The 56,994-nt window shown below is 61.2% G+C and carries 56 protein-coding genes and 1 pseudogene (1 of these 57 only partly in view); 18 read left to right on the top strand and 39 right to left on the bottom strand.

The annotated features are described in order from the left end of the window. The 12 genes from ybgF to R5R73_RS09780 form a co-directional block, all read right to left on the bottom strand. Nucleotides 1-318, bottom strand: the 5' portion of a protein-coding gene (gene ybgF / locus R5R73_RS09835; protein WP_322527412.1) for a tol-pal system protein YbgF. It extends 540 nt beyond the left edge of the window; the window shows 318 of its 858 coding nt (coding positions 1-318); the start codon lies at nt 316-318; the stop codon falls past the left edge of the window. Between the two features lie 18 nt (nt 319-336). Next, nucleotides 337-849, bottom strand: a complete 513-nt coding sequence (gene pal, locus R5R73_RS09830) for a peptidoglycan-associated lipoprotein Pal (protein ID WP_322527411.1) — start codon at nt 847-849, stop codon at nt 337-339. Nucleotides 850-896: 47 nt separating this feature from the next. After that, nucleotides 897-2,222: a Tol-Pal system beta propeller repeat protein TolB gene (gene tolB / locus R5R73_RS09825; protein ID WP_416221184.1), complete on the bottom strand. Its 1,326-nt coding sequence runs from the start codon at nt 2,220-2,222 to the stop codon at nt 897-899. Beyond that, nucleotides 2,222-3,391: a cell envelope integrity protein TolA gene (tolA, locus tag R5R73_RS09820; RefSeq protein WP_322527410.1), complete on the bottom strand. Its 1,170-nt coding sequence runs from the start codon at nt 3,389-3,391 to the stop codon at nt 2,222-2,224. The genes tolB and tolA overlap by 1 nt, the downstream gene beginning before the upstream one ends. A gap of 9 nt (nt 3,392-3,400) precedes the next feature. After that, nucleotides 3,401-3,856, bottom strand: coding sequence for a protein TolR (gene tolR / locus R5R73_RS09815; protein WP_087719721.1), 456 nt, complete (start codon nt 3,854-3,856; stop codon nt 3,401-3,403). A gap of 14 nt (nt 3,857-3,870) precedes the next feature. Next, nucleotides 3,871-4,548 (bottom strand): protein TolQ, encoded by a 678-nt coding sequence (gene tolQ, locus R5R73_RS09810; RefSeq protein WP_322527409.1) that lies wholly within the window; start codon nt 4,546-4,548, stop codon nt 3,871-3,873. Between the two features lie 25 nt (nt 4,549-4,573). After that, the gene (ybgC, locus tag R5R73_RS09805) at nt 4,574-4,984 is read right to left on the bottom strand and encodes a tol-pal system-associated acyl-CoA thioesterase (protein ID WP_110632787.1); all 411 of its coding nucleotides are present in this window, start codon (nt 4,982-4,984) and stop codon (nt 4,574-4,576) included. Beyond that, entirely contained in the window at nt 4,977-6,044 is a 1,068-nt protein-coding gene (gene ruvB / locus R5R73_RS09800; RefSeq protein WP_110632790.1) for a Holliday junction branch migration DNA helicase RuvB, read from the bottom strand. Before ruvB ends, ybgC begins: the two co-directional genes overlap by 8 nt. Before the next feature lie 7 nt (nt 6,045-6,051). Further along, nucleotides 6,052-6,654, bottom strand: a complete 603-nt coding sequence (gene ruvA / locus R5R73_RS09795; RefSeq protein ID WP_071230051.1) for a Holliday junction branch migration protein RuvA — start codon at nt 6,652-6,654, stop codon at nt 6,052-6,054. 97 nt (nt 6,655-6,751) lie between these two features. After that, nucleotides 6,752-7,291 carry a crossover junction endodeoxyribonuclease RuvC gene (gene ruvC / locus R5R73_RS09790; RefSeq protein ID WP_322527408.1) on the bottom strand — a complete coding sequence of 180 codons (540 nt, stop codon included), beginning with the start codon at nt 7,289-7,291 and terminating at the stop codon, nt 6,752-6,754. A 268-nt stretch (nt 7,292-7,559) separates the two neighbouring features. After that, nucleotides 7,560-9,341 (bottom strand): aspartate--tRNA ligase, encoded by a 1,782-nt coding sequence (gene aspS, locus R5R73_RS09785; RefSeq protein WP_110632796.1) that lies wholly within the window; start codon nt 9,339-9,341, stop codon nt 7,560-7,562. 30 nt (nt 9,342-9,371) lie between these two features. After that, the gene (locus R5R73_RS09780; protein ID WP_087719714.1) at nt 9,372-9,647 is read right to left on the bottom strand and encodes an FmdB family zinc ribbon protein; all 276 of its coding nucleotides are present in this window, start codon (nt 9,645-9,647) and stop codon (nt 9,372-9,374) included. Between the two features lie 370 nt (nt 9,648-10,017). Here R5R73_RS09780 and R5R73_RS09775 point away from each other — a divergent pair, with 370 nt between their 5' ends. The 3 genes from R5R73_RS09775 (at nt 10,018) to R5R73_RS09765 (ending at nt 12,946) form a co-directional block, all read left to right on the top strand. Further along, nucleotides 10,018-10,950 carry a D-2-hydroxyacid dehydrogenase gene (locus tag R5R73_RS09775; RefSeq protein ID WP_322527407.1) on the top strand — a complete coding sequence of 311 codons (933 nt, stop codon included), beginning with the start codon at nt 10,018-10,020 and terminating at the stop codon, nt 10,948-10,950. Between the two features lie 11 nt (nt 10,951-10,961). After that, a complete protein-coding gene (locus R5R73_RS09770; protein ID WP_322527406.1) occupies nt 10,962-11,906 on the top strand; it encodes a ribokinase in 945 nt (314 codons plus the stop codon). Nucleotides 11,907-11,989: 83 nt separating this feature from the next. Next, entirely contained in the window at nt 11,990-12,946 is a 957-nt protein-coding gene (locus R5R73_RS09765) for a nucleoside hydrolase (protein WP_322527405.1), read from the top strand. Nucleotides 12,947-13,003: 57 nt separating this feature from the next. Here the strand turns inward: R5R73_RS09765 and R5R73_RS09760 are convergent, their stop codons facing one another. The 8 genes from R5R73_RS09760 to R5R73_RS09725 form a co-directional block, all read right to left on the bottom strand. Next, nucleotides 13,004-13,228 carry an acylphosphatase gene (locus tag R5R73_RS09760; protein WP_322527404.1) on the bottom strand — a complete coding sequence of 75 codons (225 nt, stop codon included), beginning with the start codon at nt 13,226-13,228 and terminating at the stop codon, nt 13,004-13,006. Beyond that, entirely contained in the window at nt 13,215-14,210 is a 996-nt protein-coding gene (locus R5R73_RS09755; protein ID WP_322527403.1) for a YihY/virulence factor BrkB family protein, read from the bottom strand. Before R5R73_RS09755 ends, R5R73_RS09760 begins: the two co-directional genes overlap by 14 nt. Nucleotides 14,211-14,372: 162 nt before the next feature. After that, nucleotides 14,373-15,290: a LysR substrate-binding domain-containing protein gene (locus R5R73_RS09750; protein WP_071230059.1), complete on the bottom strand. Its 918-nt coding sequence runs from the start codon at nt 15,288-15,290 to the stop codon at nt 14,373-14,375. A gap of 60 nt (nt 15,291-15,350) precedes the next feature. Further along, nucleotides 15,351-16,781, bottom strand: coding sequence for a cardiolipin synthase (gene cls / locus R5R73_RS09745; protein ID WP_416221228.1), 1,431 nt, complete (start codon nt 16,779-16,781; stop codon nt 15,351-15,353). Nucleotides 16,782-16,945: 164 nt separating this feature from the next. Continuing rightward, nucleotides 16,946-18,451: a fumarate hydratase gene (locus R5R73_RS09740; protein ID WP_322529543.1), complete on the bottom strand. Its 1,506-nt coding sequence runs from the start codon at nt 18,449-18,451 to the stop codon at nt 16,946-16,948. A gap of 184 nt (nt 18,452-18,635) precedes the next feature. Then, nucleotides 18,636-19,457 carry an endonuclease VIII gene (gene nei, locus R5R73_RS09735; RefSeq protein ID WP_322529542.1) on the bottom strand — a complete coding sequence of 274 codons (822 nt, stop codon included), beginning with the start codon at nt 19,455-19,457 and terminating at the stop codon, nt 18,636-18,638. 45 nt (nt 19,458-19,502) lie between these two features. Beyond that, nucleotides 19,503-21,533, bottom strand: a complete 2,031-nt coding sequence (gene uvrB / locus R5R73_RS09730) for an excinuclease ABC subunit UvrB (protein WP_071230063.1) — start codon at nt 21,531-21,533, stop codon at nt 19,503-19,505. 89 nt (nt 21,534-21,622) lie between these two features. Continuing rightward, on the bottom strand, nt 21,623-21,820 hold the full coding sequence (locus R5R73_RS09725; RefSeq protein WP_071230064.1) for a heavy-metal-associated domain-containing protein: 198 nt from the start codon (nt 21,818-21,820) through the stop codon (nt 21,623-21,625). Nucleotides 21,821-22,047: 227 nt separating this feature from the next. Here R5R73_RS09725 and R5R73_RS09720 point away from each other — a divergent pair, with 227 nt between their 5' ends. After that, nucleotides 22,048-23,088, top strand: a complete 1,041-nt coding sequence (locus tag R5R73_RS09720; protein WP_322529541.1) for a folate-binding protein — start codon at nt 22,048-22,050, stop codon at nt 23,086-23,088. A gap of 15 nt (nt 23,089-23,103) precedes the next feature. On the opposite strand, the gene R5R73_RS09715 is transcribed toward R5R73_RS09720, so the two are convergent. The 3 genes from R5R73_RS09715 to R5R73_RS09705 form a co-directional block, all read right to left on the bottom strand. Further along, the gene (locus R5R73_RS09715; RefSeq protein ID WP_322529540.1) at nt 23,104-23,874 is read right to left on the bottom strand and encodes a TatD family hydrolase; all 771 of its coding nucleotides are present in this window, start codon (nt 23,872-23,874) and stop codon (nt 23,104-23,106) included. Nucleotides 23,875-23,876: 2 nt separating this feature from the next. Beyond that, nucleotides 23,877-24,362 carry a large-conductance mechanosensitive channel protein MscL gene (mscL, locus tag R5R73_RS09710; protein WP_276231641.1) on the bottom strand — a complete coding sequence of 162 codons (486 nt, stop codon included), beginning with the start codon at nt 24,360-24,362 and terminating at the stop codon, nt 23,877-23,879. A 147-nt stretch (nt 24,363-24,509) separates the two neighbouring features. Continuing rightward, nucleotides 24,510-26,099 (bottom strand): peptide chain release factor 3, encoded by a 1,590-nt coding sequence (locus R5R73_RS09705; protein WP_071230067.1) that lies wholly within the window; start codon nt 26,097-26,099, stop codon nt 24,510-24,512. A gap of 307 nt (nt 26,100-26,406) precedes the next feature. Here R5R73_RS09705 and R5R73_RS09700 point away from each other — a divergent pair, with 307 nt between their 5' ends. The 5 genes from R5R73_RS09700 to R5R73_RS09680 all read left to right on the top strand — a co-directional run bounded on the left by R5R73_RS09700 (nt 26,407) and on the right by R5R73_RS09680 (nt 30,043). Then, nucleotides 26,407-26,634, top strand: coding sequence for a hypothetical protein (locus R5R73_RS09700; RefSeq protein WP_322529538.1), 228 nt, complete (start codon nt 26,407-26,409; stop codon nt 26,632-26,634). A 227-nt stretch (nt 26,635-26,861) separates the two neighbouring features. Next, on the top strand, nt 26,862-28,133 hold the full coding sequence (locus R5R73_RS09695; protein WP_071230069.1) for an ATP-binding protein: 1,272 nt from the start codon (nt 26,862-26,864) through the stop codon (nt 28,131-28,133). 39 nt (nt 28,134-28,172) lie between these two features. Further along, nucleotides 28,173-28,727 (top strand): response regulator transcription factor, encoded by a 555-nt coding sequence (locus R5R73_RS09690; protein ID WP_071230070.1) that lies wholly within the window; start codon nt 28,173-28,175, stop codon nt 28,725-28,727. 32 nt (nt 28,728-28,759) lie between these two features. Further along, nucleotides 28,760-29,581 (top strand): inositol monophosphatase family protein, encoded by an 822-nt coding sequence (locus R5R73_RS09685; RefSeq protein ID WP_322529537.1) that lies wholly within the window; start codon nt 28,760-28,762, stop codon nt 29,579-29,581. Between the two features lie 192 nt (nt 29,582-29,773). Further along, on the top strand, nt 29,774-30,043 hold the full coding sequence (locus R5R73_RS09680; protein WP_071230072.1) for a GrxA family glutaredoxin: 270 nt from the start codon (nt 29,774-29,776) through the stop codon (nt 30,041-30,043). Between the two features lie 102 nt (nt 30,044-30,145). Here R5R73_RS09680 and R5R73_RS09675 read toward each other — a convergent pair whose 3' ends face one another. From R5R73_RS09675 to R5R73_RS09665, 3 genes and pseudogenes are all read right to left on the bottom strand, one after another. Continuing rightward, entirely contained in the window at nt 30,146-31,336 is a 1,191-nt protein-coding gene (locus R5R73_RS09675; protein WP_322529550.1) for an IS1182 family transposase, read from the bottom strand. After that, nucleotides 31,282-31,566, bottom strand: a pseudogene (locus R5R73_RS09670) (transposase); the annotation flags it as partial. The gene R5R73_RS09675 and the pseudogene R5R73_RS09670, both read right to left, overlap by 55 nt. A gap of 208 nt (nt 31,567-31,774) precedes the next feature. Next, the gene (locus R5R73_RS09665; protein ID WP_276231419.1) at nt 31,775-33,097 is read right to left on the bottom strand and encodes an MFS transporter; all 1,323 of its coding nucleotides are present in this window, start codon (nt 33,095-33,097) and stop codon (nt 31,775-31,777) included. Nucleotides 33,098-33,504: 407 nt separating this feature from the next. Between R5R73_RS09665 and R5R73_RS09660 the strand changes: the two genes are divergently transcribed. The 5 genes from R5R73_RS09660 (at nt 33,505) to R5R73_RS09640 (ending at nt 37,656) form a co-directional block, all read left to right on the top strand. Continuing rightward, complete coding sequence (locus R5R73_RS09660) at nt 33,505-34,380, top strand: acyltransferase (RefSeq protein WP_322529536.1); 876 nt, start codon at nt 33,505-33,507, stop codon at nt 34,378-34,380. Further along, nucleotides 34,320-35,210 carry a murein hydrolase activator EnvC family protein gene (locus R5R73_RS09655; protein WP_110633365.1) on the top strand — a complete coding sequence of 297 codons (891 nt, stop codon included), beginning with the start codon at nt 34,320-34,322 and terminating at the stop codon, nt 35,208-35,210. The genes R5R73_RS09660 and R5R73_RS09655 overlap by 61 nt, the downstream gene beginning before the upstream one ends. Before the next feature lie 137 nt (nt 35,211-35,347). Next, on the top strand, nt 35,348-36,505 hold the full coding sequence (locus R5R73_RS09650) for a glycosyltransferase family 4 protein (RefSeq protein WP_071230074.1): 1,158 nt from the start codon (nt 35,348-35,350) through the stop codon (nt 36,503-36,505). Next, complete coding sequence (locus R5R73_RS09645) at nt 36,474-37,031, top strand: phosphatase PAP2 family protein (RefSeq protein ID WP_322529535.1); 558 nt, start codon at nt 36,474-36,476, stop codon at nt 37,029-37,031. Before R5R73_RS09650 ends, R5R73_RS09645 begins: the two co-directional genes overlap by 32 nt. A gap of 7 nt (nt 37,032-37,038) precedes the next feature. Next, a complete protein-coding gene (locus R5R73_RS09640; protein WP_322529534.1) occupies nt 37,039-37,656 on the top strand; it encodes an alpha-ketoglutarate-dependent dioxygenase AlkB in 618 nt (205 codons plus the stop codon). A gap of 120 nt (nt 37,657-37,776) precedes the next feature. On the opposite strand, the gene gcvT is transcribed toward R5R73_RS09640, so the two are convergent. Together gcvT and R5R73_RS09630 are read right to left on the bottom strand one after the other, a co-directional pair. After that, nucleotides 37,777-38,889, bottom strand: a complete 1,113-nt coding sequence (gcvT, locus tag R5R73_RS09635) for a glycine cleavage system aminomethyltransferase GcvT (protein ID WP_071230077.1) — start codon at nt 38,887-38,889, stop codon at nt 37,777-37,779. A 37-nt stretch (nt 38,890-38,926) separates the two neighbouring features. Continuing rightward, nucleotides 38,927-40,258, bottom strand: a complete 1,332-nt coding sequence (locus R5R73_RS09630; RefSeq protein ID WP_416221236.1) for an alanine/glycine:cation symporter family protein — start codon at nt 40,256-40,258, stop codon at nt 38,927-38,929. 569 nt (nt 40,259-40,827) lie between these two features. Here R5R73_RS09630 and gcvH point away from each other — a divergent pair. Beyond that, complete coding sequence (gene gcvH, locus R5R73_RS09625) at nt 40,828-41,232, top strand: glycine cleavage system protein GcvH (RefSeq protein ID WP_071230078.1); 405 nt, start codon at nt 40,828-40,830, stop codon at nt 41,230-41,232. A 92-nt stretch (nt 41,233-41,324) separates the two neighbouring features. Next, nucleotides 41,325-44,225, top strand: coding sequence for an aminomethyl-transferring glycine dehydrogenase (gene gcvP, locus R5R73_RS09620; protein WP_322529533.1), 2,901 nt, complete (start codon nt 41,325-41,327; stop codon nt 44,223-44,225). Between the two features lie 106 nt (nt 44,226-44,331). Here gcvP and R5R73_RS09615 read toward each other — a convergent pair whose 3' ends face one another. Beyond that, complete coding sequence (locus R5R73_RS09615; protein ID WP_071230080.1) at nt 44,332-45,267, bottom strand: LysR family transcriptional regulator; 936 nt, start codon at nt 45,265-45,267, stop codon at nt 44,332-44,334. A gap of 246 nt (nt 45,268-45,513) precedes the next feature. Between R5R73_RS09615 and R5R73_RS09610 the strand changes: the two genes are divergently transcribed. Next, the gene (locus tag R5R73_RS09610) at nt 45,514-45,843 is read left to right on the top strand and encodes a YfcL family protein (RefSeq protein ID WP_083387148.1); all 330 of its coding nucleotides are present in this window, start codon (nt 45,514-45,516) and stop codon (nt 45,841-45,843) included. Between the two features lie 34 nt (nt 45,844-45,877). Continuing rightward, the gene (ppnN, locus tag R5R73_RS09605; protein WP_110632827.1) at nt 45,878-47,242 is read left to right on the top strand and encodes a nucleotide 5'-monophosphate nucleosidase PpnN; all 1,365 of its coding nucleotides are present in this window, start codon (nt 45,878-45,880) and stop codon (nt 47,240-47,242) included. A 204-nt stretch (nt 47,243-47,446) separates the two neighbouring features. On the opposite strand, the gene R5R73_RS09600 is transcribed toward ppnN, so the two are convergent. The 10 genes from R5R73_RS09600 to R5R73_RS09555 form a co-directional block, all read right to left on the bottom strand. Continuing rightward, nucleotides 47,447-47,836, bottom strand: a complete 390-nt coding sequence (locus R5R73_RS09600; RefSeq protein WP_167400653.1) for a hypothetical protein — start codon at nt 47,834-47,836, stop codon at nt 47,447-47,449. Then, complete coding sequence (locus R5R73_RS09595) at nt 47,833-48,294, bottom strand: flavodoxin domain-containing protein (protein WP_071230083.1); 462 nt, start codon at nt 48,292-48,294, stop codon at nt 47,833-47,835. The genes R5R73_RS09600 and R5R73_RS09595 overlap by 4 nt, the downstream gene beginning before the upstream one ends. A 130-nt stretch (nt 48,295-48,424) precedes the next feature. Next, the gene (gene ihfA / locus R5R73_RS09590; protein ID WP_071230084.1) at nt 48,425-48,733 is read right to left on the bottom strand and encodes an integration host factor subunit alpha; all 309 of its coding nucleotides are present in this window, start codon (nt 48,731-48,733) and stop codon (nt 48,425-48,427) included. Nucleotides 48,734-48,761: 28 nt separating this feature from the next. Beyond that, entirely contained in the window at nt 48,762-51,143 is a 2,382-nt protein-coding gene (gene pheT / locus R5R73_RS09585; protein ID WP_322529532.1) for a phenylalanine--tRNA ligase subunit beta, read from the bottom strand. Between the two features lie 28 nt (nt 51,144-51,171). Then, entirely contained in the window at nt 51,172-52,191 is a 1,020-nt protein-coding gene (gene pheS, locus R5R73_RS09580) for a phenylalanine--tRNA ligase subunit alpha (RefSeq protein ID WP_322529531.1), read from the bottom strand. Nucleotides 52,192-52,337: 146 nt separating this feature from the next. Beyond that, complete coding sequence (gene rplT, locus R5R73_RS09575; RefSeq protein ID WP_071230087.1) at nt 52,338-52,688, bottom strand: 50S ribosomal protein L20; 351 nt, start codon at nt 52,686-52,688, stop codon at nt 52,338-52,340. A 36-nt stretch (nt 52,689-52,724) separates the two neighbouring features. Further along, the gene (rpmI, locus tag R5R73_RS09570; RefSeq protein ID WP_071230088.1) at nt 52,725-52,919 is read right to left on the bottom strand and encodes a 50S ribosomal protein L35; all 195 of its coding nucleotides are present in this window, start codon (nt 52,917-52,919) and stop codon (nt 52,725-52,727) included. 92 nt (nt 52,920-53,011) lie between these two features. Then, nucleotides 53,012-53,551, bottom strand: a complete 540-nt coding sequence (gene infC, locus R5R73_RS09565) for a translation initiation factor IF-3 (protein ID WP_083387150.1) — start codon at nt 53,549-53,551, stop codon at nt 53,012-53,014. A gap of 34 nt (nt 53,552-53,585) precedes the next feature. Continuing rightward, nucleotides 53,586-55,496: a threonine--tRNA ligase gene (gene thrS, locus R5R73_RS09560; RefSeq protein ID WP_322529530.1), complete on the bottom strand. Its 1,911-nt coding sequence runs from the start codon at nt 55,494-55,496 to the stop codon at nt 53,586-53,588. A 308-nt stretch (nt 55,497-55,804) separates the two neighbouring features. Further along, nucleotides 55,805-56,686 carry an OmpA family protein gene (locus tag R5R73_RS09555; RefSeq protein WP_087719678.1) on the bottom strand — a complete coding sequence of 294 codons (882 nt, stop codon included), beginning with the start codon at nt 56,684-56,686 and terminating at the stop codon, nt 55,805-55,807. Nucleotides 56,687-56,994 lie beyond the last annotated feature (308 nt).

The following is a 56,994-nucleotide window of genomic DNA, read 5'->3' as shown; positions in this document are numbered from 1 at the left end:
GTTGCCATCTGCCCCCATGCCACCGCCCGAAATACGGTCATCGAGGTCCAGGTATTGTTGCTGGGTCTGCCGCTTGAGCTGGTCCAGCTGATAACGCAGCTCTTCGACTTGGCCGCGAAGCTGCTGAATCTGCTGCTGATTGTCCTGCAACTGGTTGAGAATCGTCAGCGTTCCCCCGCCGCTCTGGCGAGCCTCCGTCTGACTATAGAAGCCATTCGATTGACCGGTAAGGTCATCGACGACTGGTTGCTGAGCCCATACGGACAGCGGGAGCACCAGGGCTCCCGCGCCGCACAGTCTTTTCAGACCGTGTTTCATGCTTCTCTCCGTCGGTACTTAGTACGAGAACACGACGCGACGGTTCTTGGCGTAAGCTTCTTCGGTGTGGCCCTGAACTGCCGGACGCTCTTCACCGTAGCTGACGATCTGGATCTGGGACGGAGATACGCCCTGAACGGTCAGGTAACGCTCGACAGCTTGTGCACGGCGCTCGCCGAGACCCAAGTTGTATTCGCGAGTACCACGCTCGTCGGCATAGCCCTGCAGAGTCACGTTGGTGTCCGGGTTAGCCATCATGTACTGGGCATGACCGCGCAGTACAGATTCGAATTCGGGACGAATTTCTTCGCTATCGAATGCGAAATAGATGGTGTCGACGCTAGGCATCTGCTCGCCGGCGCCCATCTGGGAGCCTGAGGTGCCTTGGCCGGTGGTCATGCCCTGGCCAGACGTGCTGCCAGAGGTGCCATCCATGTCCCCTTCCTGGGTACCGCCACTGCTAGAACAGCCAGCCACTACGGCGAGTGAAAGCGCGACTGCTAACGTCTTGGCGTAGGTCTTGATTTGCATTGTCATCTCCTTGCTCGGATGTCGAATGACACAATGACTGTAGTCGTTTAGTTCAAAAACGGCGACCACGCGGGTTCGCGTACGTCACCCTGCGTCGAAGGCAGCCGGAAAGACGCGCGTCCATCCGAAGAAACTGCCCCCAACACACCTTGCGCCCCTTGCTGGGTAGCGAAGATTATCATGGTGCCATTCGGTGCGACACTGGGCGATTCGTCCCACTGTGAATCAGTCAAGACCGTGACACGATTGGTGTCCATGTCCTGCTTCGCCACGTGATAACCGCTGTCGTCACGAGTGACCATGAAGAGAGTTTTGCCGTCGGGTGAAAAGCGCCCGTCGGAGTTATAGCTGCCGGTGAACGTCACCCGCTCCGCCTGCCCGCCATTGGCCGACATGCGATATAGCTGTGGTGCACCGCTACGGTCGGAAGTAAAGATCAGGGTTCGGCCGTCCGGCGTCCAGTCAGGCTCCGTCTCGATGGCGGAGTTGTTGGTCAGCCGGGTCAATTGGCGCGTTGCCAGGTTCATTACGTAGATCTCGGGTTGGCCGTCTTTGGAGAGCGACATCGCCAACTTGCGACCGTCCGGTGACCAGGCCGGTGCGCCATTGATGCCGGGGAACGACGTCAGCCGCACGCGCTCGCCGGTGGAGGCGTTCTGGACGTAGATAGCCGAATTGCCGGATTCGAAAGAGACGTAGGCGATCTTCTGGCCGTCGGGCGACCAGGCCGGCGAGAGTATCGGATCATCGGAAGAGAGGATCTGCTGCGCATTGTAACCATCGGCATCGGCCACATAAAGCGCATAGCGAGCGTTCTCGCCCGCCCCGCTGGCCGAGACATAGACGATCCGGGTCGAGAAGGCACCACGAATGCCGGTAATCGCTTCGAAGATCTGGTCGCTGATGTAATGCGCACTGGCACGCAGGTCGCCACTGGACGAGGTCAGCGTCTCGCCCAGCATCCGCTTGCCGCCGAGAACGTCCATGAGCTCGTACTGAATGCGATATTGACCGCCCTGCGGCTCGATCTTGCCAACCACGAGGTAGCGGGCGTCGACACGTTTCCAATCGTCGTAGAAAACGTCTTCACTGCTGCTGGGCAGGGAAACGAGAGAGCTGCGGCTCAATGGCGAAAACTGGCCGCTGTGCTCCAGATCGTCGCTGACGATTTGCGCCACATCCTGTGGCAACCCGCCTTGACCACCGAACTCGAACGGCACGACAGCGATTGGCGTTGCCTGATCGCTACCGCGAGTGATTTCGATGGTCAGATTCTGTGCCTGGGCCGTAGTCGTCAGGCAAAGCATTGCCGTCAGCGCTAGCAGCCAACCGCTGGCCAGGGTTTTCCATCCTTGAGACATCCATCGTTTCATCACTGTATATCCCCGGGGGTGAATTTGAGATTGAAGTCACGGAACCGCCGCTGCAACCCCGCGTCAAGCTGCTGAAGCTCACGGAATGGCGCCGCGGCTTCCACGGCCTGCGTCGCCGAGCGATCGAAGCCGGGATTGCCGCTGCTGCGAGTGATGCTGGCTGCCAGCAACTCACCCGAAGGCCCCAGTCTTACACGTACCTGGGCTACCAAACCATTGTCCGCATTGGCCGGCAAGTGCCATCGGTCCTCGACGGCACGCTTGACCAGGTTGATGAAGCTGTTCGACGCCTGGTCGGATTGCTGGGCATTGGCGATCCGCTCCTGTTCGTTGGCAATCGAGTTGTTCAGCGCTTCGGCGGCGGCCTTCTTCGCGGCCGCTTCCGCGGCCTTTTTCTTTTCTGCCTCGGCTTTTGCCTTGGCTTCGGCCTTCGCCTTTTCCTCGGCCTGGCGTTTCTTCTCCGCCTCGGCTTTTGCCTTGGCTTCGGCTTTCGCCTTTTCCTCGGCCTGGCGTTTCTTCTCCGCCTCGGCTTTGGCTTCGGCTTCAGCTTTCGCCTTTTCCTCGGCCTGACGTTTCTTTTCCGCCTCGGCTTTCGCCTCGGCTTTCGCTTCGGCTTCAGCCTTCGCCTTTTCCTCAGCCTGGCGTTTCTTCTCCGCCTCGGCTTTTGCCGCCGCTTCAACCTGACGCTTCTTCTCTGCGTCCGCTCTCGCCCTGGCTTCCGCCTGGCGTTTCGCCTCGGCCGCCTGTTGCTGCTTTTCCGCCGCGGCGCGTTCGGCCGCCGCCTGCTCGGCTGCCTGCTGACGACGCTGGGCCGCCGCTTCGGCCTGTGCCGCTGCCGCTTGCCGTTCAGCCTCCTCGGCTTGAGCTTCTTCCTGCGCTTGCTGCTCGGCTGCCTGCCGGGCCGCTTCCTGCGCCTCCTGTTCGGCCGCCGCCTGGGCGGCTTCTTCGGCCTGGCGCTGTGCAGTACGCGCGCGCGCTTCCTGAGCGTACTGGGCCTGATCCGTTGCCGTCACGTCACTGACCAGTGTCGCCTGCACCACGGACGAAGAGCTCGGCGTGGGCTCGCTGTCCGGCAGGCGCAGCATCGTCATCAGTAGCGCCACCACGTGAACGGCGATCGCCAGGACGACGGGCAAGCCGTAACCCACACGGCGGTTTCGCTTCGCCATGCTGACTCCTTACCCTTTGCCACTCGAAGACGACTCGCCTTGCGGCGGCTCGGAAATCAATCCGACATTCGCCACACCTGCCATCTGCAGCGTACTCATCAGCGTCACGACCTGGCCATACGAGGCATTCTTGTCGCCTCGGACCATGACCGGCGTGTTGGGCTTGCGTTCGAGAATCGCCACCACCTGGTCGCCGACGGTCTGCAACGTAACCGGCTTGTCCTGCTCGCCCAGAGAAATGTAGTACTCACCCTGGCTGTCCACGGAGACGATGATCGGCTCCTGCTCCTCGGTGTCGATCGGCTCCGACGTGACCTGAGGCAGATCGACCTGCACCCCTTGGGTCAGCATTGGCGCGGTGATCATGAAGATCACCAGCAGTACCAGCATGACGTCGATGAACGGGACGACGTTGATTTCGCCCATCGGCTTGCGCCGATGATGGCGGCTATAGGGTCCACCCATGTCGAACCTCCGGCTCAGGCCGCCTGGTTGCCGCCGCGACCTTGCAGGTTACGGTGCAGGATCGAATGGAATTCCTCGGCGAAGTCTTCGTACTCGCCGAGCAGGCGGCTGGCAATGGATGACAGACGGTTGTAGAAGATGACCGCCGGTATCGCGGCGAAGAGCCCCATGGCCGTCGCGACCAGAGCTTCGGCAATCCAGGGTGCCACGGTGGAGAGCGTCGCCTGCTGCGCCATGGAGAGGCTCTGGAAGGAGCCCATGATGCCCCAGACAGTACCGAACAGGCCGATATAGGGGCTCGCCGATGCCACCGTTGCCAGCAGGGTGAGCTTGTCGTTGAGAGCATCTTCCTCGCGCGATAGCGCCACGCGCTGCGAGCGCTGGACACCGTCGAGCACCGCTTCGCTGCTGCGCGTCTTGGGCATCAGGCGATTGAACTCGCGAAAACCGGCACGGAACACATGCTCCGAGCCCTGCGCTTCGTAGTTCTCCGGGACATCACGGTAGAGTTCGTTGAGATCGACACCTGACCAGAATCGCTCGTCGAACGCCTTCTGCGCCTTTCTGGCTCGTCGCAGCGCGAAACTGCGCTGGAAGATCACGACCCAGGAAGCGATGGAAGCCGCCAACAGCAGGAGCATGACCAGCTGGACCACCAGACTGGCATTCATGATCAGATGGGGGATGGACATGGAGTCGTTCACGAAAATCCTCGAATCACTGGCTTGGAATGTCGGACGTCAGGACCGAGCGTAGTTCGCTGGGCCAACGTATCGGTTTCAGGCGTTGCGCGTCGACACAGGCAATATCGACCGTCGCTTCGCATAATGTATCCCCGTCGTACCGAACGGCCTGTTCGAATTGCAGCGAACAGGCCGCAACACGACTGACGCTGGCTGTTACCTCCAGTCGATCGTCGAGTCTGGCCGGACGTGCATAGCGACAGTTCAGTGAATGGACGACCAGTTGCACGCCCTGCTCGATCAGTCCGCGCTGACCGAAGCCTAGCGCATTGAGCCATTCACTACGTGCACGTTCCATGAATTTCAAGTAGTTGACGTAGTACACGATACCGCCGGCGTCGGTATCCTCGATGTAGACTTTCACCGGCAGGGTGAATTCACGCATTGCCAGCGTCCTCATCGCTCGATATCCCGACTCGTGATACCGGCTCGCCCAGCGCATGCTCGTGCGGGACGATGCCGAAGTGGGTATAGGCGGAACGAGTCACGATCCTGCCGCGGGCGGTACGCATCATGAACCCTTGCTGGATCAGATAGGGTTCGATGACATCTTCGATCGTGTCGCGCTCTTCACTGATGGCCGCCGCAAGACTGTCGACACCGACCGGCCCGCCATCGAATTTCTCGATCATCGCCAGCAGCAGCCGGCGATCCATGTGATCGAGCCCGTGACTATCGACGTTGAGCATGTTCAGCGCCTGGTCTGCGACGGAAGCACTGACCTTGCCGTCACCCTTGACCTCCGCGAAATCGCGCACTCGCCGCAGCAGACGGTTGGCGATCCGCGGCGTGCCGCGCGCGCGGCGTGCAATCTCCCGGGCCCCGGCGACATCCGCTGGCACGCCCAGCAGTCGTGACGAACGCGTGACGATCTCGGTCAACTCGTCGATAGCGTAGAATTCGAGCCGCTGGACGATGCCGAATCGATCGCGCAGCGGCGAGGTCAGCAGCCCGGCGCGAGTTGTCGCCCCGACCAGCGTGAAGCGCGGCAGATCGAGCTTGATCGATCTCGCGGCCGGGCCGTCGCCGATCATGATGTCGAGCTGGAAATCCTCCATCGCCGGATAGAGCACTTCCTCCACCGCCGCGGAGAGGCGGTGGATCTCGTCGATGAAAAGTACATCGCCCGGCTGCAGGTTGGTCAGCATGGCGGCCAGATCGCCGGCACGCTCCAGTACCGGGCCGGAGGTCGACTTGATGTCGACATCCATTTCGGCGGCGATGATATTGGCGAGCGTGGTCTTGCCCAGCCCGGGCGGTCCGAAAACCAGGGTGTGATCGAGACTGTCGCCCCGCTGGCGCGCGGCGGAGATGAAGATATCGAGCTGCTCACGCACTCGCGGTTGACCGATGTAGTCGTCGAGTCGGCGCGGTCGAATCGCATGGTCAACCTGCTGCTCGCCCTGCTGCGGTGGTGCCGCGATCAGACGGTCGGGTTCAATCATGGGTGCGTTATCCAGCCAGCTGGCGTGACAGCGCCGTTTTGATCAGCGCTTCGGTCGGGAGGGTCTTGTCCAGGCCGGAAAGCATGCGGGACGCTTCCGTGGGTTTGTAGCCCAGCGTGACCAGTGCAGCTTCGGCATCCGCTAACGGATCGGACGAAGGCTTTGCCGCTGTACTGCCATCGAGCAGCGACGCCTGACCTTCCTGCCAGTGCGGGAAACGATCGCGCATTTCGACGATCAGCCGGTCAGCCGTCTTCTTGCCGACGCCGGGCAACTTGGTCAATGCCTTGCTGTCGCCTTCCATCACGCAGTGAATGAAGGCGTCGGTATCCATCCCCGACAGGATGGCCAGTGCCAGCTTGGGACCGACTCCATTGACCTTGATCAGCGCCCGGAACAGCTGTCGCTCTTCGTCGCGGGCGAAACCATAGAGCAGGTGGGCGTCTTCCCGCACGCTGAGATGCGTGTAGAGTCGCACCTCTTCCCCCACGCCGGGCATCGAGACCAGTGTGGTCATCGAGGTTTCAAGCTCATAACCGACACCGTGTACATCGATGACGATCCAGGGGGGATGTTTCTCCAGCAGCGTGCCGTGCAAACGTCCAATCATGCCATCCGTATCCTTACTATGACGGCGTCCACTATACGCATCACCGATTCAACTGACTAGCTACCCCGATTCAACTCTCCAGCTACCTCCATGCCCCCTAATCACCGGGCCTGAAGTCCCGCCACCGCCCGCCTCGCGACGTCTTTCCTCGACGCTGGGGAGACACTGCCAGCAATCCATGGCGGGCATAGCCGTGGGTCAACGCGATGGCCAGCGCGTCGGCTGCATCGGCCGGCGGGAGCGCGTCGAGAGACAACAGCGCCATCACCATATGCTGGACCTGGGCTTTCTCGGCGCCGCCATTGCCCGTGACGGCCTGCTTGACCTGACGCGCGGCGTATTCATGCACCGGGAGGCCATGATTGGCGGCGCAGACGATGGCACTGCCGCGGGCCTGGCCCAGCTTGAGTGCGGAGTCCGCGTTCTTGGCCATGAACACACGCTCGATGGCGAACTCCGCCGGCCGGTAGAGGCCGATCAACTCGCTGACGCCGGCATAGACCCGCGCCAGCTTCTGGGCGAGATCCTCGCCCTCGATGCGAATGCAGCCGCTGGCGACATAGCGTGGCCTGGCGGCAACATCGATGACGCCGTAGCCGGTTACCCGTGAACCGGGGTCGATACCCAGCAGAATCAAGTACTGAACTCCTCGACCCTTCGGCCGGAAATCGTCATCGCCATGCTTCTCTCCAATCGATATCGGTGAACGTCTTCTGCCGATACCGATGAACCGCTCCGATCGGCACTGATGAATACATTGTCGGGCATGTCAGGATAGAACGCGCACCCGGCAATGCCCCTCGAAACGACGCCGGCGCCCCTGGGGGCGCCGACATCTGTATCCACCAGACTGGTTATTCGCCGGTGCTGTCCGGCTTCGCCTTCTGGTGTATCCACCAGACTGGTTATTCGCCGGTGCTGTCCGGCTTCGCCTTCTGGCGCAGGCGAATATGCAGTTCGCGGAGCTGCTGGCTGCTGACTTCACCGGGGGCGTCGGTCATCAGGTCGGCGGCGCTCTGCGTCTTGGGGAAGGCGATGACATCGCGGATGGTGCGCGAGCCGGTCATCAGCATCACCAGACGGTCGAGACCGAAGGCCAGGCCACCGTGAGGCGGCGCACCAAACTGCAGCGCGTCGAGCAGGAAGCCGAACTTCTCCTCGGCTTCTTCCTTGCCGATGCCGAGCACTTCGAAGACCGCACGCTGCATGGCCTGGTCGTGGATACGAATCGACCCGCCCCCCAGTTCGGTGCCGTTCAGCACCATATCGTAGGCGCGCGATAGCGCCGTGGCCGGCGAGGCCTGCAGTTCTTCCGGCGAGCACGATGGCGCAGTGAACGGATGATGTAGCGCCGAAAGACGGCCGTTATCGTCCGCTTCGAACATCGGAAAATCGACGACCCACAGCGGCGCCCACTTGGAGGTGTAGAGATCGAGATCTTCGCCCAGCTTGACGCGCAGCGCGCCGATTGCCTCGTTGACGATGCGCGCCTTGTCCGCGCCGAAGAAGATGATGTCGCCATCTTCCGCCCCGACACGATCCAGCAGCTGTTCGACGATGCCTTCCATGAACTTGACGATCGGCGACTGCAGACCCTCGAGCCCCTTGGCGCGCTCGTTGACCTTGATCCAGGCCAGCCCCTTGGCCCCGTAGATACCGACGAACTTGGTGTAGTCGTCGATCTCCTTGCGCGACAGCTTGGCGCCGCCGCTGACCTTGAGCGCGGCCACGCGGCCATCTTCCGCTTTCGCCGGGCCGGAGAAGACCTTGAAGTCCACCGATTGCATCAGGTCGTCGACATCCACCAGTTCCAGCGGAATGCGCAGATCCGGCTTGTCCGAGCCATAGCGCTGCATCGCTTCGCTGTAGGGCATGCGCGGGAACGTCGGCAACGCGACGTCCAGCACTTCCTGGAACAGCTGGCGCACCATCTGCTCGGTGGTGCCCATGATCTCCTGCTCGTCGATGAACGATGCTTCGATATCGATCTGGGTGAACTCGGGCTGACGATCCGCACGCAGGTCTTCGTCGCGGAAGCACTTGGCGATCTGATAGTAGCGGTCGAAACCGGACACCATCAGCAGCTGCTTGAACAGCTGCGGAGACTGCGGCAGCGCGAAGAAGTGACCGTCGTGAGTCCGGCTAGGCACCAGGTAGTCGCGCGCGCCTTCCGGCGTGGCGCGGGTGAGGATCGGCGTCTCGATATCGAGAAAGCCCTGCTCCTCGAGATAGGCACGCACGCTGTGGGTGATCCGCGAACGCAGGCGCAGCTTCTCGATCATCTCCGGGCGGCGCAGATCGATGTAGCGATACTTGAGCCGGACTTCCTCGCCCACCTTGCCATGCTCGTCGAGCTGGAAAGGCGGCGTGGCGGCGGTATTCAGGACATCGACCTGCTTGGCCAGCACTTCGATCATGCCGGTGGGCATGTTGGGGTTCTGGGTGCCTTCCGGGCGCAGCCGGATACGGCCGACGATACGCAGCACGTATTCGCTACGCGCGCGGTCGGCATTGGCGAACGCTTCTGCGGTATCGGGATCCACCACCACCTGAGCGACACCGTCTCGATCGCGCATATCGAGGAAAATGACACCGCCATGGTCGCGGCGGCGATGCACCCACCCGCATAGCGTGACTTCGTGATCGATCAATGACTCGTTCAATTGGCCGCAATAATGACTGCGCATGCTGGATCCTAGATTGGTAAAGACTGTAACTCAGGCTGAGGCTTTGCTGTCGCCGCTCGACTTGCTGCCGCTATCGCCTGCCGGTGCGGGGCTGGCGCTATCGCCAACGAGATTTTTCTTGCTGCCCGATTTGAAATCGGTTTCGTACCAGCCGCCCCCGGCCAGCCGGAATCCGGCTGCCGACACCAGGCGGGACAGCTCCGACTGCTCGCAGGCCGGACAGTCGGTCAGCGGCGCCGCGCTGAGCTTCTGGAGTTTTTCCAGGCGATGGCCGCAGGCCTTGCACTCATATTCGTAGATGGGCATGGTTTCATCACTCTAAACGGGATGGCGCCGTTTCATGCTTCGGCACCGTCCTGCTATCGACGCGCCCCGTCACCGGGGCCTCTGCGCGTCGCCCTGCCACCAAAACCGATGGGGGCGCCGCGTTTCAAATCGCTCTTGAAAATCGGGGCTGCTTCCGCCTTTTCAAGCGCGTCTTTCGGTCGATCTCGAAGGCGACCGAGGCGGCACCTGGCGTCGCGCTTTCCAAGCCGCGTTCGAAAGCCGCATAGTATAGCGCGCAGCAGCCGGTCGCGGGCAATATTACCGGCTGATAACGCCAATGTCGTCGTTCGCACGCCAGCGATTGTCATGCCATGCGATTCGAGACAGGAAAGAGACAAGGAAAAAGAACATGAAAGCCGTTCTTCTGGATGCCGCCTCACTGGGTGACGATGTCGATCTCGCCCCGATTCGCACCCTCGTCGAGAATCTCGACGTCCATCAACTCACCTTGGCCGAGCAGACGCGGGAGCGCCTGACCGGTGCCACGATCGCCCTGACCAACAAGGTCGTCATCGATGCCAAACTGATCGACGTGCTGCCGGATCTGAAGCTGATCTGCGTACTTGCGACCGGCACCAACAATATCGACATGGCAGCCGCCGAGCGGCGGGGAATCGCCGTACGCAATGTCTCCGCCTACGGCACGGCGAGCGTTGCGCAGCATACTTTGATGTTGATGCTGGCGCTGGCCGCCCGGCTCCCGCTTTACCAGAACGAGGTCAAGGCCGGCGCCTGGCAGCGCAGCGATATCTTCTGCCTGCTGGGTCATCGTACGCTGCAGCTCGCCGGCAAGCATCTCGTCATCGTCGGCAGCGGCGTACTCGGCACTGCCGTGGCCAGGCTGGGCGAAGCGTTCGGCATGCGTGTCACGTTCAGCGCACGTCCCGGTAACGAGGCCAGCGATTCCCGCCCAGCCCTCGCCACGCTGCTCGACACCGCCGATATCCTCAGCCTGCACTGCCCGTTGACCGACGAGACGCGCGGCCTCATCGACAGCGAAGCACTGGCCGCCATGAAGCCCGATGCACTGCTGATCAACTGCGCTCGCGGCGGTATCATCGATGAAGCCGCCGCCCTGGCCGCCTTGCGGGATCAACGTCTTGGTGGCCTGGCCGTCGACAGCCTGCCCAGCGAGCCGCCGCGCGTGGGCCATGCGCTACTCGACGCGCTCGCCGAGCCGCTCAATCTCATCGTGACCCCTCACAATGCCTGGATCACGCCGGAAGCGCGTCAGCGCGTCGTCGAGTTGACGGCAGACAATCTTCGCGACTGGCTGGCTTGAGGAGCAACGAAATGGCACACGAAACACCGGCGGTCTACAACTTCGGCTCCATCAATATCGATCACGTCTACCGGGTTCCCCATCTGGTTCGGCCCGGCGAGACGCTTTCCAGCACCAGTCTGCATCAGGTGCTGGGGGGCAAGGGCGCCAATCAGTCGTTGGCACTGGCACGTGCCGGCGGGCGCGTCGTCCATTGGGGCCGCCTTGGCGAGGCCGACCGCTGGGCGCTGGCCCCGCTCATCGAGGCAGGCGTCGAGGTGAACGATGTCGAACTGGTTGCCGGAGCCAGCGGTCATGCGCTGATCCAGGTCGACGACGACGCCGAAAATGCGATCATCCTCTACCCCGGCGCCAATCACGGCTTCGAGGAGAGTCGTCTGGGCGCGCTGGTCGACGCCGCCGAATCCGACGGCTGGGTCCTGATGCAGAACGAGTGCAACGCTGCCGAGCGGATGCTGCGTCTCGCCGCGGAGCGGGGGCTTTCCATCGCCTTCAATCCCGCACCGCTCTCCTCCGATGTCACCGACCTGCCACTGGAACTCTGCCAGATCCTGTTTCTCAACCGTGGCGAGGCGGCGGCGCTGGTGGCGCAGGACGAAGACACCGATGCCGACACTCTGCTGGCAGCATTGGCGACGCGGCTGCCGGACGTCGAGATCGTGCTGACCCTGGGTAGCGAGGGCGTTTGCCATCAGTACCGCAACGAGCGGGTGACGCTGACCGCCCATCGCGTGGAGGCCGTCGACACGACCGCTGCCGGCGACACCTTCATCGGCTATTTCATGGCGGCCAGACAACGGGGCGACGGCATTGAGCAGGCCCTTCGTCTGGCGACGACCGCATCGGCACTATGCGTCCAGCAGGCCGGCGCCGAGCCGAGCATCCCGGTGGTCGCCGCCGTCGAAGAGGCCATGACGACGCTGCCTGCCCTCACGCTCGAGCGACAAAGCGGCTGATCCACGGCCGTCGTCGATGATCATCAACCTTTCATGGCCAGCGCCTTGGCTGGCTTGCAACGAGATCGAACCCAGGAACTAGCATGCCCATACCCATCATTTTCGATACCGATCCCGGTGTCGATGACGCACAAGCCATCGCCATCGCGCTGGCTCACCCCGAGATCGAGCTGCTGGGGCTGACGACGACTTTCGGCAACGTCACGATCGAGGTCGCGACCCACAATGCGCTGCTGCTCGCCGAGCTGGCCGGCCAATCGATCCCGGTCGCCCAGGGCGCGGCGGGGCCGATGGTCAAGCGCAAGAACCCGCCGCCGGGCCACATCCATGGAGACAATGGCCTGGGCAATATCGCGCTACCCGAAATCACGACCCAGGCGCTGAAACAGAGCGCCGCCCAGTTCATCGTCGACCAGGTCAATGCCCGCCCTGGCGAAGTCGTTCTGGTAGCCGTCGGGCCGTTGGGGAATCTCGCCGCCGCGCTGCAGCTCGACCCCAGTCTGGTCGACAAGGTCAAGCGAGTGGTGGTGATGGGAGGTTCGATTCGAGAAGGCGGCAACGTGACGCCGGTCGCGGAAGCCAACATTTTCAATGATCCTCACGCCGCCGCCAGGGTTTTGCAGGCGGACTGGCCGCTCACGCTGGTCGGGCTGGACGCGACGCATCGCTGCGTGCTGGACCCGCAGAGCATGGCGCGGATCGTCGGAGCCCAAGGGGCGCTGGGGAAGGTGCTGGATGAAAGTTACGCCTTCTACCGTCGGTTCTACCAGCAGGCGCTGGGCATCGATGGCTGCTGCCCCCATGACAGTTGCGCGCTGGTCTGGCTGCTCCGCCCCGACCTCTTCAGCGTCGAGCGAGGCTATTTGAGCGTGGTTACCGATGGGCTGGCCGAAGGCCAGACGGTGATGGCGCCGGAGCAGCGGGAGTTCGTGGATACGCGCTGGTCGCAGGGTACGGCGGCTGAGGTCTGCCTGAGCGCCAACGGCCCGGGCGTGATCGACTGGATCGTCGAAACGCTCACGACCTATCCCTCTCCCTGAGGCGCGCTCGCCCGATCGCTATTCGCAGCGATCGGGCGAGTTCGTTGTCATTCGGCGTCAGCCCGTGGTGAAGCTCGCCGGCGCCGCGAGTGTGGCTTCTTCCACGGCGACGTCGGTCACGTCGGCCGCTGGTGAACCTTCCCACAATTGATCGATCAGTTCGGCGATGGCGACAGCCTCACCGCAGGCAACCACTTCGACCCGGCCATCCTCGAGGTTGATCGCATATCCGGTGATGCCCCAGCGTTCCGCATGGCGACGCACATGCTCACGATAGCTCACGCCTTGCACTCGTCCGCTCACCCGAGCCTTGATCGTCCGACGGGTCATGAGATGAATTCTCCTTTGTAATCACTTCATGGCGTATCACCACCGCCGTGTTGCGAGGCACGACATGACCGCCCTTGGCAAGGACGTGAGTCCGCGTGAACGCGGCGCCAAACAGCAGAATCAGCGATGAGTAATACACCCACAGCAGAACCAGCACGACCGAGCCGGCCGCCCCGTAGGTCGATGCCGTTGCGGTATGTGCCAGATAGGCGGCGATCGCGTTGCGTCCGATGATGAACAACACCGCCGTCACCAGAGCGCCCAGCAGCACATCGCGATAGGAAAGCACGACGTCCGGCAACACCTTGAATATCGTGGCAAAGAACAGCGTCACGACCACGATGGATAGCGCAAACTGGGCCATGTCCAGCAGAAAAACGCTGCCTGGCACCCAGTCACCCGCGTAATCGAAAGTCACTCGCAGGATCACGCCAAGCACCAGCGACACCATCAGCACGAAGCCGATGGCCAGTACCACTGCCATGGATAGCAGACGCTTCTTGGCAAACAGCAGAACGCTGTTCCGGTCCGGGTTGGGCGCGACGCTCCAGATGGTATTGAGCGAGAACTGCATCTGACCGAAAACCGTGGTCGCGCCAATCAATAGCGTCACGAAACCGATGATGGTGGGCAGAATGCCCGAAGCCTCGATACTGGATTGCGCCACGGCATCTTCGATCGCGTTGGCCGCCGAAGGCCCCAGGGTATTCTGCAACCGAGCCACGATTTCCCCGCGGGCGGCATCTTCGCCCAACCACAATCCGACCACACTGACTGCAATGATCACCGTCGGCGCCAAGGAAAAGAGCGTATAGAACGCCAGCGAACCGGCATAGCTGAAAGCGTTGCGGTCGAGCCACAGCTTGACGGAATCGCGAACCACTGCGCTCCAGTACTTGAAGAAGGAGATGGTGTTGGAATGGAGGGCTGTCACGTTGGTTCCTTGTTGTTGGCTGTCACCCCGCGAGGTGCAGACGAACTCTGGGAATCTCTGCCAAAGGGCTGTTTCGCCGATATCAATAGTCTAGACGAGATTGCGACCTACCCTGCCCGTGATGCCGCTCCGACGCCCGTCGCTTTCTCGGCCTGGCTCGACTCAGGCCCGCAAGAAGTCGCTCGGCAGCTTCATCATGCGTCGCCACAGCTTTTCCACGCCGGGCTTGTGTACCAGCGAGCAACGATAGAGGCGAATTTCCAGTGGGATATCCCAGTTGTCCCCCGCCGCACGGACCAGCTTGCCGTTGGCCAGTTCGTCACGAATGCAGAAATCGGGTATCCAGGCGAGACCGACACCCTGAAGCGCCATTCCCTTGAGTCCTTCTGCCATCGCGGTTTCATAGACCGTTTTCAATCGCATGCGCCCAGGCTCGTTCTTGAGCAGCATGCGTACGCTGCGGCCAAGAAAAGCGCCCTGAGTGTAGGAGAGAAACGGTATCGCGCCTTCTCCATCGAAGGAAAATTTCGGCCCGCCGGTGGCGTCCGGCACGCTCACGGGAAGCATCTTGACCTGGCCGATGGAGAACGAGGGAAATATCTCCGCGTCCAGTTGCATGGTGGCATAGGGATCGTGATACGCCAGCATCAGATCGCAATTGCCCTCTCGCAGCACGTGGATGGCATCGCCCACATTCATCGCCACCAGGCGCGTCGGCAGTTCACCGACCCCCTTCTGCAAGCGCGAAATCCAGGGCGGATAGAATGCCAGGGCCAGCGAATGCGCGGCGACGATATCCAGCGCCTCGTTGTCCATTGCCAGGCCGCGAACATGGGCCAGGCTATCGTTGAGCTGCTCGACGATATTGCGCGCAGTGACCAGAAAGAGCTGGCCTTCCGGTGTCAGGCTGACCGGTGTCGTCGAGCGATCCACCAGAGTGGCCCCGATCGCCTGCTCCAGCGAGCGAATCCGACGGCTGAAAGCCGGTTGCGTGACATGTCGTTGACGTGCGGATCCCGAGAAACTGCGCGTATTGGCTAGGGCAACGAAGTCTTCGAGCCATTTGGTTTCAAGATTCAATGAAGCCTCCGGCATCCATTCTGCTAACCGGCCGTCAGGCCGGCAGTAAAGGCTGCGTCATTATTGTACGGGTGACAGTAAGTAAGTGGCCCGCGAGAGCAGCTTGCGCCAGAGCGGGCGCTCGGCAAGCTCACGCTGGCTGACTTGGCGGCTATTGGCGAAATCCTTCTCGAGCATGTCGAATACGGTAGCGGCGAAGGACTTGTCGGGTATATAGGCGGTGATTTCGAAGTTTAGCCTGAAGGACCGATTGTCGAGATTGACCGTTCCTACCATTGAGGTGTGGTCATCCACGAGCAGGACTTTCTGGTGTAGGAAGCCAGGTTGATAACGGTATATTTTAACACCGTTACGAATCATTTCCGGCAGGAAGGCAAAGGCCGAGAGAAACACCAGCAGATGGTCCGGCCGTTCGGGGATCAGCACACGCACGTCGACTCCTCGCAGCGCGGCCAACGTCAGCGCATCCTGAACGCCATGGTCGGGAACGAAATAGGGGCTGGTTACCCAAAGGCGGTGTCGGGCCCCGTGAATGGCATGCTGCACCAGCAGGCTTGCCGTTTCTCTTCCATCGGCCGGCCCGGAAGGCACGACGGCAACGTGCTGGGACGTTCCCGATACGGGCTGGGGTTTCCAGCCCAGTGCCAAAATATCGCCCGTTGCCCAGTACCAGTCTTCCCAGAAGGCTTCCTGCAGTGCCAGCACGCTCGGCCCCTGGAGCTTGAGGTGCGTGTCGCGCCATTTGCCGTATCGCTCGACGCGCCCCAGATACTCGTCGGCCACGTTGAGTCCGCCGGTCCACCCTTCGCGCCCGTCGACCACCACGATCTTGCGATGATTGCGGAAATTGATCTGGAAACGATGCCGCCAACCGCGAGATGAATTGAAGGCCGAGACACGGACCCCCGCCTCCTCGAGATCCCGCAGATAGCCGCCGGAGAGCCCTCGGCTGCCGATCTCGTCGTAGAGAAAGTAGACGTTGATGCCACGCTCGGCCTGATGGATCAGCTTCCGCTTGAAGGCCATGCCGATCTCGTCGGCTCGGACGATGAAGAACTGGACCAGAATGTACGTTTCGGCATGATCGATGCCATCGAACAGGCTTTCGAAAGTCTCGTCGCCGTCGACCAGCAGCTCGGCCCGATTGCCCTGGGTCATCGGCATCCGCGCCAGCCCCTCGACCGCACGAATGCGGCCGCTTGCGGTCTCCGGGCGTGAGATATAAGGCTCGGTCTGCGGGCGATAGCGCTGCAGGACCTGACGAAGCACGGTATCGCGCTCGCCTCGTGCGGAGACATAGCCGTAGAACCGAGGTCGACCGAAAGTCCAGAAAATGGGCACGGCAATGTAGGGGAAGCTGAGCAACGTGACGATCCAGGCGACAGCGCCTTGAGAGGTACGGCTCGACATCAGTGCCACGATTGCCGTGACAATGCCCGCAACATGGGTAACGAACAGCAGCATACCGATCAGCCAGGTCATGTCCGCCATCGTTCACCACATCGCATCATATCGTCGCTCTCGCCAAAATCGCCAAGCATTATCATACCGAAAAAAGAAGAGAGCCCCACAGGGCTCTCTTCTTTCAGCGCTTTTCTCTCCGACAGACGCTTCGGACAGGTTCCGCGCAACCACGATGATGCCGTGCTTGACCGTCAAACTCGCTCGGCGATGATCTCTTTCCACTTGGCAGGCCCGGTCTGGTGGACCGACGTACCCAGATGATCCACGGCTACCGTGACCGGCATGTCCTCGACCTCGAACTCGTAGATCGCTTCCATACCCAGGTCATCGAAAGCGATGACTTCCGCTTTCTTGATGGCCTGCGCCACCAGATATGCCGCGCCACCGACAGCCATCAGGTATACCGCCTGATTGTCGCGAATGGCCTCGATCGCCAGCGGTCCGCGCTCCGCCTTGCCGACCATGCCGAGCAAGCCGGTCTCTTCTAGCATCGTCCGCGTGAACTTGTCCATGCGGGTGGCGGTGGTCGGCCCGGCCGGCCCAACCACTTCATCGCCCACCGGGTCGACCGGCCCGACGTAATAGATGAACCGGTTCTTCAGGTCGACCGGCAGACTCTCGCCCTTGGCCAGCATATCGACCATCCGCTTGTGGGCAGCGTCGCGCCCGGTCAGCAGCTTGCCCGACAGCAGTACAGTATCGCCAGGCTGCCATTCGCGCACGGCTTCAGGGGTGACTTCGTCGAGATTGACGCGGCGTACGCCCTCGCCGACCTCCCAGGTGATTTCCGGCCAGTCGTCGAGCTTCGGCGCCGGCAGCTCGGCCGCACCGCTGCCATCGAGAGTGAAATGGACGTGACGCGTCGCCGCGCAGTTGGGAATGATGGCGACCGGCTTGTTGGCAGCGTGGGTCGGATAGTCCTTGACCTTGATGTCGAGGACTGTCGTCAGACCGCCCAGCCCCTGAGCACCGATGCCGCTCTGGTTGACCTTCTCGAACAGCTCGAGACGCAGCTCCTCGGCCCGGTTGCTGGCGCCACGGGCCTGCAACGCTTGAATGTCGATGGGATCGAGCAGCGCTTCCTTCGCCAGCTCCATCGCCTTTTCCGCCGTTCCGCCAATGCCGATACCCAGCATGCCTGGCGGACACCAGCCCGCCCCCATCTTGGGCAGCTGTTCCATGACCCAGTCGACGACGCTATCCGACGGATTGAGCATGGCGAACTTGGATTTCGCTTCACTACCGCCGCCCTTGGCAGCGACATGAATTTCCACCGTATCGCCCGGCACCAGCTTGTGATGGATGATCGCCGGCGTGTTGTCGCCGGTGTTCTGGCGCTTGCCATCGGGGTCGGCCAGGACTGATGCACGAAGGACGTTATCCGGCAGTGTATAGGCGCGGCGAACGCCTTCGTTGACCATGTCGTCGAGGCTCATGTCCGCTTCCCAGCGAACATTCATGCCGACGTGAACGAATACCGTGACGATGCCCGTGTCCTGGCAGATCGGACGATGGCCGGTGGCACACATCCTCGAGTTGATCAGGATTTGTGCGATGGCATCGCGCGCGGCGGGATTCTCTTCCCGCTGGTACGCCGCGTGCATGGCATCGATGAAATCCTTGGGATGGTAATAGGAGATGTACTGCAGCGCATCGGCCACGCTTTGGATGAGATCCTCCTGACGGATCGCGGTCATCAAGGTACTCCTGGCTGGTCACGGTAACTGCCCGACGGGTTCATCGCCCGTGAGTCGGTGATTTCAAGCGCGGGAATTATACCTGAGTAACGGGAAATTGGCAGTTTGCTACAAGGTGTCAGCATAAAAGATAACGGTATAAACCTTCACTTCCGATTCCCTAATACGATCCGATGCGATTTCTTCAGCCCTGCTGGCAGACAGGACAATAATAGAATCGGCGAGACGCGACAGACGCACGCTGGATAGTGGCACCGCAGGCGTGGCAAGGCTCTTCATCACGATCGAAAACGGCGAATCGCCACTGGGCACGACGTTTACCGGCTCGCTGCATTCGCTTTCGCCAGCCAGACCGATTGGTCACGCCCGCTTCGCGATACGCCTGGTGAATCGTCGTCAGGATGCTGTTCGCGAGCTTTTCCCGCTGGGTATCAGACAGGTCCCTGGGTCGCTTCATGGGCCCGAGCCCGGCATAGAACAGGATCTCCGAACGCAGGTAATTGCCGATGCCTGCATAGAACCCTTGATCGAGCAACAAGCTGCCCAGACCACGGCCCGCGAAACGGCGCTCGCCCAGTCTCGCGACGATATCCCCTGTCGAGACGTCATGCGTCAGCAGATCCGGGCCTAGTCGCGCCAGGAACGGCTGCCGCTCCAGGGTTTGCGTGGTCCACAACGAGATATCGGAAGCACTGTAGAGGCTCGCCGTATGTCGGGAGGTCGACAAGCGGGCGCGCAGGATGCGATTCGTCCTGGGCGGTCGGTCGCTCCGATGGAGACGCCAGACGCCATAGAGCTGGTTATGGGAATAGAGCACGTGGCCATCGGCAAAAGTCACCAGCAGCGCCTTGCCCCAGCAATCGACCGCAGTCACCCGAGTCTGACGCAAGCGCCCCGCCATCGATTCAAGTTCGGGGAAGGCAAACCAGACCTGCGTCAGCGGCACACCAGCCAATACCTTACCTAGTCGATCCGCGACGCGACGGATTTCCGGTCCTTCCGGCATAAAACAGCGCTACCTCGATTCGGATTCAACGATACCGGCTTCGACTCATCCCAGCTCCAGCAGACGCGCCTTCAAGGTATGCAATTGATCACGCAGCTTCGCGGCCTGCTCGAACTCCAGGTTCTGCGCAGCCTCGTGCATACGATCCTCGAGCTTGCCGATTTCCTTGGTCAACTGCGGCGCGTTCATCGCGCTCAGAGCTTCGCGGGTATAGTCGCCCGGGGCTTCCGCCACCAGCTGCTCGGTTCGCTTGCGCCCGCCCTTGCGCCCCGGCGCCTGCGCCCCTTCCATGATATCGGCGACGGATTTGGTAACGGTCATCGGCGTGATGCCATGCCGCTCGTTATGCTCGATCTGCTTGTTGCGGCGGCGTTCGGTTTCATCCATGGCTCGACGCATCGAGTCGGTAATGCGATCGCCATAGAGAATCGCCTTGCCGTGGGCGTTACGGGCGGCGCGGCCGATCGTCTGGATCAACGAACGTTCGGCGCGCAGGAAGCCTTCCTTGTCGGCATCCAGAATCGCGACCAACGAGACTTCCGGAATATCGAGCCCCTCGCGCAGCAGGTTGATGCCGACCAGCACGTCGAACTTGCCCAGCCGAAGGTCACGGATGATCTCGACCCGCTCGACGGTATCGATATCCGAATGGAGGTAGCGGACGCGAATGTCGTGCTCGTCGAAATACTCGGTTAGGTCTTCCGCCATGCGCTTGGTCAAGGTCGTCACCAGCACGCGCTCTCCGACATCGACGCGCAGCCGGATCTCCGAGAGCAGATCGTCGACTTGCGTGCTCGCCGGGCGCACCTCGATTTCGGGGTCGACCAGCCCCGTCGGGCGTACCACCTGCTCGACCACCTGGCCGGCGTGCTCCGCCTCGTATGGCCCGGGCGTCGCCGAGACGAACACGGTCTGCGGAACGATGCCCTCCCACTCCTCGAAGGTCATGGGGCGGTTGTCCAGCGCCGAGGGCAGGCGGAAGCCATATTCGACCAGGGTTTCCTTGCGCGAACGGTCACCCCGATACATGCCGCCGACCTGCGGCACGCTGACGTGGGACTCGTCGATGAACAGCAGCGCGTCGTCCGGCAGATAGTCGAAGAACGTCGGCGGCGCCTGCCCCGGCGCTCGCCCCGACAGGTAACGCGAGTAGTTCTCGATGCCGTTGCAGTAACCCAGCTCCAGCATCATCTCGATGTCGTAGAGCGTACGCTGCTCGAGACGCTGCGCCTCGACCAGACGTTCGTGCTTTCGAAGATATTCGAGCCGGTCCGCCAGCTCCTGCTTGATCGACTCGATCGCGCCAAGAATCGTGTCGCGGGGCGTCACATAGTGGCTCTTGGGGTAGATCGTCATACGCGGCACCTGCCCGCGCACTTCTCCCGTCAGCGGATCGAACAGCCGGATCGAGTCGATCTCGTCGTCGAACAGCTCGATGCGCACGCCCTCGTCCTCGGCATCCGCCGGGAAGACGTCGATGACATCGCCGCGCACACGATACGTCCCGCGCCGGAAATCGGCGTCGTTACGCGTGTATTGCAGCTCGGCTAGCCGGCGCAGAAAGCTGCGCTGGTCGATCTGCTCGCCGCGATTGAAGTGCAGGCGCATCTTCATGTACTGCTCGGGATCGCCCAGACCATAGATCGCGGAGACCGACACCACGATCAGCGCGTCTCGACGCTCCAGCAGCGCCTTGGTCGCCGACAGCCGCATCTGCTCGATGTGGTCGTTGATCGAGGCATCCTTCTCGATGAAGGTGTCGGAAGACGGCACGTACGCTTCCGGCTGGTAGTAGTCATAGTAGGAGACGAAATACTCGACCGCGTTGTCCGGGAAGAAGCTCTTGAACTCGCCGTAGAGCTGGGCCGCCAGCGTCTTGTTGGGCGCGAGCACGATCGTCGGGCGCTGCAGCGTCTCGACGACGTTGGCCATGGTGAAGGTCTTGCCGGAGCCGGTGACGCCGAGCAGTGTCTGGTGCGACAAGCCAGCGCCGAGGCCGCGAACCAGCCCTTCGATGGCGGCCGGCTGGTCCCCGGCCGGACGATACTTGGATTGGATCTTGAAAGGTTTGTTCATGGTCACTAATTAGGGTCCAAAGTATCTTCATTCAAGGGCATCGTCATTCAAGCATCACCGAGCCACGCCTCACTGCGCCGTCGACTCAATCACTGAGCCGTATAGCCCGACTTCAACGAGGCCACCGCCTTGATCAGCGCGTCACGGGAAACGCGTCCCTCGACTTCCGCCCATTCTCTTCCGATATCGACGCTCTCGACACCGTCCACCATCATCAGAGCCGTGGTAACGCGGTTGAGGTCTTCGGGGGTGGACACCCCTTTCAGGGTCAGATTGATCCGGGACATGCAGTTTCTCCACTACGTTCTATTTACGATGGCCTTTCTACAATTCAGGTAACGAGATTCAGATAAGGTTCAGACAACGTTCAGGCCAGCAGCATAGCGTAGCACGTCGTTTTCGGGGCCGACGTTGCAATGCAGCGGAATCGACGCCATCTTGACGCCAGACTTGTACCGATATCCAGGCACCTGGTATCCCGGTACGCCACCAACATTGTTACGGGAGAGTTTGGATGGACGATTGGCTGGCACATCTCACGGCCGCAGGCGGGCGCCAGTTAAACGATCACGACTGGCATTTCCCGGAAGGCGGTCATCGGCTTGCCGAGGGCAATGGCCTGATACCGCTGACGCATTTCCGCATTCTGGAATGCGAAGGACCCGATGCCGCTCGCTTTCTGCAAGGTCAGACCAGTGCCAACACCGATCACGCCGATGGCGCTTTTGCCCCGTTGACGGCCTTCTGCACGCCCAAGGGCAGAATGATCGCCAATGCCGAGATACTCAAGGTCTCTGCCGAACGCTACTGGCTGCTGCTGGATGCCTCTCTGGCGGGACCGCTGGCCACGCAGCTGGGAAAATACGCCCCTTTCTACAAGATGACGCTGCGCCATCGCGAGGACCTGGCAATCATCGGCATGGTCGGCGAGCCCGAGTCATGGGCCGAGGCCGATCTTCCCGATCTGCCCCGCCTCGACTGGCATATGGCACAGCAGGACGACGTTCTTGCCTTGCGTCACCCTGCCAGCCGATCACGCTTCGTATTGATCCTGCCCACGTCTCAGGCTGCTGCCCGTTGGGATACGTTGCGTCGCCATGCCGATCCCGCCGATACGGCCCTGTGGCGGCGCGCGGACATCGGTGCCGGCGTCGCCTGGCTAACCGCCGAACACAGCGATGCGTTCCTGCCGCAGATGATCAACTGGGAAGCGTTGGGCGGCATCAGTTTCCGCAAGGGCTGTTACACCGGGCAGGAGGTCGTGGCGCGGGCGCATTTTCGCGGGCAGGTCAAACGGCGCTTGCAGATCGCTACCCTGGAAGGCGCTTCGATACCAGCCATCGGCGACGAGATCCGTAGCGCGGAAGACAAGCGCGTGGGAGAAATATTCCAGGCCACGGCCGGTGACGACACCGAACGCTGCGACATCCTCGCTGTCCTCAATACCAGCGTGGATGGCGAATCGGCGCTGTTCGTGGGGGATCGCAAGCTGACCCTGCGTGAATTGCCTTATCCGCTGGAGCGTCTCGACCCTGAGCGGATCGTGGGCGACTGACACACGGACCGAAGCTCACCCGTCAGCATCGAGACCGAACAGCCGGTGCGTGTTGACCCACGCGTTGGCGATCACAGATTCCCGTGTCTGGCCTCGCAGACGGGCAACCGACTCGGCTGTCTCCATCAGGTGGACAGGTTCGTTACGTTGCCCCTGGCGCCCGGATAGCGGCATGTCCGGGCTGTCGCTTTCCAGCACGAAGCCGTCGTCGGGAATCGACTGCACCGCCCGATGCAGTCGTTTAGCCCGATCGTAAGTCACCGCGCCTCCCAACCCGAGACTATAACCGAGATCCAGGAATCTCCTGGCCTGCTGCGGGCTGCCCCCGAAAGCATGAATCAATCCCCGCGCCGGCAGATCGAGCTGCCTGAGCCGCTTGGCCACCTGGTCGTCGGCATGGACGCAGTGAATGATGATGGGCAGCCGATGCCGTTTGGCCAGTTGAAGCTGCGCCTCGAACAGCGCCCACTGCTGCTCCAGCGTATCCTCGAATCTGGCATCGATGCCGCATTCACCGATACCGACCAGATGCTCGTGACGCCCGATTTCCTCCGCCAGCGCTTCCAGATCGCTGTCCGCATGCGCCTCGACGAAATAGGGGTGCAACCCAAGCGAAACGACGACGTCATCACGCTCGCCTAGATCGAGCACGGCAGGCCAACGCTGACGGGTCGTGCCCGGCACCAGGAAGCGCGAGACGCCGGCCGCGTGAGCGCGTTCGAAAACGGCTTCGCGATCGGTGTCGAAACGGTCGAAATCCAGATGGCAATGGGAGTCGAAAAGCATGATCAGCTCCCGACGTTCTCTTCCTGCAAAGGCAGTTCAGCGGTGCAGTGACCGCATTTGGTCGCCTTGATGGGGATCGTCATGAAGCAGTACGGGCACGCCTTGTCCGTCGGCGCCTGGGGAGCGACCGCCTCCTCGCGCTTCAGGCGATTGATGGTGCGTACCAGCAGAAAGACGACGAAGGCGACGATGACGAAACTGAGAACCGCATTCAGGAAGAGCCCATAATCCAGCGTGACGGCGCCAGCCTCCTGCGCGGCCGACAATGTTGCATACGGCCCCGGGGTGCCGCCTTCCTTGAGCACGACGAAGAAATTCGCGAAGTCGACACCACCGATGAGCAATCCGAGCACCGGGTTGAAGACATTTTTCACCAGGCTCTGCACGATCAACGTGAAAGCGCCACCGATGATAATGCCTACCGCCATATCGACGACGTTACCCTTGACGGCAAACTCTCGAAACTCTTTCAAGAATTTGGAAGCCATCGCCATTCTCCTTTTTCTGGTCGACCGGATTACCCAACAACGAACCATCGGCGCCTGCCCAATGCGCGAATGGCCTTCGTCAGCATGGCGCAAGCATTACGGAGCGGCAAGATTCACAAGGCCGCTCCTGTCAGGCAATGCCGGCACTCAGTGCTCGCGGGTGGCCCTGAACTCGATTTCCGGCCAGCGCTCCTGGGTCATCTGCAGGTTGACGCGGGTCGGCGCCAGATAGGTCAGGTAGTCCCCGCCATCCAGGGCCAGGTTGGTACTGGCCTTCCGCTTGAACTCGTCGAGCTTCTTGGCATCCTTGCTGTATATCCAGCGAGCCGTGTTGACATTGACCGGCTCATAAAGGCAGTCGACCTTGTACTCCTCCTTGAGGCGGTGCGCGACCACATCGAACTGCAGCGTACCTACCGCGCCAACGATCAGGTCGTTGTTGTCCAGCGGCAGGAAGACCTGTGTCGCGCCCTCTTCGGAGAGCTGCTGAAGCCCTTTCTGCAGCGCCTTCATCTTGAGCGGATCACGGAGCCGGACGCGGCGGAACAGTTCCGGGGCAAAATGCGGGATCCCGAGGAAGCGCATATCCTCGCCGGCGGTGAAGGTGTCACCGATCTGGATCGTGCCGTGATTGTGCAAACCGATGATATCGCCGGGCCAGGCCTCTTCCACGTGAGACCGGTCGGATGCCATGAACGTCAGCGCGTCCGCGATCTTGACATCCTTGCCAATGCGCACGTGGCGCATCTTCATGTTGCGTTCGTACTTGCCGGAGCAGATGCGCAGAAACGCCACACGGTCGCGATGCTTGGGATCCATGTTGGCCTGGATCTTGAAAACGAAGCCGGAGAAACGCCCATCGTCGGCCACGACTTCACGGGCATCGGTTTCCCGGGCCTGGGGCGTCGGTGCGAACTCGACGAACCCGTTGAGCATTTCACGCACCCCGAAATTGCCCATCGCGGTGCCGAAATAGACCGGAGACAGCTCCCCCCGACGATAGGCTTCCAGGTCAAACTCATGCGAAGCGCCCCGTACCAGCTCGACCTCCATGCGCAGCTCTTCCGCCGCGCTCTCGCCGAGTATCCGGTCGACCTCTTCGCTGTCCAGCCCTTCGATGCGCTTGTCTTCCGGAATCCGGTTGCCCTGCCCCTGAGTATAGAGATGGATCACATCGTCATAGAGATGGTAGACGCCCTTGAACTGACGCCCCATGCCGATCGGCCAGGTCATTGGCGCACACTGCATGCCGAGGACCGTCTCGATCTCGTCCATCACCTCGATCGGATCGCGTGTCTCCCGATCCATCTTGTTGATGAAGGTCAGGATCGGCGTGGTGCGCAGCCGGCAGACCTCCATCAGCTTGATGGTACGGTCCTCGACGCCCTTGGCGGCATCGATGACCATCAAGGCGGAATCGACAGCGGTCAGGGTGCGGTAGGTATCTTCAGAGAAATCCTCGTGGCCAGGGGTGTCGAGCAGGTTGACGATGCGCCCGTTGTAGGGGAACTGCATCACCGAGGTGGTGACCGAGATGCCACGCTCCTGCTCCATCTTCATCCAGTCGGACGTGGCGTGACGCTCGGCCCGCTTGCTCTTGACCGAACCGGCGAGCTGAATGGCGTTTCCGAACAGCAGCATTTTCTCGGTGATCGTGGTCTTGCCCGCATCCGGGTGGCTGATGATGGCAAAAGTGCGGCGGAGGGCCGCTTCCTGCGCAAGCTGAGAATCTGACATGAGTGGTTTCACTGACTGAAGGCGACTCATACGGCATCGATCGATGCTGAGTTCGCGGGGAATCGAAGATAGCGGCGATTAGATGGCGGCGATTGTACGCGTTGAGCCGCAAGAGTTGTAGCTGCCTCGATGCCAGCCTTCCTGGGCTCGAAAAGCGCTCGATCTCGTCTTTCAGCATGAGAAAAAGCGCTATCAAGTCGTCTTTTCTCGACGGGTTGGGCGCATGGCGACGTGGTAGCCTGCTTGTGACATTCCCCCGGCATTCACGCCGAAACATTCCAAAGACTTCCAGCGCAGAGGCTCCGAGATGAAGCCAATTCTAGGGCATGACGCCGACGACAAACCGCTCCGCGAGGGCGATACCGTAACGATGGATGCCTCCCGGGCTGCTTCGGACGCCCCGTCGCTGGGCATCGTTGCCGGCCTGGCGTCCCACAACAACCCCGACGATGCGGTACAGAGCTTGCGCATGACCGATGGCAGCGTGGTCTACGACGTTCATTGTCGCCGGACGGATGCCACGTCCTCTCATTGACAGCGGTAAAGCCCGTTTCGCCCGTTGCGGGTCGATGAATCCTGACCAGTTGTCAATCCCTCGCCGGCCAGACCTGCCTGCGACAAACGGGCGCCCCTCTTCCCCCCTCTCGACGGCCTGAACGCACTCACGCCGCTTCCCGGCATGCGTTACCATAAGGAAGACGCGGGCAGCGATATCGAGTCAGCCGCCCGTCAATCGATCGCCGACTCGACTCCGGAGAGACCATGCTGCAGCCGCTTCCGCTTTCGACGCCGAACCGCAACCTGGTTCGCTTGACGATTGTCCGCGGCATCACCTGGACCGGCTTTCTCGCCGCAATCATCTTCGGCATCGAAGTGCTGGGATTCCAGCTGCATGTGCTGCCGGTCATCAGCATCATCGTCGCCATGGGGTTGTTCAACGTCGCGACCTGGTGGCGTCTTGGCAGACCCCGGGCGGTTACCGATACCGAATATCTGCTGCACTGGCTGGTCGACATTGCCGGGCTGAGCCTGCTGTTCTACTACACCGGCGGTTCGACCAACCCCTTCATCACCTATCTGCTGGTTCCACTGGGCATCGCCGCCGCCACGCTTCCCTGGCTCCACGCCTGGATCATCGCCATGGCAGCCACCGCCAGCTACACCACGATGATGCTGTTCTACCAGCCGGTTCCACAGCTGACCAACAGCACCATCGTCTTTGGTGTGCAACTGCATACCCTGGGGATGTGGCTGAACTTCATTCTCTCCGGCAGCCTGCTGACGTTCTTCATCTTCAAGATGGCGCATACGCTGCGTCGCCGTGACATGACCCTGTCCCGCACCCGTGAAGCGGCGTTGCGCAACGAGCAGATCCTGGCAGTGGCCACCCAGGCCGCCGGCACCGCTCACGAGCTCGGTTCGCCGCTCTCGACAATGGCGGTGCTGCTCAATGAAATGCGCCACGAAGCCAGTGAACAGCCGGCATTGATCGAGGATATCGACATGCTTCGCAAGCAGGTCGATACCTGCAAGCAGCGCCTGCAGACCCTCGTCGCCAATGCCGACCGACGCCGCCTGGAAAAGCCCGAGATATGCCGCGCCACTCCCTGGCTCGAGAATCTGATCCAGCGCTGGCTGGTATTGCGGCCGGACGTTCATCACCGGCTGGAGGTGCTCGGCAAGCGAGGTCAGCCCAGCATTGCGGTGGACGCGACGCTGGAGCAGGCATTGATCAACCTGCTCAACAACGCGGCCGATGCCAGCCCCGATGCGATCGTGACCAGCCTAGACTGGAATGCCGAAGAGGTAGTCATCGATATCCGCGATCATGGCCCGGGCGTACCGATGTCGATCGCGGATCAGTTGGGCGACACCTTCATCTCGACCAAGAGCAAGGGCATGGGTATCGGCCTGTTTCTGACTCACGCTACCGTCAACCGGTTCGGTGGCGGCGTCAGTCTCTACAACCATGAAGAAGGCGGTACGTTGACCGAGGTCAAGCTTCCCCGCGTCAAGGCTGGCGAGAGCCTGTGATGTCACCTCGGTCCGCCATACACCGATGAGGAGTCAGCAATGAGTGACCAGGAACGGACGAATCCGCAGGAACGCCTGCTGATCGTCGACGACGACGAACAGCTCTGTTTCGTCATGGAGCGCGCCATGCGCCGCCGCGGCTACGACGTGGTCGTCGCCCATACGCATGAGCAGGCCCTCGCGGCAGCGCGGGAAGCACCGCCCGCACTGGCGACGCTGGACCTCAAGCTGGAATCCGACTCCGGCCTGAAACTGCTGCCCGCGCTACTGGAGGTGGCCCCGGCGTGTCGCATCGTCGTGCTGACCGGCTACTCGAGCATCACCACTGCCGTGGAAGCGATAAAACTGGGCGCGGTCAACTACCTCTGCAAGCCCGCCGACGCGGACGAGATCCTGCTGTCGCTGGAGCGCGAAAGCGGCGATGTCGATGTGGAAATCGCCGACAACCCGCCGTCGGTCAACCGCGTGACCTGGGAGCACATCCAGAAGGTCCTGCATGAGCACGACGGCAATATCTCTGCCACGGCCAGGGCGCTGGGCATGCACCGCCGCACGTTGCAACGTAAACTGCAGAAACGTCCGGTAAGACACTGACGACTCACTTTCCCATCCGACAGGAGCCCAACGTGAATCACCCCCAACGCCTCGAACAGATGATCCGTATCGCCCGCCGGGCCGGCGACATGATCGTCCAGGCACGCCAGAAGCAGAACTTTTCCCACGATTACAAGGGTGGGGACGAACTGGTGACCGAGGTGGATGTGGCCGTCGACCAGATGATCGCCGAGGAACTCGAAGCCCTCTTCCCCGGCGAAGCCAGGCTGACCGAAGAGCTAGCGCCGGATCGCAGTCAGCTCGAGCAGCGCGGCCCGCTCTGGGTCGTCGATCCCATCGACGGTACCGTCAACTTTGCCTATGGGCACGCTCACGTTGCCGTATCGATCGCCTGGGCAGTGGATGGGGAAGTCCAGCTCGGCGTGGTTCACGCACCGTTCCTCGGCGAAACCTTCACTGCCATGCGCGGCCAGGGGGCGCGGCTCAACGAGGAATCGATGCACTGCAGTCGGCCGACGACACTGGAGCGAAGCCTGGTCGCGACGGGCTTTCCGTACGCCCGCGACAAACGCGCCCCGCTGATCAGGCGACTCAATCACGTCGTCCATGCCTGCCGCGACGTGCGGCGTAACGGCTCCGCCGCCCTCGACCTTTGCCATGTCGGCTGCGGCCAACTGGACGCCTACTACGAGAGCGTCTCGCCATGGGATTTTGCCGCCGGGCTGCTCATCGCGCGGGAGGCCGGCGCCAGCACGAGCCACCTCTACGAATGTCCGGAAGGACTCCCCGTCGAACTCTACGGCGAGAATCTGCTGGTCAGCGCTCCCGGTATCCACGGTGCGCTGGGAGACCTGCTGCGTGGTGCCGATGCAGGGCGTCCCGTGGCGCCATGACCCCGCAGTTCAGCCACGGTCTCGAGTTACCGCGCCACTGACGATCTTCAAGGTGGCAGACACCATGAAGCTTATAGCGGCGCGCAATGATGCACGTAGAAAGACTCTATTGGGCCGACGGGGTTTAATACGAAAGAATAAGCCCCATCTCGTTTTCAGGCCTATACATAATCCGATACAGGAGAATCACCGATGCTGACCGTCATTTTCGGCCGTCCCGGTTGCCCGTTTTGCGTTCGCGCCAAAGATCTGGCCGAAAAGCTGAAGGAAGCTCGCGAAGACTTCGATTACCGTTATATCGACATCCACGCTGAAGGCATCACCAAGGCCGACATGGAAAAGACGATCGGCAAGCCGGTGGAAACCGTGCCACAGATCTTTGTCGATCAGACGCATATCGGTGGCTTCACCGAATTCGACCAGTACGTGCAGGACAAGGCACTGATGCCGGAAAGCGTCTAATCGAGACAGGCGGAAGCGAAGATCCAAAAAAGCCGGCGCGAGCCGGCTCAGACTGCTGACGAACCCACCGATTTCGGTGGGTTCGTTGTTTTCAGGATGGCACTACCCACACCGTCGCCATGCAATCGGCATAACGCGCTGTTGCGATGTCAGCCGAGAGAACACGCCCTGAGGGCTCTGATACGCCTTCAGGTAGCTCAAAATCGCGCTAAAAAGCCGGCGCCATCGCGCCAGCGCTATCTTCTTGAGGTTTTGGCACGCGGCGGCTAGCAGACACTGCTCTCTCACCCGCTTTAGCCCACGCATTCGCGCATAGCGATGCCCATGTAGCTGTTTGGCATCGGCGAAGCTGCGCTCCACCGTTTCTTTCCTGCGTTTGTAGAGCTTCTTGCCCGGCTCCGTCAGCCGTCGGGCATCCACCCGATCCTTGTCGTCCTGCCACACATGTCGCGTGACGGTTTTGATCTGTTTAGCGTTACGGGTACAGGATGCGAGTCGAGGGCAGTCCCGGCAGATTATGGGGTCGCTGCGATAATGGCGGTAGCCGTTGCGATCGGTCGTGGCGTAGGTCAGGGAGTGGCCTTCCGGGCACTGATACGTGTTGCTCTGCGTTTCATAAGTGAACAGTCGCTTCGGCAGATAACCCTTGAGTTTGCTGGGTCGGCGATAGCCGATGACGCCGTAGAGACTGCGCGCTTCCAGCCCGTGGCAGATGGCGGCCGTGAAGTAGCCAGCATCGAGGCCGACACCGATGGGGTTGAGTCCGAAGCGCTGGCACTGATGATCGAGTCTTGCCAGATAGGGAACACTGTCATGCACGCTCGCCGGCGTCACATGGGTATCGGTGATGATGGCGCATTTGCCGTCAACGGTGCGGTGATCCAGGTAGAAGAAGCCGGTAGGCTTGCCGTCGCGCACCATGTAGCCGCTATCGGGATCGGTGAGGCTGATCTTCTTCTCGGTCGTCGCCGGTGCCTTGGCACGCGGCGTCAGGGCTTTTTTCCCTGCTGAGCGCGATCCTCCTCGACCGCCACATCCAGCGCTTCCCAATAATCTTGCGTGCTCGTTTCGACTTCGCGTCGCTCGAGGCGATGCTTGTTGGCGTTGGCCTTGAGATGGGTGCTGTCGGTGTACAGTACCTCGCCGCCGACCAGTCCCTGCGCGATGGCCTGCTCGACCACGGTGTCGAAGATCTCCTGATGGATCGTACTGTCGGAGAACCGGCGGCGCCGGTTCTGACTGATCGTCGAGGCGTCGGGTATCTTGTCGGTCAGTCGCAGCCCCAGAAACCAGCGATAGGCGACGTTGACCTGGATCTCGCGCATCAGTTGGCGTTCGCTGCGAACGCCGAACAGATAGCCGATGAACAGCGCCTTGAACAGCAGTACCGGATCGAGTGCGGGCCGGCCGTTATCGGCGCAGTAGAGATGACGCACCCTGTCGCGAATGAAGGTGAAGTCGAGCGCGGCATCGATCTGGCGCAGGAGGTGGTTGTGGGGAACCAGCTCCTCGAGCGTGACCATCTCGAGTTCATGTTGTTGTGGGGAAGGATCTTTGAGCATGTCGGCAGCTGCAGCGAAAACGGGTCTGCCAATAACAACAAAGCTCCGGCGAAGACGCCAGAGCTTTGTCAGCAGTCTGAGCCGGCGCGAGCCGGCTTTTTGTCGTTCCTGGGATGCTTTTCCGTCATGTCCAGAGCTTTCCCGTCATGGATGCTTGTCGGGCCGATACTCACGCCGGCTGAGCCGATGGCTCATCGAGGGTCAGGTCCGGCTCGCCCTCCAGATCCAGCTCATACTGATAAGGCCCATGCCGTGGGTCCAGTTCGTTGATGTAGTGCGTCGATTCCACCATCGGCACCAACGGGGTGTAAGGCTCCTGCTCCTCTGGCGCCATGACCGGTTCGCGGCGCCACAACCGATAGACGATGAACAGAGCCAGGCCCAGCGCCGCTGCGCCCAGGAACAGCCAGAGACCGTCCGGCCCCATCCCTTGCATCAACAGAGACGCACTGAACGGGCCGACGATCGAGCCTACCCCGTAGCACATCAGGATCTTGGCATTGGCCTGGATCGTCTCCTCGGGCTCCAGCCAGTCGTGGGTATGCGCCAGGCTCAGCGAGTAGAGCGTATGCAGCATCGCGGTGTGGAAACTGGCCACGAAAACCAGCAGCCAGTAGCTGGATCGTGCGGCAAACACGATCAGAATGCCCGAGATGGTCATCACCAGCGCCATGCACAGGATGACCTTGCGCCTGTCGAAACGATCCGAAATCCGCCCGAGCGTCCATTGGGCGATGAGGGCCACCAGGGTCGTGATCGACATGAACTTCGCCGTCTGCGCAGTGGTCAGCCCGATCTCCTGGCCGTAGTACGGCGTCATGGCGAAGAAGGCCTGCACCATCAACCCTGCCACGAACGCGCCGACCAGGCCCACCGGTGCGCGCGCCAGCAACGTTCGCATCGAGATCTTTGCCGACACGTCATGGCTGCTGCGTAGCGGACCTTGGATACGGTGAATCGACAGCGGCACCAGCGACAGCGCGAACAGGATGCCGGCCACCGAAAACAGCACGAACGTGCCGGGGTCGGCCATGTTGAGCATCCACTGCCCGCCCGCCAGCGACAGGGTCGAGATCACCAGATACCACCCCAGCACCCGCCCTCGGTTTTCGTTGGTCGACTCGCCGGATACCCACGACTCCATCACCATCAGCAGCCCCGCCGTCGCCGCGCCGCCGAACAGGCGCCAGACCAGCCACGCCCACGGATCGACCCAGAGCCCGTGCAGGATGGCCGTGGCCGCCAGCAATGCCGCACAGGCGGCGAATACGCGAATGTGCCCTACGCTACGGATGCGCTTTTCCAGCCAGTAGCTACCGGCGACGAAACCGAGCGAAAAGCAGGACATGAGCAGACCTGCCATCTGCGACGGGAACGCCTCCAGCGACATCCGTACGCCCAACAGCGTCATGATCAACCCGTGCCCGAGAAGGAAGCTGATTTCGCAAAGAAACAGAATCGGTAGAGTCGCGGGTAATGAACGCAACGGCATTCTCCAGACAGCAGCGGTTGAGAAACCCATCCGACGAGTTGGCACCGATCCGGCTCGATGAACGGCACCTCATCGCGAACGGAGGCAAAAACGGCGGCAGTCTATCAATTTAGAGGCGATCTTGCCGAGATCCTGCGACATCCGTAACCAGCCGACACCGACATGAATTATTCACATCTTCTGTGGATAACGCTGTGCATTTCCGGTGACGGATAGCAGCGGTCGTCGTTCCTACCCATGCTGACCTTAAATTGGTCAGTTTTTCGACAATGGCAAATCTCACTGTTCACCCCCAGCCACGCCCTCGCCATCCCGTACACTGTCGCCCCCGCGAACGGGAACCCGACGCGCTGTGCAGCCTGACGACATTCCAGTAACATTGAGCCAAGTCATTGATGGAGAATGGCATGTCGACCCTGAAAGGGTGCATCAGCGTCCTGTTGCTGGTTCTCAACACGCTTTTCTGGGGCGTGCCTCTGGTCGTGCTGACGGCGGTAAAACTGGTCACACCGATTCGGCGCTGGCGCCTGCGGGTGCTCGGCGGATTGCACTGGGTCGCACTCGCCTGGGTGAAAACCAACAATGCCTGGATCCGCTACTGGATTCACCCACGGATTCGAGTCGATGTTCCCGAGTCGCTCTCGCCGAACCAATGGTGGCTGGTCATGGCCAACCATCAGAGCTGGACCGATATCATCGTCATGCTCTACGTATTGACCGGTCGCCTGGCCATGCCGAAGTTCTTCCTCAAACGGGAACTGATCCTGGTTCCCATCGTCGGCCTGGCCTGGTGGGCTCTCGAGTTCCCGTTCATGCGTCGCTACAGCCGTGAAAAGCTCGCGCGCCGCCCCGGGCTGGCCGAGCGGGATCGCCGGGCGACACAGCGAATGTGCGAACATGCCCGGGAAATGCCCATGACGATCTACAACTTCGTCGAGGGGACTCGATTCACACCGGAGAAGCAACGCCAGCAGCAAAGTCCCTATCGGCATCTGTTGCGACCCAAGGCCGGCGGTGTCGCCCAGGTCATCGGGCTGTTGGGGGCGCGCCTGGACGGCATCATCGACGTGACGTTGCACTACCGTCGTGGCACACCCAATTTCTGGGATTTCCTCTGCGGCCGCGAGCAGGATATCGCGATGGTCGCGCAACGCCTCGACAGGCCGGGCTGGATGCTAGAGGGGAGCTACGACGATGCCCATTACAAGGAACGTTTCTACACATGGTTGAACGCAAGGTGGCAGGAAAAAGACGCGGCGCTCTCCTCCTACTGCTGGGACTGATTCTACTGCTCGGGGGTTGCGCGAGCGGTGGCGGAGCCAGCATCTCCAACGGGGGCGGCTGGGTGACGGTGCAACGCGGAGATACGCTGGGCAAGATCGCCGATCAGGCCGGCATTCCACTGCTTCGCCTGCAGCGCTTCAATCCTGGCGTAGACTCCCGGCGGCTGGCCATCGGTCAACGCCTGATGCTGCCCTCACGGCAGGAACGCGCGCCGGGCGGTGGCCCCTACCGTTATCAGGTGAGGCGCGGTGATTCCCTCTATTCGATTGCCCGCTATTTCGGTGCCGACCCGCAGCGCGTCCAGGCCGCCAACACGGGAATCGACCCTTCCCGGCTGGCCGTGGGGCAATTGATCCAGGTGCCAATCGGCGGCGGTTCGAGCAGCGGCGGCAGTCGTGCCGCGTCAGCACCGGCAGCTTCGCGCTCGCTTCCGGATCCCGGCCCGCTCCCCGCTTCGGCGCGTCAATGGCAATGGCCATTGGCGAACTACGCCGTCGAGCGTCGTTTCGGTCGTGATGCCCACGGCACCCTTCAGCCGATGATGCTGTCGACGCCCTCCCCGGCGGTCGCCAAGGCCACCGCGCCGGGCAAGGTCCGGTTTGCCAGCGGCATGCGCCAACTGGGTCAGGTGGTCATTCTCCACCATGCCGACAACATGCAGAGCGTCTACGCCTTCTGCGACAAGCTGAGGGTCTCCGAAGGAGACTCCGTCTCCAGCGGGGCACCGCTATGCGACATCGGCCAGGAAAGCGGCAGCAGCCGCTATCACCTGCTGTTCGACCTTCGTCATGGCGGAAAGCCCGTGGATCCCGCGCGCGTGCTACGCTAATCGGCGTGTCACGCATTCGTCATCACCTTGACACATTGGCGTCATCGGTACCCCGCAGGATCGACAACCAGATCGATTACGGTTGGCGGCGAGTCGGGAATCCAGACAGCTTCGCTGGCGTGGAAGGAGTCATCAAAATGCGCATAGCCCTGGTCAGTGAAACCTGGGCGCCGGAGGTCAACGGCGTCGCTCACACCCTGAGCCAACTTGCCAGCCACCTGGTCTCCAAAGGCGTCACGCTGCAACTGATCCGACCCGATCCGGCGGGTGGCGAGCGTGATGCCCTGGCGGAAAGAGATGTTCACGTCCGCGGCGTTTCGCTACCGATCTATGCCGACGTCCATGTCGGCTGGCCGTGCCGACGTCGGCTGGTGCGGCTCTGGCGCCAGGAACGTCCCGACGCCATCTACATCGCCACCGAAGGTCCTCTCGGCTGGTCAGCCTTGAATGCGGCAAGGCACTTGCAGATACCGGTCGTCAGCGGGTTCCACACCAATTTCGATCAGTACGCCAGTAATTACCACCTCGGCTGGAGCATTCCGATTGCCCGCCGCGGTCTGCGATACTTCCACAATCGCTGCGACGCGACGCTGGTGCCCACGTCGGCACAGCGTCAGGCCCTGGAGGATAATGGCTACCGGCGCGTCTCGGTGCTGGCGCGGGGGGTGGACGCCGAGCGCTATCAACCCTCACGGCGGGATGCGGAACTGAGACGCCAATGGGGCGCCAGCCCGCACGATCCGGTGGCGCTTTATGTCGGCCGGCTCGCCAGCGAGAAGAATATCGAACTGCTGGCCACCACCATGGCGGCCATGCAGCGGGCCAACCCGTCGCTGGTACAAGTGCTGGTGGGCGACGGCCCTGCTCGCAGGAGCATTGCCCAGCGACTGCCCGACGCCGTGTTCACGGGCTTCCAGAAAGGAGAAGCCTTGGCGCGCCATTACGCCAGCGCGGACATGTTCATCTTTCCTTCGCTCTCGGAAACCTTCGGCAATGTAGTGCCAGAGGCGATGGCGAGCGGACTCGCCGTCGTGGCATTCGATCATGCCGCAGCGAAGGAGTTGATCACCGATGACGTCGATGGGCGGCTGGTCTCGCCGGACGATCGCGATGGCTTCATCCAGGCAGCGAGCGAGCTTTGCCAGCAGCCCGCTCTCTACGCCCGCCTGGGTCGCCAGGCACGCCAGCGCGCTTCGGGGCTGAGCTGGGCCCATATCGGCGACCGTTTTCTTGCCCATCTCATTCAGGTCCAGGGAACACAGCATGCCGCCACGCACTCAACGTCTCAGGTTTGAACAGCTGGATCGCGCCGAGAGCCGGCTCAGCCACTGGCTGGCGGAATTCTCTCGCCACGCGCCGACCCTCTGGCTATTCCGTCTGGTCAGCCGTCTCGGCGACTGGCCGGCCTGGGTCGCAGTCGCCCTGCTGCAACCCCTCCTGCTGGGCCGGGAGGGATGGCTGATCGCGGCGCACTGGGGGCTGACGGCCAGCGTTGCCGCTCTCGTGTATCGCCTGCTCAAGACCCAGCTGTGCCGGGAACGCCCCTACATCACCTTCGATACGATCCGCTGCACGATGCCGCCGGTCGACCGTTACAGCTTCCCCAGCGGCCACACCCTGCACGCGGTGATGTTCAGCTGTCTGACCGCCGCGAGTACTCCGCAGCTACTGCCGATCGTGATTCCGCTTGCCGTCCTGATCGCGATCTCGCGCGTGGTGCTGGGTCTGCACTATGTCAGCGACGTCATCGTGGGGGCGCTGCTGGGATTCGCTCTGGCCTGGGGCAGCGGCCTGGCCGCCCTGTTCTTCTGGGGCGGGTAACGCTGCCATGTCCGAGCCGGACAGCAACGATTGGCAACGCATCGAAGAGTCGCCGATGCTGGCTCTGCTACCGAATTTTCTCGACGAAGAAGAGGCTTCCCGGCTCTGTCTCGCGCTCGATCATCAAATCGAATGGACCTCCCCAACCCTTCAACTTTACGGACGCCGGCACGTCATTCCGCGCTCCCAATGCTGGATGGGCGACCATGATGCGCACTATCGCTACTCCGGGCGTGCGTTCCAGCCACAGCCGTGGCATTCGCAGATCGAAAAGCTTAAGGATCGGGTTCAGCAGCTATTGCAGGCCCACGAGATGCCGTCGGCCGGTTTCAATAGCGTGCTGCTGAATCGCTACGCCAACGGCGAGCAGCGCATGGGCTGGCATAGCGACGATGAGCCGGAACTCGGCGAGGATCCGATCGTGGCCTCGGTGTCGCTGGGTAGCGAGCGCCCTCTTCGTTTTCGGGAGAAGACGGCTACACCTCGCCGCGCCTTCAACGTCTGGTTGCCCCACGGCAGCCTGTTACTGATGGGGCCCGGCGCCCAGGCCAGGTGGCAACACGCATTAGCCCCGCGAGCGATCGACGGCGTTCGTATCAGTCTCACTTTCCGACGGATTCTTTAGCGTCTCCACCCTTTCCAGCTTCAGCGCCTCTACCTGGAAACAAAAACGCCTCCCTGATTTGGGGAGGTAAAGGAAGATAACGGTATAAATAGAACTCGACGGCTTCGAGTCCTGCGTCGATTATCCGCGATAGTAGTTGGCCGGCACGAATGGCATCGCGCTGATGGTCATCGGCAACCGCTTGCCACGGACATCGGCATAGAGTGTCGTGCCTTTCTCGGCCGCCTCGATCGCTACGTAGGCCATGGCGACCGGCGCCCCGATGCTGGGCCCGAAGCTTCCCGACGTGACCTGTCCGACCTCGCGGTCATCCGCATCGAACAGTTTGGCACCCTCCCGCACTGGCGCCCGGCCCTCGCCGATCAATCCGACGCGACGGCGACGGTGGTCCTTGGCTTGCAGTTGATGCAGCACCATATCGGCCCCGGGGAAACCGGCCTCCCGCTCGCCGCCAACCCGGCGCGGCTTGCCCACGGCCCAGGAGAGACTCGCCTCGACGGGCGTAGTCGTGGTGTCGATATCGTGACCGTAGAGGCAGAGGCCGGCCTCGAGACGCAACGAATCCCGCGCTCCGAGGCCGATCGGCTCGACTTCCGGCTGATCGAGGAACCAGCGCGCCAGCGCTTCGGTGGCCTCCGCCGGTACCGAAATCTCGAACCCGTCCTCACCGGTGTACCCGCTGCGACTGATCCATAGCTCATGACCCATCACCTCGAAACGGCCATGCTGCATGAACACCAGTTCGCAGGCAGCCGGGCAGAGACGCTGCATGACGTCGCGAGCCTGCGGGCCTTGCACGGCCAACAAGCCCCGATCCAGAACTTCCACGTCATGGCCGGTACCGAGGCCAGTGCGCATCAGCGCAACGTCCTGATCCTTGCACGCCGCGTTGACAACCACGTACAGCGAATCGCCATGATTGACGATCATCAGGTCGTCCAGGATGCCGCCTTCGCTGTTGGTGAACAGGGCGTAGCGCTGCCCGCCTTCGGCCAGCCCCACGACATCGGCGGTCACCAGGGTTTCCATCGCCGCGGCGGGGGAAGGCCCGGTCACTCTCACCTGGCCCATGTGAGAGACGTCGAACAGACCACAGGCCCGACGCGTGTGCTCGTGCTCCTTCTTGACGCCCAGCGGATACTGCACGGGCATGCTGTAGCCGGCGAACGGCACCATCTTGCCACCGAGCTCTTGATGCAGCGCGAACAGCGGGGTCTGTTTCATAGTAGACATCGAAGTCTCCAGTTAAGCGCAGAGAGAAAAGTCATGCTTATCGATCACGGCCTTCCAGCGCCTCTCCCGGCAGAACGGTCTTGCCGGCGAAGTGATCGCGAGTCAGCTTGAATACGACCGGGGACAACAGCGCCAGAGCGATCAGGTTCGGGATCGCCATCATCGCATTGAAGGTGTCCGCCACCAGCCAGATGAAATCCAGCTTTGCCATGGCGCCAACCGGCACCGCCAGCACGAACAGAATCCGATAGAGCAGAATCGCCCGGTCGCCGAACAGGTACTGAAAACACTTCTCGCCGTAGAACGACCAGCCCAGGATCGTCGTGAAGGCGAATATCGACAGCGCGATCGCGACGATATGCTGGCCGATACCCGGCAGCGCGCTATCGAAAGACAGCGAGGTCAATGCCGCGCCGCTTTCGCCGTCCAGCCAGTGTACCGAAGTCAGAATGACCAGCGCGGTCATCGTGCACACGACCAGCGTATCGATGAACGTGCCCAGCATGGCGATCAGCCCCTGACGGACCGGATTGCGCGTCTGCGCGGCCGCATGCGCGATCGGCGCACTACCCAGACCGGCCTCGTTGGAAAAGATCCCCCGCGCCACACCGAAGCGGATGGCGGCTGCGACCGCAGCGCCGGCGAAACCGCCACTGGCCGCGATGGGCTGGAACGCGTGCGCGAAAATCGTGCCCAGGGCGTTACCGATCTGATCGGCATTGATGATCAGCACGACGATGCCGGCGGCGAAGTAGGCCACGGCCATCAATGGCACCAGCTTGCCGGCAACACTGGAAATACGCTTGATTCCCCCCAGAATGACCGCACCGGCGAGCACCATGATGATGACTCCGGTCAGCCAGGCAGGCACGCCGAAGGACGTCGTCAATGCATCCGCGACGGAATTGGCCTGCACGGTATTACCGATACCGAAAGCCGCCACGGCACCAAAGAAAGCGAACATCCCGCCCAGCCACGCCCAGCGCTTGCCCAGCCCGTTACGGATGTAATACATCGGCCCGCCGACGTGATCACCCCGGGAATCCGTCTGCCGATACCGAACTGCCAGCACGGCTTCGGCGAATTTCGTTGCCATGCCGACCAGCGCAGTCAGCCACATCCAGAACACTGCCCCCGGGCCGCCGAGCGCGATGGCCGTGGCCACACCGGCAATATTCCCTGTCCCTATCGTGGCCGAAAGCGCCGTCATCAGCGCATTGAACGGTGATATCTCGCCGTCGTTGTGGCTGTCGGCCTCGCTGCGGCGGCCGCTCCATAGCAAACTGAAACCGAGCCCAAGCTTGCGGATGGGCATCAACTTGAGCCCCAGTTGCAGGTAGATACCGACCCCGAACAGCAGAATCAGCATCAGCGGGCCCCAGACCACGCCGTTGATAGCGCTGAAAATCGTAGTGAGTTGATCCACGTCGAACTCCATTTATTGGGTTGTTGTCGCTGTCGAACAGGCCAGAGCGTGCCGCAATAGCCACGAACGCTCATGGATGGCCAAAACGTGGCAACGATAGAGGATTCCACTACGCATCCACAATGATCCCAAAGCCTTTACCCCTCTTGCATGGGCCTCGGCGTGTCGTTGGCTACCTTAGCGAAAAGCCTCTTTTGTTTCCAATAAGAAACACGTACTCCCGGCTTCGAGGGAAAGCGCCAGGCACCAAATTTCCGACACCATCTTCCGATGGCGCTTCCTGGCACCGATGACTGGCCGGAGTCGCTGCATCGAAAGTGCGCAGCCACGCCACGAGGGACGGAAACCCTCCTTACGAGACTGGACGTTTCCCGGATCTGGGCTCAATCTAGTAGCGCGATTCCTGTTCCTTGAGCGGGAAGCATGTGGGGCTATGCCAATCGACGCCACATTGAGGCATAATGCCCACCAAAATTACCTGACTCGAAAATTGTTTCGTATAGGAAACCTTCATGAGCGAAATCCCCAACAACCTGCTCTATACCGATAGCCACGAATGGGTGCTGGACAACGGCGACGGTACGGTGACCGTCGGCATTACCGATCACGCTCAGGAAGCGCTGGGTGACGTGGTCTTCGTCGAATTGCCGGAAGCGGGCCGCGAACTGGATGCGGGCGACGAATTCGGCGTCATCGAGTCGGTCAAGGCCGCGTCCGACCTCTACTCGCCGCTGGCGGGTGAAGTCGTCGAGGTCAACGAAGCACTGGAGGACAGTCCCGAGACCGTCAACGACTCCCCTTATGGCGAAGGATGGATACTCAAGCTGCAACTGGCGGACCAGAGCGATCTGGAATCGCTGATGTCGGCCGAGGCCTACTCCGGTCTGGTCGCCGCCGAGGAAGATCAGGACAGCTGATCATTCTCCTCCATGCCCTCAAGCCGTGACCGTTCGGTGGCGAGCCATCGAGCGGTCGATTTCCCTTCCCTGCCAACCTCGCCGGATAGATCATGCCCACCGAGACTCGACCGTTAACCGACCTGGCCAATCACGCCGACTTTCTTCAGCGCCACAATGGTCCTGCGCCCAGCGATATCAGCGAGATGCTCAAGACGCTCGATATGCCATCGCTGAAGACACTGATCGATCGAACCATACCCAAGGGGATTCGTCTCGAAGGCGATCTGGCCCTGGATGGTCCGCGCGGAGAATCAGAGGCGCTGGACTATCTGCGGGGTCTGGCACGGCAGAACAAGGTGTTCAAGAGTTACATCGGCCAAGGCTACTATCCGACGCATCTCCCGGCGGTGATCCAGCGCAACGTGCTGGAGAACCCGGGCTGGTATACTGCCTATACGCCCTACCAGCCGGAGATTGCCCAGGGGCGTCTCGAAGGGCTGCTCAACTTCCAGCAGATGGTAATGGACCTGACCGGCATGGCCATCGCCAACGCCTCGCTGCTCGATGAAGCGACGGCGGCTGCCGAGGCGATGGCGCTGTGCCGGCGTGCGAACAAGAAGCACAAGAGCCAGCGCTTCTTTGTGGCGGACAACGTGCTGCCGCAGACCCTGGACGTCCTGCGCACGCGCGCGGCCTACCTGGGCTTCGAACTGGTCGTGGCCCCTGCGCCCCGGCTCGCCGAGGAAGACGTGTTCGGCGCCCTGCTGCAATACCCGGGTGTCGACGGCGATATCGGTGACATCGAAGGCATCGTTGCCGAGGCGCGCTCGCGCCAGATCATGACCTGCGTGGCGGCGGATCTGATGAGCCTGGTCATGCTCAAGGAGCCAGGCGCCATGGGTGTCGATATCGTGCTGGGCAATTCCCAGCGGTTCGGCGTCCCCATGGGCTACGGCGGCCCACATGCAGCCTTCTTTGCAACCAGCGAGGCGCTCAAGCGTTCGCTACCGGGCCGCGTCATCGGTGTCTCCAAGGATAGCCGTGGACGACCGGCGCTGCGCATGGCGATGCAGACACGCGAGCAGCACATCCGCCGCGAAAAGGCCACGTCCAACATCTGTACCGCGCAGGCGCTGCTGGCGAACATCGCGGGCTTCTACGCCGTCTACCATGGTGCCGAGGGTCTCCGCACCATCGCCGGCCGCATTCACCGCCTGACCACGCTGCTGGCGTCGGGTCTCGAACGCCATGGCATCACCCTCAAGCACGACAGCTGGTTCGATACGCTGACATTGACCGGCGTGGACAGTCATCGCATCCAGGGACGCGCCCTGACCCACGAGATCAATCTTCGTTACCCCGCCGATGGCGAGGTCGGCGTGAGTCTCAACGAAACCACCACCGCCGCCGACCTGGCGGCACTGTTCGACGTGCTGATCGGCGAAGAGCATGGTTTGTCGGTGAGCGAGCTCGACCGGGAGGCCGTCGAGCGCGGCGCCAGCGGGATTCCGACCGCCTACCGTCGCGACAGCGAGTTTCTCCAGCATCCCAATTTCCAGCGTTTCCGCAGCGAGACCGAAATGCTGCGCTATCTCAAGCGGCTGGAAAATCGCGACCTGTCGCTCACGCACGCGATGATCCCGCTGGGTTCATGCACGATGAAGCTGAACGCCACCAGCGAAATGATTCCGATCACCTGGCCGGAATTCGCCAACATTCATCCGTTCGCGCCCAGCGAACAGACGTCCGGCTACCGCCAGATGATCACCGAGCTCAGCGATTTCCTGATCGAGATCACCGGCTACGACAGCATCTCGATGCAGCCGAACTCCGGCGCCCAGGGTGAGTACGCCGGGCTGGTCGCCATTCGCCGCTACCAGGCCGCCATCGGCGAAGGTCATCGCGATATCTGCCTGATTCCCAGCTCGGCGCATGGCACCAACCCCGCTTCTGCCGCGATGGCGCAGATGAAAGTCGTCGTCGTCGAATGCGATCGGGACGGCAACATCGACATGGCCGATCTCGAGGCCAAGGCTACCCGGCATCGCGACAATCTCTCCGCGATCATGCTGACCTATCCCTCGACCCATGGCGTGTTCGAGGAGAATATCCGCCAGGCCTGTCAGCTCATTCACGACAACGGCGGCCAGGTCTACATCGACGGAGCCAACATGAACGCCCAGGTCGGCCTGTGCCGCCCCGGGGACTATGGCGGCGACGTCTCGCACCTCAATCTGCACAAGACGTTCTGCATTCCGCATGGCGGCGGCGGCCCGGGCATGGGTCCGATCGGCGTCAAGGGGCATCTGGCCCCCCATTTGCCCAATCACGTCGTGACCCCGCAGGAAGGGATCGAGAAGGACTCGGGCGCCGTCTCGGCTGCCGCTTTCGGCAGCGCTTCGATCCTGCCAATCTCCTGGGCGTACATCAAGATGATGGGCGCTCGTGGTCTGCGCGAAGCGACCGAGTTGGCCATCCTCAATGCCAACTACATCGCCAAGCGGCTGGCGCCGCACTATCCGGTGCTCTACCAGGCCGCCAATGGCACGGTCGCTCACGAGTGCATTCTCGACATGCGTCCGCTCAAGACGACGTCGGGTATCAGCGAAGAGGATATCGCCAAGCGCCTGATGGACTACGGCTTCCACGCCCCGACGATGTCCTTCCCGGTTGCCGGGACACTGATGGTCGAGCCGACCGAATCCGAATCCCGCTACGAGATCGATCGCTTCTGCGATGCCATGATCGCCATCCGTGAAGAGATCGCGCGAGTCGAGTCCGGCGAATGGCCGAAGGATTCGAACCCGTTGGTGATGGCGCCCCATACCATGGCGGATATCACCGAGGAGAGCTGGGAACGCCCCTACTCCCGCGAGCGGGCGGTCTTCCCCACGGAAGCCGTGCGCGATGCCAAGTACTGGCCGGCCGTCAATCGTGTCGACAACGTCTTCGGCGACCGCAACCTGATCTGCAGCTGCCCGCCGATCGATGCCTACCGCGATGCGTCATAGATTGACGCTGCATTAGCAAAAACCAGAACGGCCGCTCGATGAGCGGCCGTTCTCGATTCCAACGAGTATCCGGTAGACGACGCACCGAGTGAGCGCGCCGCAGCTATCAGACCTCTTCGCTTCCCGTCGTCTCCAGCGTGGGAAGATCACTGTAGCCGTAGAGAGCATTGAGACGCTGCTGGCGAAACGACTCCAGCAACTGGCGATAGCGTTTGGGCAGCTCGACATCCGTCCGCGATACCAGGTGCAGTGTCTCGTAGACCGGCTGCGACAATGTCATTTCCTTGACCTGGCGCTGCCATGGCGAGGTTTCCAGTACGGGCCGGGAAACCACCGTGAATCCCAGCCCGCGGGCCACCGCATCCAGCACCTGGCCCACTTCGTTGGTGAAACCCTGGCGCGGGAAATGGCTCATGCTGCGAAATTCGCTGCCGAAGTTGCTCCGCAGCAGGAGACTCGCATTGGTATTGCCATCGTTGTAATTGACGAACCCCAACGCCAGCAGCTCACTGAAGGTGGTTCCCGTGAAATCCGCCGGAACCACCAGACACAGGGGCTCCTGGTGCCAGGCCTCGAAGGTCAGATCGGGCTGCTTGCTGATTTCGGTGACGATGCCAACATCGTAGCGCCCCGCCACCACGTCATGCGCAATTTCATGGTTGAACGCAAAACTGTAGTTGACCGTCAACCCGGGATGCATCTGCTGATAACCCAACAGGAACGGATAGAACATCAGGCCGACGCTACCCGGAGAGGCGATCCGACACTCGCCGCTGTCCGGAGAGTCGTCATCCAGCGAATGGCGGAAATGTTCGTGCTCGGCAAACAGCTTGACCGCATAGTCGTAGGCCCGACGGCCGGGGTCGGTCAACGAGAAACGGCGGCCGTGACGATTGAGCAGGGAGCGGCCGAGATACTCCTCGAGCTTGCGCACGTGCTGGCTGACGCCTGGCTGGGTCATGTCGAGTTTGCGCGCGGTCTGGGTAAAGCTACCCGTCTCGACGAGCATCATGTAAGTACGGAAATACTGGGCGTTGAACATGGGAATTCGAACCACTCAAGCTGTACGGCAGTTAAAGCGCTTCGACCCGGAATGCGCCGCAGACCGCATTTCGATAACGCCTAGTTGTCAGATATGAACTTTCCAATCATACCAATTTATAGGAAAAACCGCATCTGTTAACCACCTCAACCGCCACCTCAGCCACTGCCTGGCCACGGTCGACGCGTAGCACCGTTTGCCAGCCGCCCCCGACACACCCAGCCCCACTGCGACGACCAGCCGCTCATGTTAGCATTGGCAAGCTCCCACTCAGGATTGAAGAACCCTATGTCTGATCCCTTTGCGCAGCGCGCCAAGGCCGTGCAGCAAACGCTACTCGTGATGGAAGAAAATGCCGATGACAGCGAGCTTTTCGCCCTAGGCTACATGATTCCGCAAATCGGCCTGGTACAGGAAATGGCCGAATACGATCCGGCTGAAGTCGAGGCCGAAGATTTCGATGCGACCTACTGGCAGTGGCTGGAGAGCACGTTCGCCCAGGACAACATGAGCGAAGCCGATCAAGAGCAGATCGCCTCTCTCTGGCAGACCGCCGCCGCACGCGCCGCTCTTTGAATGACCGATATCTACTTCCATGAGGATGCCGTCCATGCCTGAGACGCTATCAACCATCGTTTCCCCCGAGGGTAGTCTCGAGGTGCTGTCTCAATCCGAAGTCAATCGACTGCGGGACACGTCGACGAGCGGCCTTCACGATCTGGTCAGACGCTGCGCGCTGGCGATTCTCAATTGCGACACGCCCACCGACGATGGCCTGGCGGTGATGGAAGCCTATCAGGATTTCGACATCGAGGTTCTGCAGCAGGATCGCGGTATCCGACTCAAGCTCTCCAATGCCCCGGCCTGCGCGTTCGTCGACGGACGCATGATTCGCGGCGTGCGGGAACAGCTCTCCGCAGTGCTGAGAGACATCGTCTACGTCTACAACGAGATCCAGAACAATCCCAAGTTCGACCTGGAAACCAACGAGGGATCGACCAACGCCGTCTTTCACATCCTGCGTAACGCCAGCACCCTGCGCACGGCCCAGGAACCAAGCATGGTGGTGTGCTGGGGCGGGCACTCGATCACCCGCGAAGAGTATGACTACACCAAGGCCGTGGGTTACCACATGGGCCTGCGCGGGCTGGATATCTGCACCGGCTGCGGCCCGGGGGCCATGAAAGGCCCGATGAAGGGCGCCAACCTCGCCCACGCCAAGCAGCGTCGCAAGGACAGCCGCTACCTGGGCATATCCGAACCCGGCATCATTGCCGCCGAATCGCCCAACCCGATCGTCAATGAACTGGTCATCATGCCGGACATCGAGAAACGTCTCGAAGCTTTCGTGCGTATCGGCCATGGCATCGTGGTATTCCCGGGCGGTGTGGGCACGGCGGAAGAGATCCTCTATCTGCTCGGCATTCTGATGCACCCGAAGAACCGCGACATCCCTTTCCCGGTCATCTTTACCGGGCCGGAAAGCGCGCGGGCCTATTTCCAGCGTATCGACGAATTCCTGCGTTATACCCTGGGGGAAGACGTGGGCCGATATTATCGTATCGTGGTAGACGATCCGGTCACGGTGTCTCGCCTGATGCGTGACGGCATCCAGGAAGTCGCCGAATTCCGTCGCCAACAGAACGATGCGTTCTACTTCAACTGGCGGCTGAATATCGAGCGCGGATTCCAGGAGCCCTTCGAGCCGACTCACGAGGCCATGGCAGCACTGGCGCTTCACCATGACCAGCCCAACCACATCCTGGCCGCCAATCTGCGTCGCGCGTTCTCGGGAATCGTCGCCGGCAACGTCAAGGAACCCGGCATCCGCGCCATCGCAGCCCGTGGCCCCTTTCGGCTGCATGCAGAGCCTGAACTGATGTCCCGCCTGGATGCACTGTTGACGTCATTCGTCGCCCAGGGCCGCATGAAGCTGCCCGGCAAAGAATACGTGCCCTGCTACACCCTTGGCTAAGCGCAACGATTCGCTGGGCCGCTGACGCAAAGCGCGGCGTTTGGAAGTCGGAAACGGTGGATCTTGGAGACGAAGACGGCGGGCCAATTGGCCCGCCGTCTTCGTTGATCGAGAAGTCCAGAGCAAGAACTCCTGTTGAACTTCACGCATGTATCAGGCAGACGGGTCTAGCATCAATCAAACCTGGCTCGATCAATCCGGTTCTCAGTGACGACGCCGCCAGATTCGAACGACCACATGGAGCAGCAGACCCAGTGCCGCGCCTTGCGACAGGATGACCGCCCAATGATCGGCCGCCACGTCCGCCCAGTGCCAGGCGCCAATCAACAGGCAACCGATCAACAGACATCCACCCAGATGCTTGATCGCGGCGGGACAACGCTCCCGCTGTGCCGAGGCCATCAGTCGCCAGAATCCGATCAATGCCACGACGATCGCGACCATCAGAATCGCGAGCAGGGCCAGGCGCGTCGTATCGTGCTGCAACCAGTAACGGGGCAGCGATACCAGCATGACCAGCCACAGGCCCAACAGCGTACTCCAGCGCGTGGCCGTCAACGTTCTGGCCGCAGCCGATGACTGCGGCTCCGTCACGTCGCGAGGCCTTCGGATTCTATCCATGCTTCCACCCAGGGAACGGCAGCATCATCTGCCATGAAAGTTTCCATTGCATCGATTTCGAGACGTTCGCCCAGACGTCGCCCACCCAGGTCGGCAAGCAGCTCGTCCAGCGCCCTACCGGAACCGCAGAAAGTGTCGCCATAGGAGCTGTCCCCCAAGGCGATCAGACCATAGCGCAGAGCAGCGAGACTCGGCGGCTGCGACTTCAATTCACGCACGAAAGGGACGAAGTCGCCAGGAAAGTCGCCGCTCCCCGTGGTAGAGACGCAGAACAACGCCAGATCCGGCATGTCTTCGGTCAGGTCATTCACACTCGGCTGTTCGATGACGGACACGTCGTAACCCGCCTGCTCGAATAACGGCGAAACCTGTTCCGCGACATCCAGTGCACCACCATAAACGGTGCCGACGAAAATTTTCAGCTTGGGCATAACACTCGGTCAGCGATGGATTTGCGCGGGAGCTTAGCACAGCTCGCCCTTGGGTCTCACGCGGCAAGGCCCCAAACACAACCGCCCGCCAGTTTTCACTGGCAGGCGGTCGATGGGGCACGGGCGCGGCTCAGTCCTCTTGCAGCTCGCCGTCAAAGCTTTCCACTTTGGCCTTGAGCTTCTGGCCAGGGCGGAAAGTAACGACTCGCCGAGCGGAGATCGGAATCTCCTCTCCCGTCTTGGGATTACGTCCGGGCCGCTCCCGCTTGTCCCGCAAATCGAAGTTGCCGAATCCGGACAGCTTCACCTGCTCATTCTCGCGCAGACAACCGCGAATTTCCTCGAAGAACGTTTCCACCATGTACTTGGCCTCCCGCTTGGAGAAACCCAGTTCGGCGTGAAGATGCTCCGCAAGCTCAGCTTTCGTCAGCGCTCCCATGATCGCTCCCTTCGCGCAGGATGACAGATCAACTTCGCAGTTTGGCACCGAAGCGCACTTGCGCGACTTCCACCACGTCTGCAATCAACTGATTGATTTCTTCATCGTTGAGAGTGCGCGAAGGATGCTGCCAGGTCAAGCCCAGGGCGACGCTCTTGTCACCATCGTCCACTCCTTTGCCCTGATACACGTCGAATAGCTGCCACTGCGTCAACCAGTCACCGGCCCGACTCCGAATGGCATCGACCAGCGGCGCAATCTCGACCTCTTCCTTGACCACGAACGCCAGATCCCGACGCACCTCGGGATACCGGGACAGCGGCTTGAATTGCGGTATCGCTCCCTGGGTCAGCGCTGCCTGCTCCACTTCGAAGACGTAAACCTCGGGCTTGATATCGAGCTGGGCACGGATGCCGGGATGCAAGGCCCCCAACCATCCGACGACCTTGCCATCACGGCAGAGCTGTGCAGAACGCCCCGGATGCAGCGCGGGGTGCGTTGCGGCAACGAAAGTCCATTCATCGGCCTTTCCCCCCAACGCGACCAAGCTTTCGAGATCGCCCTTCAGATCGTAGAAATCGACCGAGTCACGATGGGCAGACCAGCCTTCCACGTCTCGGGAGCCACAAATCAGGCCACCGAACATCGGCGTCTGAACCAGTTCGTCCAGCTTGCCCTGGAAAACCAGCCCGGCCTCGAACAGCCGCACGCGGTGCTGCTGACGGTTGAGATTATGCATCAGCGCCTTGATCAACCCCGGAAAGAGGCTATGCCGCATCACCGACATGTCGCTGGAGATCGGGTTGGCCAGCGCCGGCGAAACTGCGTCCGGCGTGATCAACGCCTGGAGATCCGGCGATACGAAGCTGTAGGTCACGGCCTCCTGATAGCCGCGAGATACCATGTGGCGGCGCAGATGTCGCAGCGGCAAAGACGCCTCGTCGTCTGTCGTCAGGCCGAGACGTGCCTGCGGGCGACGTACCGGCAGCCGGTTATAACCGTGAATGCGAGCAACTTCCTCGATCAGGTCCTCTTCGATGGAGACATCGAAACGCCAGCTCGGGATCTGCACGTGCCAGCTCTGGTCCGCCGCCGTGCTGACCATTCCTAGCGACTGAAAGATGCGATGGATCTCCTCGTCGGACAGACGAACGCCCAGGCAAGCGGACAGCCGCTCACGGCGAAGCTCGACATCCGGACGCCGAGGCAGGTGCGCCGGCTGCATTACCTCGGTAATGGGGCCAGGAGAACCTCCAACGATGGCAATCAACAACTCGGTGGCCCGCTCCATGGCTGGACGCGTGATCTCCGGATCCACGCCGCGCTCGAAACGGTGCGAAGCATCCGTATGCAGCCCGAAATCGCGCGCCTTGCCAGCCACCGCAAGCGGTGAAAAGTAAGCGGCTTCCAAAAACAGATTACGCGTCTCGCCGGTCACCCCGGTCGCCTCGCCTCCCATCACACCCGCGATGGCCAGCGCACGATCCTGGTCGGCGATGACGAGCGTATCCTCGTTCAACACCACTTCCTGGCCGTCCAGCAGCGTAAGACGCTCATCGGCATTGGCCCGACGGACTTCGATCCCGCCCTTCAAGGCATCGAGATCGAAGGCATGCATCGGCTGCCCCAGTTCGAGCATGACATAGTTGGTCACATCGACCGCCGGATCGATGCTGCGAATCCCGCTGCGACGCAGGCGCTCCTGCATCCACAATGGCGTACTCGCCGTGACGTCGACATCACGAATGATACGGCCCAGGTAGCGCGGGCACCGCTCTTCGTCACTCACAGCGACCGGAAACTGCGCATCATGGCGCGCCTCGACCGGGGCGATGCTCGGTTCGACGGCCTCTGTTCCGGTTACGCAACCGACTTCCCGCGCCATGCCCCGCAGGCTGAGGCAGTCGCCGCGATTGGGGGTCAGGTCCACCTCGATGGTGTGGTCATCCAACTGCAACCAGGCCCGGAAATCCTCACCGACAGGTGCGTCTTGCGGCAAGACATAAATTCCCTCCGAGCGCCCTTCTTCCAGGCCGAGTTCGGAGGCAGAACAGATCATCCCGCGAGATTCGACGCCACGCAGCTTGGCTTTCTTGATCTTGAAATTCTCGGGAAGCACTGCGCCGACACGCGCGAAAGGCACCTTCTGGCCGATATCGACGTTAGGCGCACCGCAGACGACCTGAACCGGCTCCCCGGAACCGTCATCGACCTGGCAGACATTGAGCTTGTCCGCATTGGGATGCTGAGATTTGGCGACGACCTCGGCCACGACAACGCCCTGAAAAATGGCACCGACCGGCTCGACGGCATCGACTTCCAGGCCCGCCATGGTAATGGCGTCTGCCAGGGCCTGCGTATCGAGCGCCGGTGAAACCCATTCGCGCAGCCACGCTTCGGAAAACTTCATCTTGATACTCCTTGACTGGGCGACGGACTCAGTTGAACTGACTCAGGAAACGTAGATCGTTGTCGAAAAACAGCCGCAGATCATTCACCCCATAGCGCAGCATGGCCAGCCGCTCCGCTCCCATGCCGAAGGCAAAGCCGGTATAACGCTCGGCATCGACGCCCGAATGACGAAACACCGCCGGATGAACCATCCCGCATCCCATCACCTCGAGCCATCCGCTGTGCGAACAGACACGACAGCCAGCGCCTTGGCACATCACGCACTGAATATCGACCTCGGCCGAGGGCTCGGTGAACGGAAAATAGGATGGCCGGAAGCGCACCTCTAGATCGTCTCGCTCGAAGAACGCCTGCAGGAAGTCGGCGATCGTCCCTTTGAGGTCGGCAAAACTGACGCCTTCGTCGACCAGCAGACCCTCTACCTGATGGAACATCGGCGTGTGGGTCAGATCGGAATCGCTGCGATAGACCCGCCCCGGGCAGACGATGCGAATGGGGGGCTCCTGCGACTGCATGGTACGCACCTGTACCGGCGAGGTATGCGTCCGCAACAGACGAGTGGCGTCGAAATAGAAGGTATCTGCCATGCCGCGCGCAGGATGATGAGCGGGAATGTTCAGCGCTTCGAAATTATGAAAATCGTCCTCGATTTCCGGACCGACGGCGACCTCGAAGCCAATGTGTTGAAACAGGGATTCGATACGCTCCAGCGTCTTGGTCACGGGGTGCAGGCCACCGTTGGCTTCGCCCCGTCCCGGCAGGGTGACATCGATGCGCTCCGCCTCGAGCCGAGCCTGCATGGCGGCCTGTTCGATCACCTGCTTGCGATGCTCGAGCTCCTGCTGCAACGCCTGCTTGGCTTCGTTGATGCGTTCACCGGCAGCCGGTCGCTCTTCGGGTGATAATTGCCCCAGCCCCTTGAGCAACGCTGTAATCTCGCCTTTCTTGCCCAGAAAACGCACACGCACCTGGTCGAGAGCCTGGGCGTCTTCGGCCGCGGCAATGGCCGCTTTCGCCTCGTTGACCAGGGCAGGAAGATGATCCATCCGTCGAGCTCCGCTTATCGTTCGTTACGCAGCGCCGTCGGTCACGAACGACGCGGCGATGCAGTATAAAAAAACAGGGGAAGAGCAGCTGCTCTTCCCCTGGATAGGTCACATGACTCATCGCCCTCGCAGGGCAAAATGACCTGTTATGCAGCTTTGGCTTTCTCGACGATTGCCGCGAACGTCGCTTTCTCGTGAACGGCCAGATCAGCCAGCACCTTACGGTCGATTTCGATGCCGGCCTTTTTCAGACCTGCCACGAAACGGCTGTAGGACATGCCGTTGACACGAGCTGCCGCGTTGATACGCGTGATCCACAGAGCGCGGAACTGGCGCTTACGCTGGCGGCGGTCACGATAGGCATACTGACCGGCTTTGATGACGGCCTGCTTGGCTACGCGGAAAACGCGCGAACGCGCACCATAGTAGCCCTTGGCCTGCTTCATGATCTTCTTGTGACGACGACGTGCGACGACACCACGCTTGACGCGAGACATAGTACTCTCCTGACGTTAAAGACTGACGACCAAGTGTTACAGGTTGGGCAGCATGCGGGTAACGAGCTGCTTGTCGGCAGCGTGTACCTGCTTCATCCCGCGCAACTGACGCTTACGCTTGGTAGACTTTTTGGTCAGGATGTGACTACGAAAAGACTGCTTGTGCTTGAAGCCGTTACCAGTCTTCTTGAAGCGCTTGGCAGCGCCGCTGTTGCTCTTGATTTTCGGCATGGGAAAACTCCACTCCGCTCTTTTTTAGAAAACCCGAGGCCGAAAACGACGAGCGATGACGCTCGTCGTTTTCCGTTCGACTTGCCCGCGGATCACTTCTTCTTGGGCGCAAGAATCATGATCATCTGACGGCCTTCCATCTTGGGGAAGGACTCGACAGCAGCCAGCTCTTCCAGGTCGGCGGCAATCCGTTCCATCAGTCGGCGACCGATGTCCTGGTGTGCCATTTCACGACCACGGAAGCGCAGGGTGACCTTACCCTTGTCGCCACCTTCGAGGAAACGAATCAGGTTTTTCAACTTCACCTGATAATCGCCCTCGTCCGTGCCAGGACGGAATTTCACTTCCTTGACCTGGATCTGTTTGGTTTTCTTCTTCTGAGCAGATTTCTGCTTTTTCTGCTCGAAGAGGAACTTGCCGTAGTCCATGATTTTACAGACGATAGGATCGGCATTGGAAATCTGGACGAGATCCATACCGGCTTCCTCGGCGCGTTCGAGCGCCTCCTGCATGGGAACGACTCCCACCTGTTCACCCTCGGCATCGATAAGGCGAACTTCGTCTGCACGAATACGGTCGTTTATGGGCGCGCGCTTTTCCTGAGGGCGCCCGCGCTGATTATTACGCTTGATCGTTAGATCTCCATCTGGCGATTAACGTTGCTGCTCAGTGCTGACCCGGTTGGCCGGCCTGTTGAAGATGTCCTTTCAGATCATCGACGGACAGGGAACCCAGATCCTCGCCGGATCGAGTACGCACTGCAACGGCACCCGATTCGACTTCCTTATCGCCGACAACCAGCAGATAAGGAATCTTCTGCAGCGTATGCTCGCGAATTTTAAAGCCGATTTTCTCATTCCTCAAGTCCGACTCGACCCGGAAACCCGCTTCACGCAAGCTTTTGGAGAGATTTTCGGCATAATCACGCTGAGCATCCGTGATATTGAGCACTACAGCTTGGACCGGAGAGAGCCATAAAGGCAAGGCCCCGGCGTAATGTTCGATCAGGATGCCGATGAAACGCTCCATCGACCCCACGATCGCCCGATGCAACATCACGGGCGTCTGGCGGGATCCGTCCTCGGCGACGTACTGCGCCCCCAGACGACTGGGCATCATGAAATCGACCTGCATGGTACCGACCTGCCACTCCCGGCCCAGGCAGTCCTTCATGTGATACTCGATCTTGGGACCGTAAAATGCCCCTTCGCCCGGCAGCTCCTGCCACTGAACATCGCAGTTGCCCAACGCAGCCCTCAGCGCACCTTCGGCACGATCCCACGTTTCATCGCTGCCGAGGCGCTTGTCAGGCCGCAGCGCGATCTTCACGGCGATGTCCTCGAAACCGAAGTCGCCATAAACCTGAAGTGCCTGACGGTGGAACGCCGTCACTTCGGACTCTATCTGCCCTTCGGTACAAAAGACGTGACCGTCATCCTGGGTGAATGCCCGGACCCGCATGATACCGTGTAGCGCGCCAGAAGGCTCGTTGCGATGACAACCACCGAACTCCCCATAGCGAATCGGCAGTTCGCGGTAGCTGCGCAATCCGGAATTGAAGACCTGTACATGCCCCGGGCAATTCATCGGCTTCAGCGCATATTCACGCTTTTCCGACTCGGTGAAGAACATGTTCTCCGCGTAATTGTCCCAGTGCCCGGATTTTTTCCAGAGCGACACATCCATGATCTGCGGGCACTTGATCTCCTGATACCCGCTGCGCTTGTACACGCCGCGCATGTACTGCTCGACAATCTGCCATAGCGTCCAGCCACGGGGATGCCAGAACACCATGCCGGGCGCTTCTTCCTGCATGTGGAAGAAGTCGAATCGCCGTGCCAGTTTACGATGATCACGCTTCTCGGCTTCCTCAAGGCGCAGCAGATATGCCTTGAGGGATTTCTTGTCAGCCCACGCCGTGCCGTAGATTCGCGTCAACATGGGCTTCGACGCATCACCACGCCAGTAGGCTCCAGCCAGCTTGGTCAGCTTGAATGCCTTGAGGTGCCGTGTATTGGGTACGTGAGGCCCGCGGCACATATCGATGTATTCCTGGTGATGGTAGAGACGAATCGTCTCTCCTTCAGGAATACCTTCGACGATCTCCCGCTTGTATGGCTCTTCCCTCGACGCAAATGTCGAGAGCGCCTTTGCCTGATCGACGTACTCCCGAACGACGTCGTACTCCTGGTCGATCAACGATTTCATTCGCGCTTCGATGGCTTCCAGATCTTCTGAAGAAATGGATTCTCCGAAGTCGACGTCGTAATAGAAGCCATCGTCGATGACCGGGCCGATCGCCATCTTGGCGTTCGGGTACAACTGCTTGATCGCGTGTCCCAGCAAATGAGCACAGGAATGGCGAATGATGGCCACCCCTTCCTCATCGCGGGCGGTCAAGATAGCCACTTCGGCGTCATGATCGATGATGTCGGCTGCGTCGACTTCAATGCCGTCTATCTTGCCGGCAACACACGCCTTGGCGAGCCCGGGTCCGATGGACTCGGCCAGTTGCATGACGGTAATAGGCTCTTCAAAGCTTCTCTGACTGCCATCAGGCAGCGTCACAATGGGCATGAAAACATCCTTACGCTCAGTGGTGGTCCACACCAAGGATCACATGAACTCGATTAATAGGCAGGAACATCTCCTTCGCGGCAGGTCTGCATACGGGCAGGCCAGCGGATGCGCGTGAGACATGACCTTACGATCTCTATCGGTGATCGTGGGGGAAGTAGACTAGCAGCGGGAAAGGCACTTTGCCATCCATGGGCAGCGACTCGTGACCGATGGCAAGCAGGTCTGGAAGACGTTCCAAGGCCACAAACAATGAGGGCGCCCGAAGGCGCCCTCATGATCACGTGAACAGCGTGTCGGGATAAAACTTATTCCCACTCACCCAGTTCGACGCGACGGTTCTGAGCACGGCCTTCAGCGGTGTCGTTGCTGGCAACCGGCTGCTCTTCACCGTAACCGATAGTGGTGATGTTATCCGCGGAGAAACCCTTGTTGACCAGGTAGGATTTCACGGAATCGGCACGACGCTGGGACAGTTCCTTGTTGTAGGCAGCAGGACCGACGGAGTCGGTGTGGCCTTCAAGACGGATGCGCAGCTGGTCGTTGGTCATCAGCTTCTCGGATACGCCATCCAGGATAGCTTCGGCGTTGGCCGTCAGCTGAGCGGAGTCGAACTCGAAGTTGACGTCACGCAGGACGAGATCTTCCACGCAGCCCAAGGAGTTGACTTCGGCACCAGCCGGAGTATCCGGGCACTGGTCCTGGTAGTCCGGCACGCCGTCACCGTCGGAATCCAGCGGGCAGCCCTGGGCGTTGACTTCAACACCGGCCGGCGTTCCCGGGCACTGGTCCATGTAGTCCGGCACGCCGTCACCGTCGGTGTCGAGCGGGCAGCCAACGGCATCAACCGCTACGCCAGCCGGCGTGTTCGGGCACTGGTCGCGATCGTCGGGCACGCCGTCGCCATCGCTGTCCATGACGTCCGAAGAGTAGTCGGCACACAGCAGCGCGCCGGCAGTCGCGCCAGCAACACCACCAATCGCGGCACCAGTGTCTTCATCGGAATCGCCGCTAGTAGCGTAACCGACACCACCACCGATCAGACCGCCGGCAATGCCGCAGACGAACGGAGACTGATACCAAGCCTGATCGGACGAGCTGCCAGTAGATTCCATACCGGAACTGGCACAGCCAGAAAGACCGACTACCAGAGCAGAACCCAGTAGCAAGCCAGTCGTTGATTTTTTCATGTAAGACTCCTTCTTAACACAGCGCTAGTCGTAACGGGCGTTACCCAGCGGCTTCGAGTATAGAAGCCGAATTCGTCAAGAGAAAGATGTTCCTTCCCCAACGACAAAGAAATCTCTCGGCGACCGCCATGCGCGTCGACTTGAGCAGTGGTCAATGTTCCCATTGTCCCTTTTCTTTGCAGCTCCACAACAGCATTATCGATTCCAGCCCGAGATGCAAACCCGTGTCGGGAAACACTGTTCTGTTTTAGCACCATTTCCAAGATTGGCAAAGGGGATTGGCAAAAACTTCACGTTTCTGACCCTAT

Origin of the sequence: Salinicola sp. LHM (assembly GCF_034479735.1) — a bacterium.
GTDB lineage: Bacteria > Pseudomonadota > Gammaproteobacteria > Pseudomonadales > Halomonadaceae > Salinicola > Salinicola salarius.
This window is presented reverse-complemented; position numbering and strand designations above follow the sequence as displayed.

Excerpts from the sequence above, each read along its gene's own strand:
- pal (WP_322527411.1), bottom strand. The coding sequence starts at position 849 with ATGCAAATCAAGACCTACGCCAAGACGTTAGCAGTCGCGCTTTCACTC.
- tolB (WP_416221184.1), bottom strand. The coding sequence starts at position 2,222 with ATGAAACGATGGATGTCTCAAGGATGGAAAACCCTGGCCAGCGGTTGG.
- tolA (WP_322527410.1), bottom strand. The coding sequence starts at position 3,391 with ATGGCGAAGCGAAACCGCCGTGTGGGTTACGGCTTGCCCGTCGTCCTG.
- tolR (WP_087719721.1), bottom strand. The coding sequence starts at position 3,856 with ATGGGTGGACCCTATAGCCGCCATCATCGGCGCAAGCCGATGGGCGAA.
- tolQ (WP_322527409.1), bottom strand. The coding sequence starts at position 4,548 with ATGTCCATCCCCCATCTGATCATGAATGCCAGTCTGGTGGTCCAGCTG.
- ybgC (WP_110632787.1), bottom strand. The coding sequence starts at position 4,984 with ATGCGTGAATTCACCCTGCCGGTGAAAGTCTACATCGAGGATACCGAC.
- ruvB (WP_110632790.1), bottom strand. The coding sequence starts at position 6,044 with ATGATTGAACCCGACCGTCTGATCGCGGCACCACCGCAGCAGGGCGAG.
- ruvA (WP_071230051.1), bottom strand. The coding sequence starts at position 6,654 with ATGATTGGACGTTTGCACGGCACGCTGCTGGAGAAACATCCCCCCTGG.
- aspS (WP_110632796.1), bottom strand. The coding sequence starts at position 9,341 with ATGCGCAGTCATTATTGCGGCCAATTGAACGAGTCATTGATCGATCAC.
- R5R73_RS09780 (WP_087719714.1), bottom strand. The coding sequence starts at position 9,647 with ATGCCCATCTACGAATATGAGTGCAAGGCCTGCGGCCATCGCCTGGAA.
- R5R73_RS09775 (WP_322527407.1), top strand. The coding sequence starts at position 10,018 with ATGAAAGCCGTTCTTCTGGATGCCGCCTCACTGGGTGACGATGTCGAT.
- R5R73_RS09770 (WP_322527406.1), top strand. The coding sequence starts at position 10,962 with ATGGCACACGAAACACCGGCGGTCTACAACTTCGGCTCCATCAATATC.
- R5R73_RS09765 (WP_322527405.1), top strand. The coding sequence starts at position 11,990 with ATGCCCATACCCATCATTTTCGATACCGATCCCGGTGTCGATGACGCA.
- cls (WP_416221228.1), bottom strand. The coding sequence starts at position 16,781 with ATGGCGGACATGACCTGGCTGATCGGTATGCTGCTGTTCGTTACCCAT.
- R5R73_RS09740 (WP_322529543.1), bottom strand. The coding sequence starts at position 18,451 with ATGACCGCGATCCGTCAGGAGGATCTCATCCAAAGCGTGGCCGATGCG.
- nei (WP_322529542.1), bottom strand. The coding sequence starts at position 19,457 with ATGCCGGAAGGACCGGAAATCCGTCGCGTCGCGGATCGACTAGGTAAG.
- uvrB (WP_071230063.1), bottom strand. The coding sequence starts at position 21,533 with ATGAACAAACCTTTCAAGATCCAATCCAAGTATCGTCCGGCCGGGGAC.
- R5R73_RS09725 (WP_071230064.1), bottom strand. The coding sequence starts at position 21,820 with ATGTCCCGGATCAATCTGACCCTGAAAGGGGTGTCCACCCCCGAAGAC.
- R5R73_RS09720 (WP_322529541.1), top strand. The coding sequence starts at position 22,048 with ATGGACGATTGGCTGGCACATCTCACGGCCGCAGGCGGGCGCCAGTTA.
- R5R73_RS09715 (WP_322529540.1), bottom strand. The coding sequence starts at position 23,874 with ATGCTTTTCGACTCCCATTGCCATCTGGATTTCGACCGTTTCGACACC.
- mscL (WP_276231641.1), bottom strand. The coding sequence starts at position 24,362 with ATGGCTTCCAAATTCTTGAAAGAGTTTCGAGAGTTTGCCGTCAAGGGT.
- R5R73_RS09705 (WP_071230067.1), bottom strand. The coding sequence starts at position 26,099 with ATGTCAGATTCTCAGCTTGCGCAGGAAGCGGCCCTCCGCCGCACTTTT.
- R5R73_RS09700 (WP_322529538.1), top strand. The coding sequence starts at position 26,407 with ATGAAGCCAATTCTAGGGCATGACGCCGACGACAAACCGCTCCGCGAG.
- R5R73_RS09695 (WP_071230069.1), top strand. The coding sequence starts at position 26,862 with ATGCTGCAGCCGCTTCCGCTTTCGACGCCGAACCGCAACCTGGTTCGC.
- R5R73_RS09690 (WP_071230070.1), top strand. The coding sequence starts at position 28,173 with ATGAGTGACCAGGAACGGACGAATCCGCAGGAACGCCTGCTGATCGTC.
- R5R73_RS09680 (WP_071230072.1), top strand. The coding sequence starts at position 29,774 with ATGCTGACCGTCATTTTCGGCCGTCCCGGTTGCCCGTTTTGCGTTCGC.
- R5R73_RS09665 (WP_276231419.1), bottom strand. The coding sequence starts at position 33,097 with ATGCCGTTGCGTTCATTACCCGCGACTCTACCGATTCTGTTTCTTTGC.
- R5R73_RS09660 (WP_322529536.1), top strand. The coding sequence starts at position 33,505 with ATGTCGACCCTGAAAGGGTGCATCAGCGTCCTGTTGCTGGTTCTCAAC.
- R5R73_RS09655 (WP_110633365.1), top strand. The coding sequence starts at position 34,320 with ATGGTTGAACGCAAGGTGGCAGGAAAAAGACGCGGCGCTCTCCTCCTA.
- R5R73_RS09650 (WP_071230074.1), top strand. The coding sequence starts at position 35,348 with ATGCGCATAGCCCTGGTCAGTGAAACCTGGGCGCCGGAGGTCAACGGC.
- R5R73_RS09645 (WP_322529535.1), top strand. The coding sequence starts at position 36,474 with ATGCCGCCACGCACTCAACGTCTCAGGTTTGAACAGCTGGATCGCGCC.
- R5R73_RS09640 (WP_322529534.1), top strand. The coding sequence starts at position 37,039 with ATGTCCGAGCCGGACAGCAACGATTGGCAACGCATCGAAGAGTCGCCG.
- gcvT (WP_071230077.1), bottom strand. The coding sequence starts at position 38,889 with ATGTCTACTATGAAACAGACCCCGCTGTTCGCGCTGCATCAAGAGCTC.
- R5R73_RS09630 (WP_416221236.1), bottom strand. The coding sequence starts at position 40,258 with ATGCTGATTCTGCTGTTCGGGGTCGGTATCTACCTGCAACTGGGGCTC.
- gcvH (WP_071230078.1), top strand. The coding sequence starts at position 40,828 with ATGAGCGAAATCCCCAACAACCTGCTCTATACCGATAGCCACGAATGG.
- gcvP (WP_322529533.1), top strand. The coding sequence starts at position 41,325 with ATGCCCACCGAGACTCGACCGTTAACCGACCTGGCCAATCACGCCGAC.
- R5R73_RS09615 (WP_071230080.1), bottom strand. The coding sequence starts at position 45,267 with ATGTTCAACGCCCAGTATTTCCGTACTTACATGATGCTCGTCGAGACG.
- R5R73_RS09610 (WP_083387148.1), top strand. The coding sequence starts at position 45,514 with ATGTTAGCATTGGCAAGCTCCCACTCAGGATTGAAGAACCCTATGTCT.
- ppnN (WP_110632827.1), top strand. The coding sequence starts at position 45,878 with ATGCCTGAGACGCTATCAACCATCGTTTCCCCCGAGGGTAGTCTCGAG.
- R5R73_RS09595 (WP_071230083.1), bottom strand. The coding sequence starts at position 48,294 with ATGCCCAAGCTGAAAATTTTCGTCGGCACCGTTTATGGTGGTGCACTG.
- ihfA (WP_071230084.1), bottom strand. The coding sequence starts at position 48,733 with ATGGGAGCGCTGACGAAAGCTGAGCTTGCGGAGCATCTTCACGCCGAA.
- pheT (WP_322529532.1), bottom strand. The coding sequence starts at position 51,143 with ATGAAGTTTTCCGAAGCGTGGCTGCGCGAATGGGTTTCACCGGCGCTC.
- pheS (WP_322529531.1), bottom strand. The coding sequence starts at position 52,191 with ATGGATCATCTTCCTGCCCTGGTCAACGAGGCGAAAGCGGCCATTGCC.
- rplT (WP_071230087.1), bottom strand. The coding sequence starts at position 52,688 with ATGTCTCGCGTCAAGCGTGGTGTCGTCGCACGTCGTCGTCACAAGAAG.
- rpmI (WP_071230088.1), bottom strand. The coding sequence starts at position 52,919 with ATGCCGAAAATCAAGAGCAACAGCGGCGCTGCCAAGCGCTTCAAGAAG.
- thrS (WP_322529530.1), bottom strand. The coding sequence starts at position 55,496 with ATGCCCATTGTGACGCTGCCTGATGGCAGTCAGAGAAGCTTTGAAGAG.
- R5R73_RS09555 (WP_087719678.1), bottom strand. The coding sequence starts at position 56,686 with ATGAAAAAATCAACGACTGGCTTGCTACTGGGTTCTGCTCTGGTAGTC.